We start from the raw sequence: 57671 nt of genomic DNA on the forward strand, positions 1-57671 counted from the left end.
ATAAAGCATGATGAGCCTGCAAACTTGCCATCACATTTGGCGTCGTTGCGAGTACACCTGAATCTGCACAACGCCAGTTTTCACTGGCATGCTCTACTTTTGGAAATAAACATTCATAACAAGCTGACTCGCCTTCAACCATAAACAATTGACCATGAAAACCAATTGCTGAGGCACTGATTAAAGGAATATTAAACTGGGTACAAATTTGATTGACCAAATAACGAGTCGTAAAATTATCACAACCATCTAAAACCAAATCTTGCGATATAATCAGGTGTTGAGCGTTGCTTTCATCTAGTTTAGCTGTATAGCTTTCTATGCGGATATGCGGATTGATCTGATACAAACGTTTGGCCAAAACTTCAGCTTTATAAAATCCAATATCCTGCTCGGTATATGCAATTTGACGTTGTAAATTACTCATTTCAATAGTGTCTGCATCAATGAGTGTAATTTTTCCCACTCCTGCGCGTGCAAGTAATTCTGCGGTAGTACAGCCAATACCCCCGCAGCCCACAATCAATACATTCGTAAGTTTTAGTTTTTCTTGTGCATCTAAATCCCAGCCATCAAGGAGAATCTGCCGTGAATAAAGGTGCAATTCAGATTCCGTGAGCTCTAAATCTATTTCTATTGAATCCATCACTAGCTATCCTACTGAAAAGATGAATAAATATGCGTTGATAAATTATAAATTAAATGAACCAAGTCTTCAGTGAATGTTTTGCAATTTAATCACATCCATAGATCACACTATTTCTCAGCCAAACTTATATTTTTATGTAAATCCATCCACATATTACTTTATTTCAAATTTGGCATTTTTATTGCCCGCCATCAAATATATATCAAAATCTTTGTGGTATAAGCTCTTGAACAGCATAAACATGATGACTATTCAATGCTGATAATTTTGAGTACTCCAACCATTAACTGCTTTAACTATTGAGTTAAATTATTGAAATTTGACAATATTATTATTCTATATATCATGGTTATTATATTCAGTGAATTCATAGCAAATATTGCCCCCACTCAATATCAATCTAAATAACACCACCTCATATCCAACTATAGCGATTCGCGATGTTTTTAATATTGGATAGAGAAACGGTGAGTTTCATCGTGAGATGTCTGCTTCGTTTGGAGTTTTAATAATGATATTCAAAACTGTAAAACAATTGTTTTGTAAACATGACTTTATCAAATATGAAACTCAGCACCTATTTGTTGCTGAGTGCTTAAAATGTGGTCTTACCTTTCCCCATTAAAGTTTTACGAAAACCGTCTTAAAAACGGTTTTCAACATTTGGATAAAAGCACTCTTTCAGGTGCAAAACATAGAATAGAACTATTTCAATTTTTTAAATTACTCAACCTACTTTTTCAACTTCTAGCATTTTCGCAATTTCTTGTTGTTTAAGTAAATTACGCTGAATCTTACCGCTTGAAGTCTTAGGTAGCATTTCTACAAACTCAATTTCTTTTGGATAAGCATGCTTCGATAATCGGGAACGTACATACTCCTTTAATTTCGTATTTAATTCCGCAGTGGCTAGAACTTGAGGTTTTAATACCACAAAGGCTTTTACAATTTCTGTTCGTTCAGGATCAGGCTTACCCACGACCGCAGACTCAAGTACTTCGGCACATTCGAGTAAAGTACTTTCAACATCAAAAGGTCCTACGCGATAGCCTGACGTTGTAATGACATCATCAGCACGTCCAACAAAATCTACACCACCTAATTCATTTAATTTGACGGTATCACCCGTTAAATAATAATGACCGACAAATGATTTACGATTATTCCCACCATAGCCTTTAAACCATGCCAATGCAGATTGTGAAAAATCAATAGCAAGTGTACCAATGCCCCCTATTTCAAGTTCTTCGTTATTTTGATTCAATACCGCAAAACGATGCCCCGGATTTGCATAGCCTGCCGATCCAATTTTAATGGGATGTTGCAATGCATGATGATTACCCACCACCATTCCCAATTCAGTTTGTCCATACTGATCATAAATATTGACATTTAAATCATGATTAAACCAATGAATAACTTCAGGGGTCAATGGCTCACCTGCACTACTCACGACACGTAAATGTGCTTTAATCGAGGCATCAAACTTTTCTTTAAAGCCAAACAACATTCGGAAAGCAGTCGGAGATCCTGTCAAATTATTGACTTGGTATTTTTGAATCACTTGCACAGCATTCTCTACACTAAATGCAGCTTCATTCAAAATAATACTATGACCTAAACTTAATGGCCCAGTAATTCCGTAGTACAAACCATATGCCCAACCCGGATCTGCTAAATTCCAAAATGAATCTTCAGGACGTAAATCCACTGCATGGCGCATATATTCTTTAAATGCTAAAACAGCTTTTAAAGGCACAGGCACAGATTTAGCTAAACCTGTTGTTCCTGAAGTAAACATCATCAAAAAATCATCTTCAAAACTTTGTATCACAGGATCAAAATCAGCTGATTCAGTTTGCAATACTTGCCAAAAATCTGCATCTTTGTGTTCAGTCGTGTTTTCACTATGAATCGTTAAAATATGTGGAAGCTGAACCTCATTCAATTTTAGACGCTGCTCTTCATTAGTCACGATAAGTTGTGTCTTTGCAGTATCTACGCGATGTTCAATCGCTTTAGATTCAAATGCGGTGAATAACGGTTGATAAATTGCACCAATACGCCATGTGGCAAGAATTGTAATCAGTAATTCGGGAGTCCGTGGCAATAAACCCGCGATGCAATCGCCTGCTTTTAAGCCAATTGTAGTTAAGTAGTTGGCAAGTTTTCCAGAAGTATCAGCCAGTTGTTCAAAACTCCATTGTTCAGCTTCACCATTTTTACCTTCCCAAATCAAGGCTATTTTATTTGCACCTAAATGTCGTCCACAACATTCGACATAAGCATTAATCGCTTGTGGTGTACCAGCCAATTGTTGATGAATTAATGCGTCATAATTAAATTCTTGATAGGCTTGTTCTAGTGTCTTCATAACGGTAATCTCTAATTCTAATGTAGTTATTAACAAAGCGCCTCACTTTGCACATCTATATTCTGTTTTGTTATTGTATTGCTCAACTCAATCATTGAACTGTGTCGATTATTTCTATGTATAGATAATCACGGATAGACCTGAATATCAATTTCCAAAGACCTCATTCACCTTGCAAGTTTTAGAAATGGCTAAGGTATCGATAACGCTGATCTCGAATAGTTTTAGAAATTTGAAAATAGGATGAATACAGTATTCATCCTATTTTTAGAGACGAATTAATAACGTTGGTTTTAAAATTAAACTTTAATGACTTCCCTTGCAATCACTAATCGCTGAATATCCAATACACCTTCATAAATTTGACTGACACGTACATCACGATAAATACGCTCGACTGAAAATCGGGGACATAGCCATAGCAGCCATGAATATGAATGGCATCTGAGCAGACTCTTCCTGCCATTTCAGATGCAAATAATTTCGCCATTGAAGCTTCTTTTAAACACGTTAATCCTGCATCTTTTAAACTTGCGGCATGCAAAAGCAATTGACGTGCCGCTTCTATTTGCGTTGCCATATCTGCCAAACGAAAAGCAACTGCCTGATGTTGCACAATTCCACCCTAAAAGCTTTACGATCATTAAGCATCCCTCTCGTATATATTTAGGTGAGAAATTTCCTATGCGAAAACCTTAGAAATCACATGAATAAAGTATGTACGTTTTAAGAAAATTTGATATGCAGAAAATTTATTCGATGAAGTTTGGTTACTTTCAGCAAAACCAAAGTAACCAAATGATTTATATTGTAATAATATAGAGCAATCAAAATTCACTGCGTATATTTAATATCTTAGATAAACCTTGTTCATTTCTGATCAAAAGATAAAAAATTAGAACAAGTCCTTTACCCAACTTATTATTTAGGTTGCATCCGAATCGCACCATCTAAACGAATCACTTCACCATTTAAATAACTATTTTCACAAATATGTCCAACCAAATGTGCAAACTCTTCTGGCTTGGCCAAACGTGGAGGGAAAGGAACCATCTGCCCTAAAGCATCTTGAACATTTTGTGGCAACGCTTTCAGCATTGGTGTTTCCATAATACCCGGCGCAATGGTCATCACACGAATATGCTCTCTTGCTAACTCACGCGCTAGGGGTAAAGTCATTGCAACTACAGCACCTTTTGAAGCAGCATAAGCCGTTTGACCAATCTGACCATCAAAAGCGGCTACTGAAGCGGTATTAACAATCACACCACGCTCCTCTTCACCTGCTTTTAATTCATATCGAGACATTAAGTCTGCTGCAAACCGCAACATATTAAATGTTCCCGTTACATTAATATTTAATACTTTTTGGAATGCATCTAATGCATGAATCCCATTTTTCCCCAATACTTTTGCCGATGGGCCAATACCAGCACAGTTAATTAAACCATTGAGCTGTCCATATTCTTGTTCTACATCTTTAAAAAACTGCTGAACACTAATTTCATCAGTCACGTCAAGTGCTACAAATTTAGCATTATCACCAAGTTGACTTTGCATTTCTTGTCCAAGTGCTTGGTTCATATCAACCATAATTACTTTTGCACCTTTGTCCACTAAATAAGTAGCTGTAGCTGCACCCAAACCAGATGCACCACCCGTTACGACAAATACTTTTCCAGTAATATTCATGTTGTTTCCCTATTTTTTATTTAATGACAACTCGACTTAAGATGCAGATTAAACACAGTCAAGCTTGAGTACAATTTCCAAAAGTTGCATCCTATATGATGTATTTGGACAATTCAGCCTCACGAAAATAATGGAATATGCAGTGGATCAGCAACAACTACACTATAGCAAGGATACGATTTCCATTAGCCTTGTGCATGAAGCCTTAATATCTGCACATGATAAAGGTTTAAATACGCAACAGCTTTTACAAAAAGCAGGGATTGCACTTGAGCTAATGTCTTCAACTAAAACTCGTGTATCTGTGAGTGCCTATGCACAATTATGGATTGTACTAGCAGATGCAATGAATGATGAATTCTTCGCTATGGATTCGCATCCCATGCGACGTGGAAGTTATCAACTATTATCTAAAATGGCCAGACATGCGGATACTCTGGGCGATGCCGTAACCCAAATTTTGCAGTTTTTAAATCTAGTTTTAGATGATTTTGAAAGCAAACTCTTAGTAGAAGAAAACTATGCCTATATCATAATTTACGATCGCCAGCCCACCAAGCGTATGTTCAGTTATGCCACTTATTTAATGCTAATTCATGGCTTAATGTGCTGGCTGATTGGGCAGCGTGTCTCACTCAAACGGATTCAACTCAAGTGCAATCCACCACCAGATGATCAAGATTACAAAATTCGCTTTTGTGATGATATCCAATACCATGCCGATGAAAACTACATGCAGTTTGATGCTAATTATTTAAAGTATCCGATTAAGCAAGATCAAAAATCGTGGTATCAATTTATCAAAAATACTCCACATAATTTGTTGATACGTTTTAAAAACCCGAATGCCCTAAGCGCTATTATTCGCAAACAGCTAATGCAAGTCCATCCTTCCGAATGGTTAGAATTACATACCTTGGCAATGCAATTAAACATGTCAGAAGCCACCATTCAACGGCGTTTAAAATCTGAAGGGATGAGCTATCAACAACTTAAAAATGATATCCGTCGTGACACTGCTATCGAGCAACTGACCAAAACTAAAAAATCACTGCATCATATTAGTGATGAACTCAATTTTCATGATCCCAGTGCATTTCATCGGGCATTTAAAAAATGGACTGGAGTCAGTCCAGGCGCATATCGACAGTTACAGGATAAATAGACTGAACAGTCACATAAAGATACGAAATCACATTTTGTTGATTATTAAATAGATCTATATATTTTGGTCACAAAGAAATCATTCCATAGTATTTCAACCAGCTTAATCCATTTGCTTTATTTAGCTAAATAGGTTATTTTTTACTCAATTTAAAAGCATGTTTTATGCTTATTCTAGCTGTACTCCCTCCTGCTATTTCCCTGCTTTACCTTAAATGATAGGTCATGACATGCCAAAGATGATTGATGTATTTGAACAAAATCTTGTACAAAACTTTCTGAACTCTCTCACTACCCAAACTGAACCAAGCGATGAATTAATGACGGGTATTATGAATGCCTCAGATATTAAACTGAAGCATGCAATTTCAGATTTCTTTTCCAAAAATGATGCAATTACGGTTGCTCAAGCACTTGATATCCCAACAAATCAAATTCAAGCGATTCAAATAGGATCATCGCTTAAAAAAGATAATCTAGTAGATACCGCTAAAATTGTTGCACTATGTTTGGCGCTAGAATCAGATGCACTTAAACACGTTGAAGTTGCAGATAGCCTACAAGATTATCCAATGTAACGCTGACAACCATAAAAAACGACTCAATTGAGTTGTTTTTTATGGTTCAAAATGAAGTATATATCAGATCGACTAATTCAACCATTGGCCTAAAGTCACGCGGTCATTGCCGCCATAATCTTTAACAGTACGAACTTGACGGAATCCAGCATCTTTAAAAATTTTCTGTACTGCATCGGCTTGATCATAACCATGTTCGAGTACAATCCAACCTTCTGCCGCCAACCATTTTTTACCTTGCTGAACAATATGTTCAATATCAGATAAGCCCTGTTTTTGCGCCACTAATGCGCGTTCAGGTTCAGAGGCCAAGTTTGGCATATGCTCATCATCCGCATCAATATAAGGTGGATTTGAAACAATCACATCAAAATATTGGCGACTCAATGCTTTAAACCAATTCCCCAAGAAAAATTTCACTTGGGGTAAGTCATGTTTTTCAGCATTAAATACAGCAACTTCTAAGGTCGGCTCATAGATATCAGTTGCAGACACAGCCCAATTCGCCCGCTCACTAGCGAGAGACAAGGCAATAGCGCCTGTACCTGTACCTAAATCGACAACTCGTGCATCTTCAGGTAGTTCTAAATGTAGAACAGTTTCAACTAAAACCTCAGTATCTGGTCGTGGGACTAAAGTATCTTGGGTAACTTTTAAATCCAATGTCCAAAAGGGTTGTGAGCCCGTGACATAAGCCAAAGGTTCACCTGCGGCAATACGTGCCAAACCAGCAACATAAGATTGCTCTTGCTCTGCTGTCAGTTCTTGTGCTTTTTTCATCACCAAATCAAATGAATCAATTTTAGTAATATACTCAAGCAACCATGCATTTTCTTGGCGTTCGTAGCTTTCTGCTTCACCACGTAAGGCTAAAGCCTGTGCAATATTCATTAACCACCATTCTGCTGTGCAAGCATTGCTAATTGATCTGCTTGATATTCACGATGTAAGCTGTCCAACAACTCGGTCAAATCACCTTCCATCACCGCATCTAACTTATACAGCGTTAAGTTAATACGATGATCAGTCATACGACCCTGTGGATAGTTATAAGTTCGGATCCGTTCTGAACGATCTCCTGAGCCAACTAAGTCACGGCGCATTTCAGAGGTTGCGGCATCTGCTGCGGCACGTTTAGCATTTTCTAAGCGTGACACCAATAATGCCATCGCTTTGGCTTTATTCTTATGCTGCGAACGTTCATCCTGACACTCAACCACAGTCCCTGTCGGTAAATGGGTAATACGTACAGCCGAATCAGTTTTATTAATATGCTGACCACCCGCACCCGAAGCACGGTAAGTATCAATACGTAATTCTGAGGAATTGATTTCCACTGAAGTATCAACATCTACTTCAGGTAAAATAGCTACCGTACAAGCTGAAGTATGAACACGTCCTTGAGATTCTGTTGCAGGCACACGTTGTACACGATGCGCGCCACTTTCAAATTTCAAACGACCATAAACACCATCACCATTAATCAGGCAAATAACCTCTTTATAGCCACCATGCTCACCTTCATTTTCAGAAAGTACTTCAATACGCCAACCTTGACTTTCAGCATACTTACTATACATGCGGTATAAATCACCTGAGAAAATCGCAGCTTCATCACCACCTGTTCCAGCACGAATTTCCAAATAGGCAGAGTTTGCATCATTTGGATCTTTCGGAATCATTAAGATATTTAAATCCGCTTCGAGCTGCTCAATGAGGGCTTTACTTTCTTTAATCTCTTCCTGTGCCATTTCCTTAAAATCAGGATCTGACAACATTGCCCCAGCAGTTTCAATATTCTCTTCAGCTTGTTTGTATTTTTTCCAAACATCTGTAATTTCAGTTAAATCATTATGCTCACGTGACAAATTACGAAACCGCTTATTGTCCGATATCACTTCAATATCAGCCAATAATGCAGTTAACTCTTCATGTCGATCACAAAGTTGATCTAATCGTAAACGTAACGATTCTTTCATTTTAAATAAATTCTCAATCTCAGCCTTATCTTTAAAATTTTAGATAAATGTATCTATAAAAATTTAACAAGATAAGCAAACACAATAATTGGGTCTAGTTTACCGATTCTGACTTTTAATTGACATATCTTTATCAAACACTTGTGATTTAACCAATTGAAACACAGCTCCCCCATTTAGCATTCTGACCACAATTAAACTCTGTAATTCACATTGTGTTCTTATTTAAGAGTGATTTGATGGTTTTAACTCCTATTTTAATAGAACATATACATTTAGATACTAAATACGCCAATTATGCAGATTCATCTCCATATTGTTTTGAAATATTTTTGTTACATTTGCCACATCAAATAGAGATAGAGCTGTCCAAATAAGGACATGGAGCAACAGATGAAATTTAATGCCATGTTATTAAGTACTGCCCTTGCAGTAACTTCAATGTTTACCGTAAGTGCACATGCTGACAACTCAACTCGAATTGCAGCAACTTCAGCATTAGGTAGTGTTGCAGGTACAGCGATTGGCAAGCAATTGGGTGGTAATACAGGTGCGATGATTGGTTCTGCTGTCGGTGGTGCAGGTGGTGCTGCTGTATCAGCTGATAGACGCAACCGTACTGGCGCTGCAATTGGTGGTGGTTTAGGTGGTGTTGGTGGTTATGCTGTAGGTAAAAACCTAGGTGGCTCAACGGGTGGTTATATTGGTGCTGCTGCGGGTGCTGCAGGTGGTTCAGTTCTCGGTAAAAAAGTATCTGAAGATCGTCGTTACGACAATCGTAAATACAATAAAAAATACTACAGAAAACATCGTCATCATTAATTTATTCATAATATAAAAGCACCGTTTGGTGCTTTTATCGTTTTATAAGCGCTCAATTTATTACATCAAACTATTAAAAAATTTTAAAGATTATCATTCAACTATTTTTTAAATTTCCATTTTGCTTTTTTAAAAAAATCTCGTCTTGCTACAACATCGATGATGAAGTACAACCTGCTAAAAATTTAAGCAACACATAGAAAAATATGAAGAAATAATTGAGCTAACTTACAATCTATTAACCAATGTATGCTTCTTTACTACATTGCTATTCATAATCAAATCGTAATTTTTAAGTAAATTTAGCAACAAGATAAACCAGTTACAGCAGCTTCGACAGGAAGTTTGAACATGAAATTACAAGCAATAATGACCGCAACCATCATCGCAGCAACAATGATGACAACAGCACACGCAGGCAATGGAACCCGTGTTGCTCTTACTTCTGCTTTAGGTGGCGTAGTTGGTGCTGCTGTTGGTCAAAAAATGGGAGGTTCAACAGGTGCTATGATTGGTTCTGCGCTTGGTGGTGCAGGTGGCGCAGCCGCTTCCAGTAATCGTAATGACCGAACTGGTGCTGCAATTGGTGGTGCTCTTGGCGGTGTCGGCGGCTACACTGTTGGTAAAAATGTAGGTGGGACCACTGGCGGCTATGTCGGTGCAGGTTTAGGCGCAGCTGGTGGCTCAGCTTTAGGTCGTAAAGTCAGTGATGATCGTCGTTCTGATGATCGATATAACGATCGCTATGATGACAGATATCGTTATGGTAACGACTACCGTAACAATCGTTATCGATATAATGACCGAGAATACCGTCATGACAATGGGCGTCATTCAGGTCATTATAAAAAACATCGTTGGAACGACTAAAATTAAATTATACAAAAAGCACCTTCTGGTGCTTTTTTCATATCCAATAATAAGAAAGTCCAACAATATATCGTAATTACCCGATATACAAAATAAGATTTATATCGTATTATTTCGATATAACGTTTAAACCCTTAGGTCAAAAATAACATGCTCAAATTAAAAGATACAAAGTTTTCAATTCTTGAACTTGCTCCAGTTCGAGATGATCAAAGCGTTGAATTTTCACTTAAACATGCTTTGGAACTGGCTCAACATGCCGAAAAATTAGGTTATGAACGTTTATGGCTAGCCGAACATCACAATATGGATGGGATTGCCAGTTCTGCAACCGCAGTTTTACTTGGCTATATTCTAGCAAATACCCAAAAAATTCGTGTTGGTTCAGGTGGTATTATGCTACCCAATCATGCACCCTTGGTCGTTGCAGAACAATTTGGAACTTTAGCCACACTCTATCCTAATCGGGTTGAACTGGGCTTAGGCCGCGCACCTGGTACAGATCAAGTTACTATGCGTGCCTTAAGACGAGGCCGTCAGGAAACTGAAGAGCAATTCCCACAAGATGTAATGGAAATTCTACATTATTTTGCAGATGCCCAACCCAACCAAAGAATTACGGCAACGCCAGGTCAAGGCACTCACGTACCCGTTTGGCTATTAGGCTCAAGCTTATTTAGCGCACAACTTGCAGCAAAATTAGGGCTACCCTACTCATTTGCCTCACATTTTGCCCCACGAATGTTAGGTCAAGCCATACAACTTTATCGTGAAAATTTTGAACCCTCTGAATATTTAGCACAACCTTATGTTTCTATGGGTGTCCCAACTGTAGTGGCTGCCACAGATGCACAGGCAGAATATCTCGCAACCAGTGTTTATCAACGCATTCAAAGCTTACTCACTGGGCAAAGCCTTAAGCTTAAAGCACCGGTTGATAGCATGGAGGGACGTTGGTCAACATCAGAAAAAATTGCAGTACAAAATTTCCTTGCAATGGCACAGATTGGTTCACCTGAAACAGTAAAACAAGGTTTAGAAGGTTTATTAGAAAAATATCAAGTAGATGAATTTATTTTCACTTGTGATATTTATGACACTCAACAACGACTCGAAAACTTTAGTTTATTAATGGATATTAAGCACACAGCTTAATTCCAAGCCTACTCTTTTGTAAAAAGAATGACTCTATTTTATAGAGTCATTCTTTTTTAGGGGATCTAAAGCATAATGTCACTTTGAATATTAAAAAGGAGTTTCCATCCTAAATCAGGTCTACACAATAGATTCTATAAAACCCATCGAACATTTATACCTTACCTCTGCCTTTATTACAGGAAAGACAGTTGTTACAGCATGGTTTTTCTAATTAGCTTTTCAGTACGGTTGCCATACAAAAAAATACACGTGGTCTTAAATATGTAAAAAAATATAGAACATATCCACCATTTCACAAAAACCGATGAGATTTATTAATCAAGAGATTACAACTCAGGATGATCCGTTTTAACTCACCATCCGTCCAAATCAAAAACTTTACTTATCACTCAATGATCTTGATGTTGGATCATAGGCTATCATTAGTCTCAATATTATGTATTTTCAACCCTAGCTTAGGTGGTTGCTGCTCACATATTCCAACAGATACAACGGTAAAATGACTGAACAGATTCTATAAATATCTTTACCTTAGATTCTATCTTGGATATATCAATAAACGTCAGAATTTGCTGTAACACAATAAAATAAAAAAAGGATATGAATATGGTCACCAAGAAAAATAGCCAACAGGATGGGTTTTTTCACAATGCTCCAGAGTTTTTTAAAAAATTTACTGGAAAATTAATATCTGCTGAGGATATTAAACTCACTGATTTTACAGCATTAACAATTGCTATTGTGGGTGCAAGCCAACAAACAGTTATGCATTTGGATGCCATCTCACTAAAGGCAAAATCCATAAAAGTTTTTCAAACCACTCCACATTTTGTTTTACCGCATACAGAAAAAGGCATTCATCGATTAGTTTCACATCCCTTAATTATTAAAAACCGTCGTTTATTTAACAATCGGGTAAAATCATTATTGGCCATCCGCTATTTGGACTCACAAATCCATGATCAATGGTTAAAACGGCAACTCATGCCGAACTCAGCCGCTGAACATAAAGTATTTCTAAAATCCGATAGTTACTATTCAGCTCTGCAACGTGAGCACTGTCATTTAATTACTTGGCCTATTATGAAAATCACTGAAACTGCGATTCAAACTATGGATGAAATTGAACATACAGTTGATGTGATTATTACCACCTATTGATCAATTCTCAAAATAAAAAAAGAGGCTTTAAGCCTCTTTTTATGTGCGCTCTACTTCACTACAGCTATATATTGATAACCATTTTTTGTCTTTTGATAGCGAAGATAATTTTGAGTGAGGTGGCCAGAGGGCTGAATCACTAAAACATCAATGTTTTTTAAATCTTTTGCTGTCCGTATAAAAGTTTTATCCATCTCTGAATAATCATTTGTGTCTGGGAAATAGTGGCAGTCATAACTGATTGTAATCGCGTCTAATGTTTTAGTTTTCGCTATAAAGGCTTTGACTGGTTGATAATGACCATTAATCAACTGTGTAGCCTGAAGCGCATAAGCTCCCTCACAACTACTACCAATATAAGTCTTAGAAATCAAATACAACGGTTGTTGATGCAATTCCGTTTGCTGAATGCGTTTTATATACCCAGCATTTTCTACTGCTTGTGTTTTAATTCGATTGCCCTGTTTATATTGTACATAGGTCGTAAACTCACGCATGGTTCCACCACTAGACACATCAAAGTTATAGAATTTCAATTTTTTATCTGGGCTATATAAAATTTTAAGTAAATTTTTATCTGTGAGTGCTTTAAAGGCATAAGTATAACTTGTAGGATCTTTTTTAAGTTTTTCTATAATAGTATGACTAACATCTTCATTATATTGATCACACTCTGCGCGATCTGCACAAGTTGCTTGATAATAATGATTAATTGTTTTTTGTTCAAAATTTGCCAGACTTTCAGCATAGCCCATTGAACTAATGCAGAATAAGAGCATAAATAATTTTATTTTTAATGGATTATTCATATAATAATGCTACAAAATTTAAAGGATAAAAGAGAGCCAAATAATAATTCAGCTCAAACCATACAAGATTTTATTTGATACTTAACCAATCCGACGTTTTAGACCTGTCATTTGTAAAACGCGGGTTGAAATTTCTTCAATCGACATTTCCGAAACATTCAAATATTTAATCCCCTCAGAAATATAAATTCCCTCAACAGCACGGAGTTCCATCTGACATTGACTAAAACTTGCATAACGACTATTTGCCTTTCGCTCAGTCCGTATTGCCACTAAACGTTCGGCATCAATCATCAAACCAAACAACTTATTTTTATGCTCTTTCAATACCTTAGGTAAACGATTGTCATCTAAATCTTCTTCAGTTAAAGGGTAATTCGCAACACGAATACCGAACTGTAATGACAAATAAATAGAGGTCGGCGTTTTACCTGAGCGCGATACGCCAATTAAAATTAAATCAGCTTTATCATAATGACGAGTACGTGCGCCATCATCATTATCTAATGCAAAATGTACTGCATCAATCCGTGCTTTATAGGACTCAGAATCCGTCACTGCATGTGTCTGTCCGACTAAAGTTGTAGGTGCTGTACCCAACACATCTGATAATTTACTTATAAGCCCTTCAAATACATCAAGATTAATTGCATTTGCAGTATTAATAATATCCCGCGCATAAGGATCCACCAAGGTATCGAAAACCAAAGGTGGTTGCCCATCTTTTTCAGCTCTTTGGTTGATTTCTTCGACCACATTCATTGCGGCTTCTTCTGAGGTAATATAAGGAATAATATGGATATCGAACTTAACATGCGGAAACTGTGCAAGTAATGAATGCCCAAGGGTTTCGGCCGTAATTGCAGTGCCATCCGAAATAAAAAATACGCTACGCTTTATTTGGTTACTTTCTGACATTAAAATTCTCCTCAAACGTTTGTCTTAGCGCTGTATAATCCTTATAGTAAACCCATCTTACATGACTATCACTTAGTTAGATCAAAATGCTAAGTTTTTTGTTATAATTTCATCCCAAGATAGTGATTAATACTGCAAAAGTGGAGTAACAACTTTGGAAGCACGCGTAATCGGTCTGGAAAAACTAGGGAAACACGACGTTGAGATCGTGGGTGGCAAAAACTCTTCGCTTGGAGAAATGATCAGTCATCTAGCAAATGCTGGTGTATCTGTTCCTGGTGGATTTGCAACGACTGCTGCTGCGTATCGTGAATTCCTAGAGCAAAGTGGTTTAAATGCTAAAATCTCTGCTGAATTAAAACAACTGAACGTTGATGATGTAAAAGCACTGGCTGAAACAGGTGCAAAAATCCGTCAATGGATTATCGATACCCCACTTACAGCTGAGTTTGAAAAAGAAGTTCGCGATGCTTTCGCTGAACTGTCTAAAGGCAATCCAGATGTTGCCGTTGCAGTCCGTTCGTCTGCAACCGCTGAAGATTTACCTGATGCTTCATTTGCCGGCCAACAAGAAACCTTCTTGAACATCCGTGGTATTGATAACGTATTAATCGCAATTAAAGAAGTTTTCGCGTCACTCTATAACGATCGTGCAATTGCTTACCGTGTACATCAAAACTTTGACCATGATGTAGTTGCCCTTTCTGCGGGTATTCAACGCATGGTGCGCTCTGAAACAGGCGCTGCGGGTGTTATGTTTACACTCGATACAGAGTCAGGCTTCCGTGATGTAGTCTTTATTACGGCATCTTATGGCTTGGGTGAAATGGTGGTTCAGGGTGCGGTTAACCCTGATGAATTCTACATTTCAAAACCATTACTTCGTGACGGCAAGCACTCTGTTATTCGTCGTAACCTTGGTTCTAAACACCAAAAAATGATTTATGGTGAAGAAGGTTCTACTAGTAAATCTGTTGTTGTGATTGATGTTGAAAAACAAGATCGTCAACAATTTGCTTTAAATGATTTAGAACTGCAAGAACTGGCTAAACAAGCGTTAATTATTGAAGAACATTACGGTTCTCCAATGGATATCGAGTGGGCAAAAGACGGTGATGATGAACAACTTTATATCGTTCAAGCACGCCCTGAAACTGTAAAAAGCCGTGAAAATGTCGGCACCATGGAACGTTACCTGTTAAAGCAAAAAGGGACTGTGGTTTGTGAAGGCCGTTCGATTGGTCAACGTATCGGTTCAGGTCGTGTTCGTATTGTTTCTTCAATTAAAGAAATGGATAAAGTTCAAGACGGTGATGTGCTTGTCTCTGACATGACAGATCCAGATTGGGAACCTGTGATGAAACGTGCTGCTGCGATTATCACCAATCGTGGTGGTCGTACTTGCCATGCTGCAATCATTGCACGTGAACTTGGTGTTCCAGCAATTGTCGGTTGCGGTAATGCCACAGAAGTGTTAGTGGATGGTCAGGAAGTAACAGTTTCATGTGCTGAAGGTGATACTGGCTTTATTTATGAAGGTGCTTTGGATTTTGAAATTCAACGTAACTCAATTGAATCAATGCCTAAACTTCCGTTCAAAATTATGATGAACGTCGGTAATCCTGACCGTGCATTTGACTTTGCTCAAATTCCAAATGAAGGGATTGGCCTTGCACGTTTAGAATTCATCATCAATCGTATGATTGGTGTGCATCCTAAAGCATTGTTAAACATTGATAGTTTACCACGTGAAACGCGTGCTGCTGTTATGGCACGTACTGCGGGCTACTCGTCTCCAATCGAATTCTATGTAGAGAAATTGGTTGAAGGTATTTCTACACTGGCTTCTGCCTTTGCTGACAAACCAGTAATTGTTCGTATGTCTGACTTCAAGTCAAATGAATATGCGAACTTAATTGGCGGTAAATTGTACGAGCCAGAAGAAGAAAATCCAATGCTGGGCTTCCGTGGTGCAAGTCGCTACGTCTCTGATAACTTCCGTGACTGTTTCGAGCTTGAATGCCGTGCCTTGAAAAAAGCACGTGATGAGATGGGCTTAACCAATATTCAAATCATGATTCCTTTCGTACGTACTGTTGCTGAAGCGAAACGTGTTATTGAGCTATTGGCACAAAATGGGCTTAAACGTGGTGAGAACGGACTTAAAGTCATCATGATGTGTGAATTACCAACCAACGCATTGTTGGCTGAACAATTCCTTGAACATTTTGATGGTTTCTCTATCGGCTCTAACGACTTAACTCAGTTAACGCTCGGTCTAGATCGCGATTCTGGTATCGTTTCACACTTGTTTGACGAACGTGATCCGGCAGTGAAAGCTTTGCTTTCTATGGCCATTCATGCTTGTCGTAAAGCAGGTAAATATGTAGGTATCTGTGGTCAAGGTCCTTCTGATCATCCAGATCTAGCACAATGGCTAATGGAACAAGGAATTGAGTCTGTTTCATTAAATCCAGACTCAGTTTTAGAAACTTGGTTCTTCTTAGCAGAAGAAAAGACTAAACAAGTGTAATAAAACGTGCTAAAAAAGACCCATGCATGGGTCTTTTTTTTACCCATCTTTTTTTAGATTGAGATTTTAGTTTTATGCAAATTTACTTGGCGAGAAATAATCAACAGGCTGGTCCATATACCGTTGAGCAATTAAATCAAATGCTTGCAAGCCAACAAGTGTTACTTACCGATTTAGCTTGGCATCAAGGTATGACTGAATGGAAAGCATTAGGTGAAATAACACAAGGTAAACTTGTTTATGAACCTTTGAATGATGTGACCTTAAAAACAGAAAACACACATGCCACATGGCACCATCAAGATGAAATTAAAAAAGTTGACCTTAAGAAAGAAAATAGCAAAGTAATTGCACCGGCATCGGTAGGTAAACGTATTTCAGCAAAAATGATTGATTTGGCTTTATTAATTTTGCCTCAAATCATCGTGACCATGCTATTCATACCCACTGAAGCAATACAACAAAGTACAGATTTTTCAGTTGAAAACCAAATACGTCTTGCAGAAATGCTAAAAGACAGTATGCCAACCTGGGTACCTCTTGCATTATTAGCCTATACGCTTGTGTTACTTTTCATTCAAAATCTACTAATTACAAAATCAGGACAAAGTATCGGTAAAAAGCTGTTCAAACTTCAAATTGTTGACGTAGAAACCAACCAACTTCCTGGACAGTTACGTGGCTTCTTTATTCGTTCATTTTTATTTTTAGTCATATCGCAATTCATCAGTATTTTACCCGTCTTAGCGCTGATCTTTATCGCCGATCTAGTTTTGTTTTTTTACAAAGGAAACAACAGCTTACATGATCGCCTCGCAAAAACCAAAGTCATTGATATTTCAAAATAATAGAGAGGCGATTTTCGCCTCTTTTTTCTTATAAGACATTCAATAATAAAATAATTTTAAACAGCTTGTGATTAATTCTGACCAAAAAAATCAGGTATTTTTACCCCAACATAATGCCTGAGCATCTATAGCTTAGTTTGTTGATATAAGGCATAATGCCCTACAACGTAGCGGTGTCATATGATTGAGAATGCTTTTCATTTATGAAAATAATTTGATTCTCAATCATGCGACACTTTAATCGCTATCCCATATTAATTTAGGGAATGGGACTCTTCACCGAGGTTGTAAAATGAGACAAACGATTTTAGCTGTATTGTCTTTATCAACGCTTGCCGCACTTTTAACAGGGTGTGGTGGTGATATGGTACTTCTGAACTCTAAAGGTCCAGTAGCAGAAGGTCAAAGTGACCTGATGATGAAAGCGATCTATTTAATGCTTTTGGTGGTTATTCCATCAATAATCATGGCATTATGGTTTGGTTGGAAATATCGCGCGTCAAATAAAGATGCAGACTACAAACCTACATGGGCACACTCTACAGCAATTGAGATTGTTGTTTGGGGTATCCCATGTATTATTATTGCTATTCTTGCATATCTAACATGGTGGGGCTCACATAAGTATGACCCTTACCGTCCATTAGAATCAGATAAAGCACCATTAACTATTCAAGTTATTGCTGAACAGTTCAAATGGGTTTTTGTTTATCCTGAACAAGAAATTGCAACAATCAATGAAGTACGTTTTCCTGAGAAAACACCTGTCAACTTCAATATTACTTCTAATTTCACAATGAACTCATTCTTCATTCCGAAATTAGCTGGTCAGATCTATGCTATGGCAGGCATGAAAACTCAACTTCACATGCTAGCAAATGAACCTGGTGTATACCGTGGTTTCTCTTCGAACTATAGTGGTTATGGCTTTACACAAATGCGCTTTAAAGCACACAGTGTGACTGAAGCTGACTTTAATAGTTGGGTTGCTGCAGTGAAAGCAGGTAACGGCACTTCAATCAATCCTGAAGCTGTTCAAAAAACTGTTTTAGACAAAGCAGAGTTTGATTCTCTTAAAGATGGTGATCGTTCTACGCACCAAATTGAAGCGATGCTTAACAATGCTCACACACCAGAAGAAAAAGCCCTTGCAGAAGAAGCTGAACGTAAAGGTCCATTCCCTACTAAGCCTACTCCTGTAACTTATTATTCTTCAGTTGAGCCTCACTTGTTTGAAAGCATTATCAACAAATACATGAGCAACTATCATGGTGCAGACCATCAAGGTGCTGAACATGCAAATGTTGAACATGTTAATGCTTCTCATGGGGAATAAGACATGTTGTTATTAGGTAAACTCAACTGGGATGCAATCCCAAAAGAGCCGATTGTACTTGTAACCATGGTCATTATGGCGCTTGGGGCAATTGCAGTTTTTGGCGGTATTACTTATTTTAAAAAATGGGGCTACCTCTGGAAAACTTGGTTTACTTCTGTAGACCATAAAAAAATCGGTATTATGTATATCCTTGTATCTGTTGTGATGCTACTTCGTGGTTTCGCAGATGCAATTATGATGCGTCTTCAACTGTTCCTTGCAAAAGGTGGCGGTGAAGGTTACTTACATCCTGACCACTACGACCAGATCTTCACCGCACACGGTGTGATCATGATCTTCTTCGTAGCAATGGGTCTCGTTGTCGGTATGATGAATATCGTTGTACCACTTCAAATTGGTGCACGTGACGTTGCATTCCCATTATTAAACTCTGTAAGCTTCTGGCTATTTGCTGGTGCTGCTGGCTTAATGATGGCATCACTTGTATTAGGTGAATTTGCCGCAACAGGTTGGATGGCTTACCCTCCACTGTCAGGCATTCAATATTCTCCTGGTGTAGGTGTTGACTACTATATTTGGGCACTGCAAATTTCAGGTCTAGGTACGCTCTTAACCGGTGTTAACTTCTTTGTTACCATCATTAAAATGCGTGCGCCTGGCATGAGCCTAATGGATATGCCGATCTTTACTTGGACTGCACTTTGTACAGCAGTATTGATCATTGCCTCTTTCCCTGTATTAACTGCAACAATTGCAATGTTAACACTTGACCGTTACTTCGACTTCCACTTCTTCACCAATGAGCTTGGCGGTAGCCCAATGCTGTATGTGAACTTGATTTGGACTTGGGGTCACCCAGAAGTTTACATCTTGATTTTACCTGCTTTTGGTATTTTCTCTGAAGTAACCTCTGTATTTAGCCGTAAATCATTGTTTGGTTACAAATCAATGGTATATGCAACTATCGCGATCACAGTTCTTGCGTTCGTGGTATGGGTTCACCATTTCTTCACCATGGGTGCAGGTGCTAACGTTAATGCGTTCTTCGGCATCATGACCATGGTTATTGCAATCCCGACAGGTGTGAAAATCTTCTCATGGTTATTCACCATGTATAAAGGTCGTATCACTTTTACCACCCCGATGTACTGGACACTTGGCTTCCTGATTACCTTCGGTATTGGTGGTTTAACGGGTGTGTTAATGGCTGTTCCACCAGCTGACTTCTTGGTACATAACTCACTATTCCTAATTGCTCACTTCCATAACGTAATTATTGGTGGTGTTGTATTTGGTATGTTTGCGGGTATCACGTTCTACTGGCCAAAAATGTTTGGTTGGAAGTTAAGTGAAGCTTGGGGCAAAGCATCTTTCTGGTTCTGGTTCTTCGGTTTCTATTTTGCATTCATTCCACTTTATATCCTTGGCTTCATGGGTATGACACGTCGCTTGAATACTTATGACAATCCAGAATGGGATCCGTACTTGGCGATTGCTTTCTTCGGCTCTGTATTGGTTGCAATTGGTATTGCATGTTTCCTTATGCAAATTATCGTTGGCTACTTACAACGTCATGACAACATGGACCACACAGGCGATCCATGGGATGCACGTACACTTGAATGGGCAACTTCATCTCCTGCTCCGTTTTATAACTTTGCTGAAGTTCCAAATGGTAACGGTATTGACCGTTTCTGGACTGACAAAGAAAATGGTGTAGCATATGCGCGTCCAACTAAGTACGAAGACATTCACATGCCTACAGACCGTGCTGCTGGTTTCGTTATTGCAATGTTCCTTACCACAATGGGCTTCGCTTTAATCTGGCACATCTGGTGGTTAGTCGTAATTACTTTCCTTGGCGCTGTGATCAGCTTCATCGTAAGTTCATTCACTAAAAAAGTGGATTATTACGTACCTGCTGCTGAAGTAGAACGTATCGAAAACGAACGTTATGCTTTACTTGAAAAACACTTGAAGAAGGACTAAGGATATGGCTGAAGTACTTCATCACGACAACCACGGACACGATGAACATCATCACGATGATACGGACATCACCGTCTTTGGTTTTTGGACCTATTTGATGAGTGACTTGATTTTATTCGGTACACTCTTCATCGCGTTCGCTGTATTAAGCAGTCATATTCCAGCTGGAACACCAAGCCCTAAAGAGCTTTTTGGTGACACATTAGGTTTCGTTTTAACTGAAACTTTTGCGCTCCTTATCTCTTCTGTAACCTTTGGTTTTGCAGTACTTGCTTCTTACAAAAAAAATGTTAACCAAGTAATTTTGTGGCTTATCGTTACATTTATTTTTGGTGCATCATTCATCGGCATGGAACTTTATGAATTTAATCATTTAGTTCATGCTGGTCATGGTCCAACCCACAGTGCGTTCTTATCTGCGTTCTTTACTCTTGTAGGAACACACGGTATCCACGTAACATCTGGTTTGGTGTGGATGATCATATTAATGGTGCAAATCAAAAAATATGGTTTAACCACTGCAAACACGCGTCGTCTCGCATGTTTAAGCTTGTTCTGGCACTTCCTTGACATCGTGTGGATCTGCGTATTCAGCGTAGTTTACTTGTTAGGAGTTGTATAATGAGCCATGATCATAATGCCGCTGGTGCATCTCACGGTAACGTTAAGCAATATACTATCGGCTTTATTCTTTCAGTTTTATTGACTATTGTTCCATTCTATATGGCAATGCATACTGAAGATTTTAGCCGTGGTGCTATTATTGCGACAATTGCGATTACCGCAGTTGCTCAGGTACTTGTACAGTTAGTGTTCTTTTTACACATGAACTCGTCATCTGAACAACGCTGGAACGTGATTGCATTTATCTATACGATTCTAACTATTGCGGTACTTTTAGTTGGTTCAGTATGGATTATGAATTACTTACATTCAAACATGATGATCTAAACTGATCATTATGTTTAAAAAGTATTTATTCCTGACTAAACCAGGAATTCTCTTTGGTAACTTTGTTACCACTTTGGGCGGCTTTTTCTTAGCCGCTCAAGGTTCAGTAGATTTCCTTCTCCTCCTGATTACCTTACTTGGTACAACACTTGTGGTTGCCTCTGGTTGCGTCGTCAATAACGTGATTGATCAAGATATTGATCAAAAAATGCAACGGACGATGAATCGAGCATTAGTCCAAAAAACCATCAGTCCAACCATAGCATTGGCCTTTTCTGCAGTCCTTGGTTTGATCGGCTTCGGCTTATTATGGTTTTTTGTTAATACTTATGCCTTTGGTTTCGCAGTACTGGGTTTTGTGGTTTATGTGATTTTTTATAGTCTATGGAGTAAACGTACCACCATCCACCAAACAGTGATTGGTAGTATTTCTGGCGCAAGCCCTCCTGTGATTGGTTATACTGCTGTTTCGAATGAATTTGATGTTGCCGCTTTGCTAATCTTTTTAGCGTATGCTCTTTGGCAAATGCCACATTCATGGGGAATTGCAATATATCGTTTCGATGACTATAAAAATGCAGGCATTCCAATTTTACCTGTCGCACGCTCCATCTATCGAACCAAAGTTGAAAGTTTGATTTATGTTTTGTTATTTGCTGCAGTGTTAAATGGATTGTATTGTTTTGGCTATACCAATGTAATCTTTCTGATTATTTTTAATGCACTGAGTGCTTATTGGGTTTATTTATCGATTATCGGCTTCAAAGCTGAAAATGATCAAATTTGGGCAAAACGCTATTTCTTATATTCTGTAATCTTAATTACAGCACTGAGTTTTAGTTTTAGCTTTAGCTACGTCTCTCCTGCACCACATCTGCCAATTTTCTAAAAAAAAAGATAGAGTTCTCTCTATCTTTTTTTCATCTATTATATCCATCCTTTTTCTTTTCTAATGTTAGCGGATTATTTTCATATAATCTAAATAAAACAACATGTAAAATATGCTAACTTTTTCACAGCAACTAACTACATACAGAATACCAACACCTGATGATGATTTATAATTCAGAGAAAATACTCTAGTCTCTCGCACCACATTAAAATTAAGCAGATTATTTTAAAAAAATCATCGAAAATATTACAATCAATTTTAAAGCTCTAGCAAAATACTTCGCATATAGCTAATCTACGTAGCCTCATATACCTGGTTACTTATCTTGTCACCAAAATTTAAATTGATTAACAGAGCCACTCTAAATAAAAGAATGCAGTCGATATTTCAAATACCTAGCCTAAAGTTATACAACAAATATTCTGAATAAGATTGCTAAAAAACGCCATATTCCTTATAATCAGCGCTCGCAATTTTTGCGGCTCAGCCAATGTATTTTGGTTGTGACTCCTTGCTTCAAGTTTTATTTTAAAATTTGAGGCTGCATAAACCGTAAGGAGCTGACAATGCGTCACTACGAAATCGTAATTCTGGTACATCCAGACCAAAGCGATCAAGTTGTAGGAATGGTAGAACGTTACATTTCTCACATCAAAGATGCTGAAGGTCAAATTCACCGCTTAGAAGATTGGGGCCGCCGTCAATTGGCTTACCCAATTAACAAAATTCATAAAGCACACTACATTTTAATGAACGTTGAATGTGGTCAAACTACGCTTAATGAATTAGAAGAATTGTTCCGTTATAACGATGCAATCCTTCGTAATGTTATTATTCGTCGTGAAAATGCAATCACTGAAGAGTCATTGCTTGCTAAAAGTGCTGAAGAAAAGCGTGCGCGTAAAGCTCAACGCGAAGAAGCACAACAAACTCAAGACTCTGCTGAAGCTTAAGGAGAACATAAATGGCACGTTTTTACCGTCGTCGCAAGTTCTGCCGCTTTACAGCTGAGAAAGTTGCATACATCGACTACAAAGATATCGATACTTTAAAACAGTACATTACTGAAAACGGCAAAATTGTTCCTAGCCGTATTACAGGTACTAAAGCTCGTTACCAACGTCAATTAGCGCTTGCTATTAAACAAGCTCGCTACTTGTCATTGATCCCTTACACTGACAATCATAAGTGAGGTTGAGCTGTGGATATTATTTTATTACAACGCATTAAAAACCTTGGTAAATTAGGCGATAAAGTTTCAGTTAAAGCTGGTTACGGCCGTAACTTCCTTATCCCTCAAGGTAAAGCAGTTGCTGCGACTGAGTCAAACACTGCTGCTTTTGAAACTCGTCGTGCTGAACTTGAGAAACAAGAAGCTGAAGTATTAGCTGCTGCTCAAGCACGTGCTGACCAATTGAACGAAGTAAATATTGTAATCACTGCGAAAGCTGGTGATGAAGGTAAATTATTTGGTTCTATCGGTACACGTGACATCGCTGACGCGTTAACCAATGCTGGTCTTACTGTAGACCGTGCAGAAGTTCGTTTACCAAATGGCGCACTTCGTCATACTGGTGAATTCAACATCGCAATCCAATTGCACCATGATGTTGCTGCTGAAGTTCTCGTTACTATCGTAGCTGAGTAATTTTTGCAAAAAAAAGAGCATGCTTTGCATGCTCTTTTTTTATCTGTAAGTTTTAAATTCTTCCATCTTAATTTTATTTTCCAACTCAGTATCACACCTCATTATTGATAAATCTGTTAAGCTCTTCACTCACTTTTGCTTAAATACAAGCAAGTGAGAAAGTACGTATTGAAAATTTATTTTATTATTAAAAATCAAGGTTTTATATGTCTCAGGCACCCGCCCCTGCTTCTACAAATACTTTTAAAACTGATGCAAAAACCAGTAACCCTGCACAGTTAAAGGAATTTCGTACGCCACCGCACAACTTGGCGATTGAACAAGCGGTGCTGGCTGCGCTCATGACAGTTGCCGAATCATTTGAACAAGTCAGTGATGCACTGCATGAAAATGATTTCTATGCGACCCGACATAAATATATTTTCCGTGCGATTGAAAAACTGGCTCAAGAAAGCTCACCTTACGATGCAGTATTGGTAAATGATTGGCTAATCAAACAAAACTTACTCGACGCAATCGGCGGTGAAGAATATTTAATGCAATTGATGGCAGATTCGCCATCCAGTTTCTATAACCTAGAAACCTATGCCCATAAAATTCGTGAATTTTCAACACTCAGAAGCATGATTAAAGTCGGTAATGAAATTTTACAAAATGCCTATGACACCAAAGGTCGTGAAGTCAGTGAAATTTTAGATCTAGCTGAAACCAATATTTTTTCAATTGCAGAACAACACAATAATAATGCTAGAGCACAAGGACCAAAAGCTATTTCAGCCGTTGTTGCTGATGTATTTGATAAGCTGAATGAACTTTCACAAATGGAAGGCAGTATTACCGGTTTAACTTCAGGATTTATGGAGTTAGATAACAAAACTTCAGGGATGCAAGCTGGCGACCTGATTATTGTCGCTGCTCGACCATCCATGGGTAAAACCACCTTTGCCATGAATTTAGTGGAAAGTGTCTTATTCAACTGCGACCTACCAGCCTTGGTATTCTCAATGGAGATGCCCGCAGATTCCATCGCTATGCGTCTGATTTCTGCCTATGGTAAAGTCCATCAAGGTCATTTACGTTCAGGTAAATTGGATGGAGAGGAATGGTCTAAGGTCACTGGAACCATCTTACAATTACAAGAGAAGCATCTTTATATCGACGACTCCTCCGCTCTACCACCCACCGAATTGCGTTCACGCGCACGTCGTATTGCCAAACAACACGGTGGTAAGCTTGGCTGCATTATGGTCGACTATCTACAATTAATGAAAGTCCCTGGAATGGGTGACAACCGTGTCGGTGAGATTTCAGAAATTTCCCGTAGTTTAAAAGCCTTAGCAAAAGAAATGATGTGCCCAGTCATTGCACTATCTCAGTTAAACCGTGCTTTGGAGAACCGCCCAAATAAACGTCCTGTGATGTCCGATTTACGTGAGTCAGGTGCGATCGAGCAGGATGCTGACTTAATCATGTTCATTTATCGTGACGAAGTCTACAACAAAGAATCCAAAGAGGCTGGCACGGCTGAAATTATCATTGGCAAGCAACGTAATGGTCCAATTGGGACAGTCCGATTGGCATTTGAAGGTCAATACACTCGTTTTAGTAATTTATCACCTGAGTATTATTCTCAATACAATGATGATGAATAAACTAAAAGTGATGTAAATAAACGGACAGAAATTTGTCCGTTTTTTAAAGTCATTTTTAGAATTTAGATTTTTAAATTACATCCAATTCAACCTAATTCCTATCAATGAATACTGAATAAAATACCCTTTAAACTCATGTCCATTCTTACCCGATAGGACTACAATAATTACTCATTTCCTCCAATGTAAGACTGATCTTTCTTGATTGAATCTTCATTTTAAATTTTCTCAACCGACAAAGTATGACTAGCATTTTATTATCTAGTTTTAAGCATTTGTAATTCTTTAAGGAGCCACAAGGGTGCGCCAAGCAACAGTTTATATTGACCAAGCAGCACTTCAATATAATTTTAACCGTGTCAAACAACTTGCCCCAACCGCTAAAATCGTCAGCATGGTGAAAGCCAATGCTTACGGACATGGAATCAAAGACTGTCTCGCAGCCTTAAGTTCTACAGATGCATTTGGTGTGGCTTGCTTAGAAGAAGCCTTAGAAATTCGCAATCTAGGATACGCACAGCCCATCACACTGATTGAAGGTGCATTTTCTGAAAATGAAATGACCATTGCCATCAACAATAACATTGACGTTATCGTACATCACCAACTTCAAGTTAAATGGTTACTGACACATAAAGCCGCATACCAAGCCAAAAATCTAAAAGTTTGGGTCAAACTGAATAGCGGCATGAATCGCCTAGGCTTTAAATTTCCAGAAATTATCAATATTATTCATACACTGAAAGCGGAAGGATTCACCTGCGTATTGACTATGCACTTTGCCAATGCTGATGCCGATAATCACCCATTAAATGAACAACAAAAAAATCAGTTTTTACAGGTTAAAGAAGTCTGCGCACCTATAATGGGTTCATGTTGTAATTCAGCAGCTATTTTTAAATGGCCTGAATTAAATTTCGATTTTGTTCGCCCTGGGATTATGCTTTATGGTGCATCACCATTTGCCGATCAATCTGTACACGAACTGGATCTGCAACCCGTGATGACCTTTACTGCTGAAATTATTGCATTGAATCACATTCAAGCCGGTGAAAATGTTGGTTATGGCTCAACCTTTAGTGCAGAACAAGCAACAGACATTGCAATTGTATCAGTGGGTTACGGCGACGGCTATCCGCGAGCATTTATCCAACCAAACTATGTTGCAATTAATGGACACCCCACACGGATCATTGGTCGAGTTGCAATGGATATGATTGCCATTGATGTCACTGACCTAAATGCCACATTAGGCACAGTAGTTGAACTCTGGGGCAAAGATCGATTGGTAGATGATGTCGCAGAGGCCAATGGCACTATTGGCTATGAACTCCTTTGCCGTTTAAGCAGCCGCCCAGTTCGCAGATAAACCAGAAGATTTAAAAAATCCAAGTATTTACTTGGATTTTTATTTCATTTAATCCAAGCTCAACTCTACAAAATATAAATAGCTGATGATGATAGTTCTTGCGAAATGTCAGGATATTTTTTATTGTGTAGCAGCACCATTCCTCTTTTTAACGGTTAACTGATTTTATATTCATTATGTCCTTACAAGAAAAAGAAACCTCAAATAGCCTATATCGTCAATGGCAAATTTTATCCCGTCTTTCCACTGGAAAGTGGTTAGGCACCCGTGAATTACAAGAAAGCTTAGAGCGAGAAGGCATTGAAATTAGTCTACGCACTATTCAGCGTGATTTAAATCAAATTTCTCAGCGCTTTCCAATTGAAAGCAATAAAACGGTACCACAAGGTTGGCGCTGGCGTTCAGATGCCCCTATTCAAAGCCTTCCCCACATGACCAGCTCACAAGCTGTAACATTCATGATGGTAGAAGAACATCTCAAACACCTCCTCCCACCCAGTCTAATTGATGAAATGAATCCTTGGTTTGATTTAGCACGGCGCAGCTTATCAACACAAAATAATGTTCGACAATGGATTAATCGAGTTCGAATTGTACCTGCCAGTCAACCTGTGATTCCACCAGTCGTTGAACGCCAAGCACAACAAGCCATTTATGAAGGACTATTACAAGATAAGAAAATTGAATGTATTTATCGTGCGCGTGGACATCAAGGCGAAGAAAAAAACTACACCTTAAACCCACTGGGCTTGGTTCAAAAAGGTGCCATCATTTATCTAATTTGCACCCGTTTTGATAAATCTGAAGTACAAACCTTTGCCTTACATCGGTTTAAATCAGCAATTGTTTTAGACTCTCGCGCCCTACATCCAGTTAATTTTGATATTGATGTTTATATTGATTCTGGTGCACTTGGTTTTAGAGTTGATTTTTCTAAACCGACAGCAAATATTGAATTAAAGCTACTCATGAATGAAGATGATGCTATATATTTCACCGAAAGCCAGCTCAGTCAAGCGCAAACTATTGAACAACTCACCCCTGAGCTTTATCAAGTTAGCGCCAATGTTCCATTTACATCACAATTGGTGTGGTGGCTGAGAAGCTTTGGTAAAAAACTGATTCGGATCGAACCTGTTGAAGTTTTTAATGCTGTGCATGAAATTGAATAATATTAGAGAATAAAAAAAGAGCCATTGAGGCTCTTTATAATTTTATGACTATATTGCTATGCTTATTATCGTTGTCGCCTCTATAATTCAAGTTGCACTCTATTTCCCCCAATACAACTTGAATGTGTCTTAATTAAAAAGTGTTGATACATCACATCGTACAGCATGCGAGTTCACCACTATTATAACGGATAGCTTTCATTGTCATGGCTTTACCTCTGGTTTTGAATGTAAAATCAATATAACGGTGATTTTTAAAACTTAAAAATAATTAAAACTGCTTTCTTTTTCAGCATTTCTGTTTAGAAATATTTTTTATAAAGTTAGATCACAACTAAAATTTAAAATATTTCAAACACATCACTCTATTATTTTATCACAATACTTTACCACTCTAAATTATTGATTTTGAAAAATATTATAGCATTATAAAAACAAGGTGCTGGTAAATTAATCTATCCATTTTATATTTAGTTAATGTAACTAAATATAAAATCATGTAATGTTATAAATATGAAAAATCTAAAAATAGTCTACAAATGAATAAAATCTTAATTTCTCTTCTTTCTTTTCCTATGTTGCTGACTGCTTGCGGTGAAAATAGTTCAAATTTAGGAAATGAAAACCAATCTAAAAGAGAAAATAAAGTTATTTCTCGGTTAAATATTTCAGCCGAAAATTCACAACAAAAAGCACTTACAACCCAAGTAATAAGTACCGATGATACTCAGCCTGTGTATCGCTACGCTCAATTAATTGATCTCGATAATGATAGCTTATTAAAGAGCTATCAAGTCACCTATAACTTTAAGGTTGATCATGATTACTCACTTGTAGTTTTTTTTGATGGGTCAAAAAGTCAACCCTCAAAAATACAATTATGGATAAGTACTAAAACCCCTGAATTATCTGAACTATTTACTTGTGGAGATAAACAGTATCCAACATGTGAAAATATTTTATTTGATGTAGATCATAAAACAGGTCATAGTAAAATCAATTTTAATCAAACGAAAATTTATGATTACGATAGGAAAGTATTAACTTTATCAGGTGTAATTTTAGGTCAACTCCAACAAAATCCAACACTTGTTAAATTACCAACATCAGGTATATACGATGCTACATATCAACTATCAAATAATCCTCAATATATTCCGATGACCCATTCCAATTATAAATATTACATTTTTACTAACCATAATATTAATGAGTTTATTACCTCAAACTCTTTTTTCGATAACACTGTCTATATCAAAACTGTCAACAACTTAGTTAATGATGTGTGGTATAGACCATCAATGGAATATCCTTTATCACTCTGGAGTCGTGAAAATAATACTAATCTTCAAAATACTTCATACAATTCAATTAATTTAACGGTAAGTTTTAATCAATTTAAATTAAGTAATGAAAATTATCCTGACTTATTCATAAATGGAACTATCGGACCATAAAAAAGCCTACTTAAGCAGGCTTTTTTTATGGTTTTAAATGATCATGCAGATTTTTTCGCTTGATTATTCTTACGAATAGTAATCATGACTAACTGTACTGCAGCAGGTGTAACACCTGGAATACGACTTGCTTGCGCTAAAGTCTCAGGTCGTACATCTTTCAGCTTCAATGTAATTTCACGCGACAAACCTGATACGATGTCATAATCAAAATTAGCAGGAATTTTCGTATCTTCAAGGCGTTTCATCTGTGCAACATCTTCATGTTGACGGTTGATATAACCTGCATATTTCACTGCAATTTCAATTTGCTCGCCCACAAAAGCAGAAACTTCAGAACCTGTAAGTTCCGCAATTTGAGCAAAATTAATATTTGGACGTTTCAATAAATCAATCGCAGAACATTCTTTAGAAAGATCTGCACCCGTCATTTCAACGAATTTTTTACCCATTGGATTATTCGGTGCAGCCCATAAATGCTGTAAACGACCCGTTTCTTTCTCTACTGCTTCTATTTTTTCACAGTAAGCTGCCCAACGCGTATCATCAACCAAACCAAGCTCACGGCCAATTGCAGTTAAACGCTGATCTGCATTGTCCTCACGTAACATCAAGCGATATTCCGCACGCGAAGTAAACATACGGTAAGGTTCTTTCGTACCTAACGTAATCAAATCATCAACCAACACACCCATATACGCTTCATCACGTTTAGGTGTCCATTGCTCTTGATCCCATGCACGACGTGCAGCATTTAAGCCTGCAAGCAAACCTTGAGCACCTGCCTCTTCATAACCTGTCGTACCGTTAATTTGACCAGCAAAATACAGGTTATTAATGGCTTTGGTTTCTAAAGAGAACTTCAATGCTTGTGGATTAAAGTAGTCATACTCGATCGCATAACCTGGACGCAGAATGTGTGCATTCTCCATACCACGAATTGAACGCACCAATTCAAACTGAACATCAAAGGGCAAAGATGTCGAAATACCATTTGGATAAAGCTCGTGTGTTTCCAAGCCTTCTGGCTCAAGGAACACTTGATGTGAATCTTTATCCGCAAATTTATGAATTTTATCTTCAATAGATGGGCAGTAACGTGGACCAACCCCTTCAATCACACCTGTGTACATTGGTGAACGATCTAAACCACCACGAATAATTTCATGAGTACGCTCATTGGTATGAGTGATATAACAATTCACTTGTTCAGGATGCATAGAAGCATCGCCCATGAATGACATGGTTGGCGATGGAAAATCACCCGGCTGTGGTGTCATTACAGAAAAATCAACAGAACGCGCATCAATACGTGGCGGCGTACCTGTTTTTAAACGACCCACTGGAAGATTTAACTCACGTAAACGTGCAGCCAATGAAATTGACGGTGGATCACCCGCACGACCACCACTCGATTTTTCGAGTCCTACGTGAATCACACCACCTAAGAATGTACCTGTTGTTAGAACTACGGTTTTCGCATCAAAGCGAATCCCCATCTGAGTCACAACACCTTTAACGGTATCGCCTTCTACAATGAGATCATCGGCAGATTGCTGAAAAATATCTAAGTTGGCTTGATTTTCTAGGGTTTCTCGAATTGCTGCTTTAAAGCGTACACGGTCAGCTTGGGCACGTGTTGCACGTACTGCTGCACCTTTACGAGAATTCAAAATACGGAATTGAATGCCGCTCTTATCCGCAGCCAACGCCATTGCGCCGCCTAAAGCATCAATCTCACGGACTAAATGTGATTTACCAATACCACCGATGGCTGGATTACAGCTCATCTGCCCTAAAGTCTCGATATTATGGGTTAGAAGTAAAGTCTGTCGGCCCATACGCGCCGCAGCAAGCGCTGCTTCCGTACCTGCGTGACCGCCACCGATAACAATGACATCGTAAACTTTAGGATAATGCATAATGGTTTGAGCGATAAAAAAAATGACTGCATATTATAGCAAAAAATTAGCTTGTCTTATATTTGTTTTTCAAAATTGTCTACACAAAATAGACAACTGCATACATTGTTATGACAATTCTCACTATGAATATCACCTTAAAATAGATTAACTTTTAAGCTGATGATTCATAAAATATAATTATCAACCGTTCCCAAACCTCAACAATCATCCAACTTTATAAAAGGATATTGTAATGAAAAATATTGCATTAAAAGCGTTTTCTATTTCACTCATGTGTTTAATGAGTTTTACTTATGCCAATGCTGCTCAACACAAAACAAGTAAAACTGAAACACATAATGCGATGACCCAGCTTCAAATGAAAGTCTGTCACAAGAAAAAACAAGGTGAATGGGTCTCTTACAACTACAAAGGTGTGCTATACAATGGTACCTGCCAACCGAACGCGCATGGCAAACTACAATTCATGCCACCAGCTCCACATCAAAGTTAGCACCTAACCGCTGCACTGTAATTAACCTTAGAAAAGTGGTTATATGCATATAACCACTTTTCTATTTAATAATTTATGTAGACCATTAAAAATTAAGACCATCCAAAATCAGCGAACACATTTATTGATTATTCATATCAAACCATCGTCTTAATTAAAAACCTGAAATATCCTTCAAGTGAGTATCGCGATTTATAATTAATATATTTGCAAGTTTAAAAAAAACACATATATTCAAAGAATAAGAAAATAATTTTTAAGATAATAAAGGATAAAAAGTATGGATTCAGGGATTATTACCATATTACTTCCCTTAGCACTGGCAATTATTATGGTCGGCTTAGGGTTAGAACTTACTCCAAAAGACTTTGCACGGGTTACTCAACACCCTAAAGCTGTTTTAATTGCTTTATTCTGTCAGCTAGTGGTGTTAGTCAGCATTGCTTTTGTGATCTGCAAAGTATTAGCACTTCCTCCACTTCTTGCAGTTGGTTTAATGCTACTCGCAGCCTCACCTGGCGGAAGCACTGCAAATTTATTTAGCTATCTATTTAAAGGTGATATTGCACTGAATATCACATTAACTGCAATTAACTCTGTGGTCGCCGCCTTTACCTTACCCTTAATTGTCAATTTTTCTATTCAACACTTCATGAATGATGGTCAACAAATTAGCTTACAACTCAGTAAAATTTTACAAGTTTTTGCCATTATTATTGTCCCCGTTTGCATCGGCATGCTAATTCGACATTTTGCTCCACGATTTACAGAGAAACTGAACAAACCACTCCGAATTTTTGCCGTGGTGTTTTTAGTTTTAATTATTATTGGTGCAATTACTAAAGAACGACATCAAATTTTAGAATATATAACCCAAGTAGGCCTAGCAACGGTCATTTTCTGTATCTGCAGCTTAATCATTGGTTATTTTGTACCACGCTTTATGGGTATTAATAGTGCACAAGCACGCGCCTGCGCTTTTGAAATTGGAATTCACAACAGTACTTTAGCCATGACCATTGCTTTAACAGTCATGGTCAATTCAACCATTGCCATGCCTGCTGCAGTATATTCAATTTTCATGTATATCTTTGCTGCCATTTTTGGAACCTTATTAAGCAAGTTCACCATGAACAAAAAAATTCAATTACAAACCAACTAGACCTCTCTAGGTTTACCCCCAATAAGAGAATGACTTTAGTCATTCTCTTATTTTTTGCTTGAATATAAGCGAAGCTGCTTGGTTTCCGCTACAATACCCACCAGTTGAAAATATACATTAGGTTATTCTCGTGAAGTGGTTACAAATTCATATTACTGTTGAACAAGCGCAAGTCGATTACACAGAAACACTACTTAACTCTTTAGGTGCGGGCGGTGTAACTTTAGATGATGCTGAAAATCAGGATTTACTTGAACCACTTCCAGGTGAAACACCGCTTTGGAACCATGTCATTGTTACAGGTATCTATGCACAGGAAGATGATGAAGAAATTGATGTTGCAGCACTTGAAACATTTATTCGCACTCAACTACCAGATGCACCTTTACGTCATGAATTCCTAGAAGATCAAGCATGGGAACGCACATGGATGGATGCCTATGAGCCAATTCAGATCAGTGAAAAGTTCTGGATTGTCCCTGAATGGATGGAAGCACCCGATGCCGATGCCGTCAATATTAAACTAGATCCCGGCTTAGCATTTGGTACCGGTAACCATGCGAGCACTTTCCTTTGCCTACAATGGCTCGGAAAAACAGATGTCAAAGATAAAATTGTCATCGACTATGGTTGCGGTTCAGGTATTTTAGGCGTTGCTGCCTTATTATTGGGTGCGAAAAAAGTCTATGCAACGGATATCGACCCTCAAGCCGTACTTGCGACAAAACAAAATGCAGAACTTAACGGTGTTCTTGAAAAATTATATGTTGGCTTACCCGAGGAATTCAATCAAACCTTTAAAGGTAAACAAGCAGATATTCATGTTGCCAATATTCTCGCAGGCCCACTCATGTCACTTGCGAAAGAGTTCTCAACTTTAATTAAATCTGAAGGAGAGTTCGCACTTGCTGGTGTAATTGAAGAGCAAGTTGCTGATGTTTCTAGTGTTTATTCTGAATTTTTTGATATATTAGAAGTCGAAAAGCGTGATGAAAACTGGTACCGTATTTCTGGTAAACGCAAAAGTATCGAATAGAGTAATAGAGACGCATGACTGATAAACAAACCCGCTGCCCAACTTGTAATTCAATCTACAAAGTCACAGTAACGCAACTTACTGTTTCTCAGGGTATGGTTTGTTGCCCCAAATGCTCAACTAACTTTAATGCATTACTCGGTTTAATCAATCAAGAAAGTCAGACTTCTCAAGAGCAAAAATCTGGACTGATTAAATCAGAATATACACCCGAGATAAGCATTTTAGATATATTTAAGCGCAAAACAGAAAATTCTAATATTGATTTAAGAACCTATCTAAATAGCTTAAATCAGTTTAATAGTGAACCCTTGCAAAACATTCCTGCTTTACATTTATCATCTCAATCCAACTCAACAAATCAAAAGCCACAGAAAACCATCAAATACTACCTAATCTGGAGTATTGTTAATCTAACCCTGCTATCCATTTTATGTTTCCAAATTTTATGGTTTAACCCAAAACTAACAGATCAATACTCTGTATTAAACGCTCTGTTTACAAAAACCTGTGCCATTTTAAGCTGCGACACAATGGATCAACGCTATAGCAAAATGGACATAGAACGACTCAAGGTTGAAAAAATTGGTAAAAATAAAACCGAATTTTCCGGTATTTTAATCAATAATTATGAAAAAAGCTTAGCCTTGCCCCTCATTAAAGTCACACTCAAAGCTGAAGGAAAAAATACCACTTCTTATATTATGAACTCATCACAATATCTAAATGGTGGATTGAGTGGAATTAGCCGCATCCCAACAGCGCGCCCATATCGGTTTAAATTTACGATGAATCAAGCAAGAAACTCTTTCGATGATTATGTTTTAGAAATAATTCATCCTTAAAAATAAAAAAATGATAAAAAAATTAAAAAAAATGTAGTTTTCTTGCTCATTTTTTCTTAGACAATGGTATCATACGCGCCACGAAAGCTTTGTCCTGCAAACTCCTCGCAATTTTTCACAAAAAATACAATCTAGTTATGTGCTTTATTACCCATATTGCGCAAGTAGAACGTTTTTTGCGTGAAAGAGCGCTGTAACAAATATTAATCTATTGTTACGCTTATTTTTCGCTCAATTGCTCAAGTTGTGGCAAGCTAATTGTTCTTGTTTTAGAGCCAACCGTTTTAGGATCTGAAACGGAGCTCAAATATTTTTTAGACCTCATTTATATATCACTTTACTCAAGTGGTATTTGATTTTCGGATTAAACTCGCATGAATAGCAAATCTCCTATTTTTACTGCACAATCTGACGTCGCTCTACGTATTCATGTAGATCGCGCAGTTCGCCACTATTTTGCACAATTGCAAGGTGAGCAACCATCTCAAGTATATGACATGGTGCTAGCAGAAATGGAGAAACCTCTTTTATCTGTTGTTCTAGAATATACTCGCGGTAATCAGACTCGTGCCGCAGAGATCCTAGGACTCAACCGCGGAACTTTACGTAAAAAGTTGAAAGCTCACGGTTTAATGAGTGAATAAATGCTAAAATGCTCACGCCGTGGGCATTTTTTATGCCTATTTGTTTTTAATCCAGACCTTTAATATTGTTGACGAAACTCATGACTATTAAACGCGCTTTAATCTCTGTATCTGATAAGACAGGGATCGTTGAATTTGCTCAAAACCTAGTGAATCTTGGGGTAGAAATTTTATCTACAGGTGGGACATATAAGTTGCTTAAAGACAACAGTGTCGCTGTCGTAGAGGTTTCTGAACACACAGGTTTTCCTGAAATGATGGATGGTCGTGTCAAAACACTACATCCAAAAATTCATGGTGGTATTTTAGCGCGTCGTGGTCTAGACGAAGCTGTAATGCAAGAACACGATATCGATGCAATCGATTTGGTTATTGTGAACCTTTATCCATTTGCTGCAACTGTGGCGAAACCAAATTGCTCACTTGCTGATGCGATCGAAAATATCGACATCGGCGGCCCTACAATGGTTCGTGCTGCTGCAAAGAATCATGCCTCTGTGGGTATCGTGGTGAATGCCTCTGATTACGACACCGTGATTGCTGAAATGAAAGCAGATGGTACGCTATCTTATGCGACTCGTTTTGACTTAGCCGTTAAAGCATTTGAACATACTGCCCAATATGATGGCATGATCGCTTCTTATTTAGGTGCTCGTGTTGGTAAAGAAGAAGGTCAAGCAGATAAATTTGCACGTACCTTCAACACACAATTGAATAAAGTTCAAGACTTACGCTACGGTGAAAACCCACATCAATCTGCGGCATTCTATGTGGAAAGCACAGCAACTGAAGCGTCTGTTGCAACTGCAAAACAGTTACAAGGCAAAGAACTTTCATATAACAACATTGCAGATACCGATGCAGCACTTGAATGCGTGAAATCATTTGCTAAACCCGCCTGTGTAATTGTTAAACATGCCAATCCATGTGGTGTTGCAGTATCTTTAGATGGTCTTCATACGGCTTATGACTTGGCGTATGCAACTGATCCTGAATCGGCATTTGGTGGCATTATCGCATTTAACCGCGAGTTAGATGTTGCGACTGCTCAAGCGATTGTAGACCGTCAATTCGTTGAGGTGATTATCGCACCAAGTATTGCTGATGGCGTACTTGAAGTAACTGGCGCGAAGAAAAACGTCCGAGTTCTTGTATGCGGTGAACTTCCTGCGATTGATGCACGTCAAACTCAGCTTGACTACAAACGTGTCAATGGCGGTTTATTGGTTCAAGACCAAGACTTAGGCATGATCACAAAAGATGACCTTAAAGTAGTCACCAAAATTGCACCTACCGAAGCAGAAATTGATGATTTGATCTTTGCTTGGAAAGTTGCGAAATATGTTAAATCAAATGCAATTGTCTATGCCAAAAATCGTCAAACTATTGGTGTTGGCGCTGGTCAAATGAGTCGTGTCAATTCTGCTCGTATTGCCGCAATTAAAGCCGAACATGCTGGTTTAGTGGTTGAAGGTGCTGTTATGGCATCTGATGCATTTTTTCCATTCCGTGATGGGATTGATAACGCTGCGAAAGCAGGAATCAAATGTATTATCCAACCGGGTGGTTCTATGCGTGATGAAGAAACTATTGCAGCGGCTGATGAAGCAGGCATTGCTATGGTCTTCACGGGCATGCGTCACTTCCGTCATTAATTGATGGAATCCCGGCTGTAATGACAAAGTCATACATGTGGTTTAAAACAGATTTCTAAATCTGACATAAAGTCCTCGCCCATTTTGGGTTGAGGACTTTATGTCATTTTCGATTCATGGAGTATGAAGCGATGAATATTTTAGTATTGGGTAATGGTGGACGCGAACATGCACTCGCATGGAAAATCGCACAAGATGATAAAGTCGCAAAAGTATTTGTAGCACCAGGTAATGCAGGCTCTGCAACTGAAAATAAATGCAAAAATGTCGCTTTAAATATTTTAGACAATGCTGCGATTATCGACTTTGCAAAGAGCAATGCGGTTGATTTAATTATCGTTGGTCCTGAAGCACCACTTGTGAATGGTGTTGTCGATGCCTGCCGCGCCGCGGATGTTAAAGTTTGGGGCCCTACCCAATTTGCAGCACAACTCGAAGGTTCAAAAGCTTTCGCGAAGCATTTTTTAAAACGCCACAACATTCCAACAGCGTTTTACGATGTCTTTACCGAAGTAGATACAGCTAAAGCATTTGTTGAAAAAAATGGTGCACCAATCGTGATTAAGGCAGATGGTCTTGCTGCCGGTAAAGGCGTGATTGTTGCCATGACCAATCAAGAAGCATTTGATGCAATTGATGACATGCTCGCAGGCAATAAATTTGGTGATGCTGGTTCTCGTGTTGTCATCGAAGAGTTTCTAGATGGTGAAGAAGCTTCTTTCATTTGTATGATTGATGGCAAAAATATCTTGCCTATGGCAACCTCTCAAGATCACAAACGTATCTTTGAAGGTGACCAAGGCCCAAATACTGGCGGTATGGGAGCTTACTCACCTGCTCCAGTAGTGACTGCTGAAGTTTTCGACAAAGTCATGAAAGAAGTAATGCGCCCTACTGTGGATGGCATGGCCGCTGATGGTCATGTTTATACCGGTTTCTTATATGCAGGCTTGATGATTGATGAACAAGGTCAGCCCCGTGTGATCGAATTTAACTGTCGTTTTGGTGACCCTGAAACTCAACCAATCATGATGCGTTTAAAATCATCTTTGGTGGATTTAGTTGAAGCGGGAATCCAAGGCAACTTACCAGCCGAAGCTGAATGGGATGAACGCAAAACTGTAGGTATCGTACTTGCATCGAAAGGCTACCCTGAAACCTCAAGCAAAGATGATGTTATTTCTGGTTTAGACACAGAAATGACTGATGCAAAAGTGTTCCATGCTGGTACTGCTGTCAATGCAAATGGTGAAATTGTAACGGCAGGTGGTCGTGTTCTTTGCGTAACCGCATTGGGCAATACCATTGGTGAAGCACAAGCTAAAGCCTTAGAACTATGTGAAAAAGTTACTTTTGATGGCGCACAATATCGTAAAGATATTGGTTATCGTGCCATTGCTCGTGAAAACACCTAATCTTTAAAAAAGACTCAAGAAAGGCCTGCTATTGCAGGCTTTTCTATATCTAGTAAGCAGATAAACAATTCATAAATATTTATATATTATGAATAAGTACAAAAATAAATCACAACATTAACTCAGTTTAACAAAAGTACTTGTTTTACATATTGATTTATACAAACCGTTAATTATTAAAGAAAATTGATAAAACTTTTCTAATAAGCCCAACCCTATATCTAATTAAAATTTATTGATATGATGAATAAAATCTTAGAGATGGTTTTAAGGCAGCATAACCAAATTGTCGCTTGGATAGATATTCAAATACATGAATAAGCATAAGCACTTAAAACCAAACTCTGAATCCAAATTATTACTGAAATCGCATTATGGACAATAGAGCATATTGCGCTTTCTGCTCAGGGTTTACACATGAAAAAACTGATTAGCATTCTACTAAGCACCTCTGTATTAACACTTAGCGCATGTAGCAAACAGGAAGCTCCAAAAACAGAACCAGTAAAAGATACAGCTTCAGGTACGTTAACCAAAGTCACACTTGCTTCAAGTGGTTCAGACACTGATATATGGAACTACATTGCAACCTTACCTGAAACTAAACAAGCTGGAATCGATTTAAAAGTTCAAAATTTTACTGACTATGTTTCAATGAACACTGCCGTAGCCAACAAAGAAATTGATGCCAATGCATTCCAATCTTACGCCTACATGATCGCATACAATATGAACAACAAAGATAAGATTGCTCCGCTTGCAACCACTTATCTTGAACCAATGGGTATCTACTCAACTAAGTATAAAAAAGTTGAAGAATTACCAGAGGGTGCATCTATTGCCATTCCAAATGATGCAGCCAATGAAGCTCGTGCATTATTACTCTTACAATCTGCTGGTTTAGTTAAACTCAAAACAGATTTTGATCCTGCGAAAGGCTTACCAAGCGATATTATTGAAAATCCAAAAAAATTAGATATTAAACCTGTACAAATGGCAACAGCAGTACGCGTTAAAAGCGAAGTAGATGCCATCGTATTAGGTAATGTACTTGCAATGGAAGGTGGCTTGAATGTATTAAAAGACTCTATTTTTCATGAGCCTATTGACCAATCAACCAAATTAAATGTCAATATTATTGCGGTTGCAGAGTCTCGCCAAAATGATCCAACTCTACAAAAGTTAGGGACACTTTATCACTCACCTGCTGTTGGAAAATATGTACAAGAACACTTCGGTGGAACTAAAGTTGATGTTAATAAACCTGTAAGCTATCTTACAGAATCAAAATAGTAATATAATCTCTTGAACGAAACAGGCAAAGTGAATTTGCCTGTTTTTTCATTTTTGCATAGTTTTTGACGATATGATTGAATTTAAAAACATTTCAAAACATTATGAGCTTAAAGGTCAAACCTTACACGCACTGGACCAAATTAATTTGGAAATTCCAGCGGGCAGTATTTTTGGCATCATCGGCTATAGTGGTGCAGGTAAAAGTACTTTAATCCGTTTGATTAATTTGCTTGAACGCCCGACTCAGGGTCAAATTATTATCAATCAAACAGATTTTACAGCTCTGGATGCACGCTCATTACGGCATGAACGTGCAAATATTGGCATGATCTTTCAACATTTTAATTTACTGCAAACCAAAACGGTCGCAGCCAATATTGAAATGCCACTCAAACTGCTTGGTATTAGTAAAGCAGAACGTGAAAAACGCTTAAATGAATTACTCGAATTTATTAATCTAAAACATAAAAAAGATGCTTTCCCAGATGAACTATCAGGCGGTCAAAAACAACGCGTCGGTATTGCACGTGCCTTAGCGAATCATCCAAAAATTTTACTCTGCGATGAAGCCACTTCCGCACTTGATCCGCAAACTACTAAGTCGGTTTTAGCATTACTCAAAAAAATCAATCAAGAACAGAATATTACGATTGTCATGGTAACGCATGAAATGGATGTGATTGAATCTATTTGTGATCACGTTGCTGTCATGGAACAAGGCAAGGTGATTGAAACCGGTTCAACCCTTGAAATTTTTAGTCAACCACAGCATCCAACCACCAAAAATTTTATTCAAACTGTTTTACAACAACAATTACCAGTCAATATTTTAAAAAATCTTGACAATCAAAATCACAATAGTATTTATAACCTACAGTTCTTAGGCACATCTGCACAGGAAACTGTAGTGCAAGCAGTGATTAAACAATTCGATATTAGCCTGAACATCCTGTTTGCCAATATGACCGAAATTAATGGCGCGGTTATTGGTCAAATGTTTATTCAATTGCTGGGTGATCCAACTATTATTCAGCAAGCGATTGGATTTTTAGAGCAACATGGCGTGAGAGTTGAACAATCAGGAGTCACCGCATGAGAGATCTCATCGTACAATGGCTGACTGAAGTTACAGCTCCATTTTGGCGCAGCTCACTATCAATTGACCAATTTATCACCGCATTACAAGAAACCATTCACATGGTGTTCTTTGCTATGTTATTTGGCGGAATTTGGGGCTTCATTCAAGCGATTATTCTCTTAGTGACTCGACCTAATGGTATTTTACCTAACAAAATCGTTCACCATGTATTAAATCCAATTGTGAATGCATTACGCTCACTTCCTTTCATTATATTATTGATTGCCGTTATCCCTTTAACTAAATTTTTAGTTGGCACCTCCATTGGCACTTGGGCAGCTATTGTCCCCCTGACCATCTATATTGGCCCATATATGGGTCGTTTGATTGAAACTTCACTCTTGGAAGTCAACGAAGGTATTATTGAATCCGCACAAGCTATGGGTGCCTCACCTTGGCAGATTATCTTTAAATTTATTGTACCTGAAGCACGCAGCTCACTCATTTTAAACCTCACCACTGCTACTATTAGCTTAATTGGTGCAACAGCAATGGCTGGTGCTGTAGGTGCAGGTGGAATTGGTGATTTAGCGATTTCTTATGGTTATCAGCGTTTTGATACCAGTGTGGTAATTCTTACTGTTATTGTACTTTTAATTTTAGTTCAAATTGTGCAAACCTTAGGTGATTGGCTCTCTAAAATGAGATAAGCCTTTAAAGTATAAAAAACCCTCTCCAGAGGGTTTTTTATTGAGTACCATGTCTGCTAGCTCCTCGACTTTTTGACAATTAACTTTCAATCACCAACCATAGTATTAGCACGACAAGAAAACACATTGTTCAATAAAGAAACACCAACCACATCTAGTTTTTAGTGACATGGTAGCTATTTTTTACATACACTGAAATAAAGAATAATGGGAATATAGTAATGACATTTAAAATTCATGTGATCGATGTTCAAAATCAATTACAAAACTACATTTGGCTCCTAGAAGACACTCACAGTCATGATGTGGTGGTAATTGATCCCACAGAAGCACACTTAGTTGAAGAATACTGTCAAAAAAATCAACTAAACCTCAGTCAAATTTGGTTAACACATTGGCATAAAGATCATATCGGCGGTGTTCCCGACTTACTCTCAAATCATCAAATTCCAGTCTATGGCCCACGTGAAGAACTGAGTAAAATCCATGTGATTAGCCACCCATTACAACACGATGATCATTTCCAATTTCATCACCTAAAGATAGAAGTTATTGCCGTTCCAGGTCATACCCTAGGTCATATTGTCTATTTTATTGATGAGCTACAAACTTTATTTAGTGGTGATACTTTATTTGCAATGGGATGTGGCCGTTTGTTTGAAGGGACAGCTACCCAAATGTATCACTCGCTGAATCGCTTAGCTGCCCTACCGCCACAAACCAAAGTCTATTGCACTCACGAATACACCCTATCTAATGCGCAATTTGCACTGCATATTGAACCTGATAATGTAGCCATTCAAAATCGTGCACAACAAATTCAGCTACTTCGTGATCGAGGTGAAATTACACTACCCAGTACGATAGAATTAGAACTCGAAACCAATCCATTTTTACGAGCAGAAAGTGCTGAAGATTTTGCCAAAATACGCCAATTAAAAGATAGTTTCTAATCAATCAAAATGGAAAACCAAGTATTTATTGAGTCACTCGATTCCGTAAATACTTAAAAATTGCTTGATGGAGCTATTTAGCTCAATAAAATTATTCTACTCAACGATTCACAATATTTTTTGATATTTTTACTTACATATAATTGAGCAAGATAGTAACATCCAAACATAAAATAACATACTTCAAAAATAAAGTTCATTAAAAGCCTATTTCTATATTCAGTTAAAAGAAAGTCACCCTAACTATAATACTAACTATTGAATTTTATATATTTATATTTTAATACCAATTTAATCAACGAAAAAAAACTCACTATTCACCATACTATTTAAAGTAATCAATCTTTATTACTGGTTAAAATTTGTAATAAAAAATTATTTTTACACAATCTCCCCTTTAAAAATTCAAAGAGTATCCCTATTAAAATATTAGACAGGACTTAAGGAAATTTACTGTGAAAAAGGTTGTGAAAGCAAAAAATTTAATCGCATTCCGTATTTGGTTAGAAAAATTAGGATATTCAGTTAAAAATTTAGCCGATGGTAAAGGATTTACTTTCAGCTTTAAAAAAGAATATGGCTTAGTCACCTGTGAACTATCAGGGAATTCATTGGCCGTACAATTAGGTGAAGAGTTTGAAGATCACCTAAAAGCCTGAATCTTTGCTAATGACGGTTTAATTCCATTTTTAACCTATCATCAATAGAATAATTTAGCTTCAGCTTGAAGGCATGCTTGTTCTTTTGAATACGTGCCTTAAATTTTATGCATAAAAAAAGACAAGATATAAATCTTGTCTTTTTCATATATGGTGGGGACGAAGAGACTCGAACTCTTACACCTTGCGGCGCTGGAACCTAAATCCAGTGCGTCTACCAATTTCGCCACGTCCCCGAATAAAAAAACCACTAAAGTGGTTTCTTATAAAACTTGGCAGAGGATCAAGGACTCGAACCTTGACGAACGGTTTTGGAGACCGTCATGCTACCATTACACCAATCCTCTATTGCAAATTAATTAAGCTTTAGAACCACTTAATTAAGTTACTTGGTGGGGACGAAGAGACTCGAACTCTTACACCTTGCGGCGCTGGAACCTAAATCCAGTGCGTCTACCAATTTCGCCACGTCCCCAATGGCTGTGTATATTATAGAGATCATTAGGTCATGACAAGCCTTTTTATAAAAAAACTTCTCGTTTGATTCAATATTAAACAAAAATACCCACCGCTGCTTTAACTTTATACAAATTTGCTTAATCTTTGTTTTATTTCATTAATATTAACCGCTCGATGGCTTTTTATTTTGTGCAACATTGCGCTTAAAACAGGCTCTAGCATGATTAAAGGCTCAGACAATTGCACTTTTAAATGCTGACAATGTAAATATGCCCAATCCATATAGGTTTTTTCTTGTAATCTTCGCTGTGTTAACCATTCCAACCAAATAATGCCTAAAGCATAAATATCAGATTGAATCGATTTCGCTTCAGCATGAAATAATTCTGGCGCCATATACCGTGGCGTCGCAGAATTATGCGGTCTTAATTGATCAAGTGACATAGCTTGTTCAAAATCGATTAAACAACACTGTTTATGATAAATTCGGAAGTGCTCAACTTTTAAATCCCCATGTAAATAACCGACTTGATGCATATCAGACACTACGTCTAAACTTTTCAACAACAAATGTAGTATCTCTGCATGGCTGCATTGAATGGGTGATTGTTCAAAAAGTGCGATTGAGTCCTGCAAGATCAACGCTTGCTGTAGATACGGCTCAGCATTTTTGAATAGTGTCCGACTATCGACTATTTCAAAGGGCAATAAAACATTACTTTTTTGTTGCGTCAGTCGCTGATAGACACACAACTCATTTAAAAAAGCCTGCTCACTAATCGAATTGAATCCAAAAAGCTGTGCTTTCACCCAATACTGATTTTTGCTTTGTTGAATTTGATACAACCTACGACCAAAACTTTGACTATGTAGTGAATTACATGCCTGCTGTAATTCATCGAAAATCTCATGATTAAGCATTAGAACTAGAAATTTCAGAATTTTCTGGAGTCTGTTTTAACACATCTAAGCAATGTTGAATGGTTTTACCTATACGCGCATGGGTTTCAATACTTGAAATTTTAGGCCAGGTTGCACGCTCACCTTCTCTTTGCAACAACTTAAATAAATGCGGACGAGGATTTTGCAACATATAACCATAATGTCGTAGGCTATAGTTCCCAACAATATTGACATCGCCATAATAACGCTGATCGACAATACCATAACCATGATCAAGTAGTCGGCGAACAGAAGGAACCCTCCCCATTCTGTTTCGGGTAAAGTCCATTGCCCCCATCGCAGCCAATTTACCTTGGGTACGTACAATACGTTCAGGCCAACTGAGTAAGTCTTTACGGAAGCGCTCTGCATCATTCTGCATAAATGGCACAATATGTGGATTGACCTGACTGGCAATAGTATAATTCAGGTTATAAAGTCGCGACATACGCTCTTGAGGGAAATCACTTCGGACACTACCATCGACCCAACGTGTATTGGCTAGATAAGGCGTATGCACCCCATCATAACGCTTACTGGTTAAACGAACGGGTGGGAATAAAATAGGCACAGCACAAGAAGCCAATACCGCACTCCAAACCAACAAATCTGGCGAGGTATATTTATTCATAATACGTGCATCTTCTTGTGATACATCGTATGGAGCGACAGTAATATTAATATCCAAGCCTGATTTTTCAAAAGCTTCGGCAAATGTTAGATTACCCAAGTTTTCAACCAAAAATTTCTTTAGATATTTAACATCAGCAAAACCACCATTCCCTTTCAGTAATTCTTTAATATGCCTGAAATGAAAAGCTTCACTATAAAAGTGATCTCCCATCAGCAAATTTGGAATTTCACTGGGTTCTGCAACACCCAACATTCCTGTCATAATTGCGCCGGCACTTGAGCCAGACAATACTTTCGGCATCAAATCTTGTTCTAACAGTGCCTTACATACGCCACTATGAAACAAACCCAAAGTTGCCCCACCAGAAAACATCAATGCAGGTTGTCCATACGCTTTTTGACAATTTTCTAAAAAACTGAGTTTATCTTTGACACTTAAATTTTCACATTTTACAGAAGCGATATAAGCCAATGCATTACTGACTTCTTCAATATAATCATCAATTAATTTTTTGGTTCCAAAATAAGTTTGGGTAAACAGCATTGGATGCCCAATATTGGCCACATCATGACTAAAGCCTTCACGTAAAATATAAATAAGATCTGCCGTTCGCTGTTGTAGACGATAGCGTTTTAGCAAATTCAAACGATATGAAATAATTTCTGCATCAAAATAAGGAGAACTATTATCGTATTTCCACTCTTGTGCTCCACTTTCTTCATCCAATTTTAAAGCAAATGACTTCCATTCATCATAACTTTCCGATTTATCTAATTGTCTTTTAAGTTTTTTTATACGATATGCCTGATGTGGATTAAGATCACGAACTGTATCTAAAATCATAGCTGCCTCTTTAATTTGATATTAATCCAAAATATTTATATTCGCTTTTTTCCAATATGTGAGATCACCCCAAGATTATCAATAGCTCAAATGAATTATTTATTGGTTTTTATCATCAAATCTAAATTTCGGGCTACAACAGCATACTTTGCTAATGCTACTATCTGGCTATTATAAATTTTCAGCGAATAAAAATGCCGACTTTAGATTTACCTGAACATTTAATCCAATCTTTATCTGTAGTTTTGCAACAATTGCAGCAAGCTTTACCTGAACTCAAACAAGAAACTGACTTTTCAGCCCCTGCCTTTAGATGGCAAGACAAGCAACTTAAAGCAATTTATCAACCTAAAGCGTGCCATCTCGATGACTTAAAAGGTATTGAAAAGCAAAAAGAAAAAGTCATTCAGAATACTCTACAATTTCTCAAAGGTTTGCCTGCCAATGACGTCTTACTTACGGGTTCACGTGGTACAGGAAAATCATCGATTGTCCGTGCACTTTTAAGTCAGTATAAACATGAGGGCTTACGCTTAATTGAAATCGAACGAGATGATCTATCCGATCTACCCGATATTCAAAAATTAATTATCAATCGTCCTGAAAAGTTCATTGTATATTGTGATGATCTTGCTTTTAATGCAGAAGATGAAAACTACCGCAGTTTAAAAAGCGTACTAGATGGTTCATTACAATCAGGTTCAAGTAATTTTATTATTTATGCAACCAGTAACCGTCGGCATTTACTCCCTGAGTTTATGCATGAAAATACGCCCGTTACTAGAGTTGATGTTCCACAATATAAAGAACTACATCCTCAAGAAGCGGTTGAAGAGAAAATTTCATTGTCAGATCGTTTTGGTTTGTGGCTATCTTTTTATCCGATGGATCAAAATCTATACCTAGAGATTGTAGAAAGTTATCTCGCAAAAAGTGATATTGCATTAACAACAGATGTACGAGCTGAAGCTTTAAGATGGTGTCAATCACGTGGGCAGCGTTCTGGTCGTGCAGCCTATCAGTTCTCAAAGCATTGGGTAGGCAGCAGAAGATTATTAGGTTTATAAAACCAATAATCATAGGCATTAAAAAAGAGGCATTCCGCCTCTTTTTTAATTTTACTGAAATTTAAGCTTGTTCAGGATTAGTCAACTCTGTCATCGGCCAGCGTGGTGTCGTGGTTACCGACAAACCATCTTGTTGCCCTGCTTTTAAACGTTGATAGCCAGCAAAAGCAATCATGGCGCCATTATCAGTACATAAGGCAGGCTCTGCATAGTAAACAGTCGCCTTAATTTTTGCTAAATCTGCTTCCAGACGTTCACGTAATCGCGAGTTAGCACTGACTCCACCAGCAATCACCAAGCGCTTTAAACCCGCTTGTTTCAAGGCTTTTACTGACTTTTTAACAAGTGTATCAACCAATGCTTCTTGAAAAGAGGCAGCAATATCAGCTTCGCGACCTTGCCCTTCCACTTTTTTCAATTGATTTGAAACAGAGGTTTTTAAACCACTAAATGAAAAATTTAAGCCTTGATGTAGCATTGGACGCGGAAAATCAAATGCAGTTGCACTACCTTGTAAGGCTAATTTGGCAATATTTGGCCCACCGGGATAAGCCAAACCCATCATTTTAGCGACTTTATCAAAAGCCTCACCGGCAGCATCATCTATCGACTCACCTAGTAATTCATACTGACCAATACCGTAAGCAGCCATTAACTGCGTATGGCCTCCTGAGACCAATAAAGCTACAAACGGAAATTCTGGTGGTGTTTCAGACAATAAGGGTGCCAACATATGACCTTCCATATGATGCACACCAATAGCTGGCTTATTTAAGGCAAAAGCCAAAGTCCGACCAAATAATGCCCCTGTCATCAATGCACCCATTAAACCTGGACCACGCGTATACGCGATCGCATCAATTTCTGATTTTTGAATCTGACTATCTTCAAGTAATTGATTAATTAAAGGCACAAGTTTACGTACATGGTCACGTGAGGCCAGTTCAGGTACAACGCCGCCATATTCTGCATGCAGTTTAATCTGACTATAAAGTACCTGTCCTCTTAAGCCGACTTCACTATCATAAAGTGCCAAACCTGTTTCATCACAGGAGGTTTCCAAGCCAAGAACGATCATTAAACTGCCTATTACCTGTATCTAAATTTTGCCAAAGCCATTATAGACTTGTGGTATGAGATGTAAATGAGTAAAATACTGTCCTTCACTTGCGATCTCGGGCAATCCAGCCTAGATCTTATCCATAACTTAATGAGGATTCTTCATGCCACAAGTTAAATTGAAAGAAGGCGAACCAGTAGACGTAGCTATCCGTCGTTTTAAACGTTCATGCGAAAAAGCGGGTGTTTTGGCTGATGTTCGTAAACGCGAATTCTATGAAAAACCAACTCAAGAACGTAAACGTAAAAAAGCTGCTGCAGTTAAACGCTACCAAAAGAAATTGGCGCGTGAATCTGTACGTACTACTCGCCTTTACTAAAATTAATTTGTGACTAATTAACTGCTTGGAAAAATAAATGACGACTTTAAAAACCCAAATTGCTGATGCATTAAAAAATTCTATGCGTGCCAAAGAAATGGCAACAGTAACGGTTCTACGTGGTCTACAAGCAGCAATTAAACAAATTGAAATCGATGAACGCGTAGAGCTTGATGATAATCGAGTTCTTGCGGTCATTGAAAAGCAAATCAAACAACGTAAAGAGTCGATTAAAGCCTTTGAAGGTGCCAATCGACAAGACTTAGCTAGTAAAGAACAAGCCGAAGTTGAGATTATTTCTCAATTTCTACCAGCAGCTATGACTGAGGAAGAACTTGATTCAATCATTGCGCAAACTATTCTTGCGCAAGAAGCTACTAGCATGAAAGATATGGGTAAGGTGATGAATTCTCTACGTCCGATCATAGCCGGACGTGCCGATCCTGCACAAGTTTCAGCTAAAATTAAAGCAAAACTTGCATAATCCCAACCACTCATCTTTATACTTTTTGTTTGATTTGGACTATTTAACCCTATATCTATTAATTAAATAGCCCAAATTATCTCACTCAATTTTTTAATTAAAATATTCTAAAAATAAATCCTCTCTCAATTTCAATAAATAGCCAATATATTCATTTAATCATTATTTCAAATCACACTGAATATTATATTTCTTTAAAATCTGCATCTCAGGTGAAACCATAACCTTATTAATAATGTCTTGCTTAGTCATAGCCGTATAAGAAAGTGGTAAATACTCTCTATTCTGATCTGTGGTTTTATACATATCATTTACATATTGACTTACGATATTACAAAATTGAGCCTGCTGTTGTGGATCAAATTGCGTAAGCTGCGGATTTAAACTTTTCAAAAAATTTCTCATATCTACATTATATTGTGTTGAAATTCTTTCAATATCACGAATATAACGATCAGGAATATTTGCTGCAAATGCTTGAGTAGAAATCAACACCACAACCAAAGCCATTATGATTTTTTTCATATAAATCAACGAATTTATTCTAAAAACTATCCACAAGATTATCTTCTTCCATCCTAAATAGATAGTTAATTTTTATTTTTACCACAAAATCCGCCTCAAATAAGACAAAAAACAAACAACTCATCGGCACAACTTTTACAACATAGAAATACTTAACACAATCAAACTTTATCAACAGAAATCATTATTTAACCGCTCAATTTAAAGCAACCCATCAGTTTTTATAACTTCATTTTTCGTTCATCTTGCATGGTTTTTAGACGCGCCTCCACCTTAGCTGTCATCGCATTATTACCTTTTGCCAACCGCTGGGCATGCAATAATGATTTGATCGCATTTTCTTCATCACCCGACCAATATTGAGCTTCCGCACGATTTCGAAGCACATTTACAGTACGCATTGGATTGTCTTTTTCTAAATTCGCCGCTTGTTGTAATAGCAACCAACCTGATACATCACGATTATTTTTATGAATAAATCGGTTTACCACTTTTTCGGCATCTTTTGGTCTATTCTGGCGAATATAAATTTCAGCCAATTTATATGCCAAGGCTCTATTCTCAGGAATCGTTCGTTGTTTATTAATCAGGAATTGATATGCATTATCTATTTTATTTTGACCCAAATAAATATCTGTTTGAATCAAACTAACTAAGTTATGCTCATTATTGATTTGCTTTACCTGATCAAGTAATTGTTGTGCTTGAACAAAATCACCCTGCCTTAAATAAAAGGCACTCAGAGCCAATAAACCTGCATATTTTTTTTGTTGCGCCAGTATTTTTAATTCTTGCTCATTTGCTTGATCTGAAATAACACTGGTATACCATTTAATAATCTCAAATTCTTGCTGGTTATTACTAGATGACGGCACACGAGGAAATTGATTAGCTCTTAATCGCGCTTCACTCATACGCTCTGTGGTTAATGGATGAGTCAACCAAAAATCTGGCATAAAGCTAAGGCGACTGGTTGCACGATTCATTGTTTCAAAAAAATCAGCCATACTTTCGGGGTTATAGCCCGAACTGTACATAAACTGCATGCCGATACGATCAGCCTCACGTTCTTGGTTTCGACTGTAGCTCAGCTGACGATCTAAAAGTGCCGCTTGAGTACCTAACATAACTGCACCACCCAGTTCACCATCAGCCTTAGAAGCAAGCACTGCTCCCACCACAACCCCTGCAAGTGCAAGCAACCCCTGCCCTTTAAAAGCTTCTTGTGATCGGCTGTAATGTCGCTGAGTAACGTGTGCAATTTCATGTGCCATCACCCCCGCAACCTCATCCATGCTTTTTGATGAAGTGATCATACCGCTATTAAGTGCAAACAAACCACCCGGTACAGCAAAAGCATTAATTTGAGGATCTTTAACTACAATCAAACCAATCGGTTGTCCGAGTTGAGTTTGGCTCAGAATACGTGAAAAAACCAACATAAACTGATCTTCCAACCATGGGTCTTGAAGAGTCGAAAACTGATGATTCACCTCTCGAAAAACTTTTTCTCCAATCATTTTTTCTTTTTGTTGATCAATAAAACCCACACCACTGCCTATTTCAGGCACCTCAAACTGTGGTGTTTTGGCTGAATTAAAATCATCTGCAGAACTTATGACCGTACTTAAACTTAAACCTAGGGCAAGTAAAGTTTTTTTCAAAGCATAAACTCAAGAATATTCGACCACTCAACTATAACATTGAATTTTGAACACATTTGCAATGAAGTGTTATTCTGTTTTAACTGAAATCAGGATTCACCAAGTAACGTGGCGTTCGACCTTCCAAAGCATCGACCAAATTCTTATATGCAAGTTCTGCCATTTGTTGGCGTGTCTCAGCCGTTGCAGAACCTACATGCGGTAAAGTCACCACATTATTCAACTCAAATAATTCTGATACTTGTAATGGCTCTTTATGATAAACATCCAAACCTGCTGCAAAAATTTTATGCTGTTTTAATACATCAATCAGTGCTTGCTCATCCACTACAGAGCCACGAGCGATATTGACAAAGACTGCATGCTTTTGCATTTGTTTAAACTCTTTGGCACCAATTAGTTCTTTAGAATCACTGTTTAAATCTACCGCAACCACCACAAAATCAGACTGTTGCAACAAACCATCTAGGCTTCGATACTGTGCATTTAAGGCTTGAGCCAACTCTATCTTTTCATGACGATTATGATAAAGAATATTCATATTAAAGCCATAAAAACCGCGTCGTGCAATTGCAGCACCAATATTCCCTAAACCAATAATACCAAGCGTTTTCCCAAAAATACCTTGACCAAATTGCGCCTCTCCTACAGTCCGTTTCCACTGCCCTTGTTTAGTCCACTGATCCAATGATGGCACTTGACGTGCAGCACTCATCAACAATGTAAAGGCTAAATCGGCAGTGGTTTCTGTAAGTACGTGTGGGGTATTGGCAAGCCAAATATGCTGCGAATTGAGATAATTCACATCGTAATTATCATAACCCACGCTAATGGATGAAATAATTTTTAGCTGATTTACAGCCGCCAAATTCACCTCATTCAATACACGTCCCGCACCAATCATACCATCTGCATCTTGCACAGCCGCTTGAATTTGAGCATTTACATCACCCAACTTCGGATTAATCGACACAACTGTATATTGCGCTTCTAAGCGACTTAATATTTCAGAATCAATTTGACTAAACACCACAACTTTTTTACGCATAACACATCCATTTGACACTATTATTTTAATAACTTAAATTTAATATCCTAGTTTTGCATAAACTGCCACAACCTTTTTTTCAATAAAGGTTGATCGAGCATCTCTTGCAAACCTGCTAGTGCTATTATTTTTTGATCATGCAGATGTACAATTTCGCCTAAAGCAAGCACTTGTTTATCTTGGGTTAAAGCATCAAGAAAACCTTGTATATATAAAGAGGCCCCTCGACCATCTTGAAATTGACTCAATGGAAAGGGCCATTTCAATTCTGCATATTTCCCTATTTTCGCGGCTTGGATATTGTTCCACAGCTGTGATTGCTCCGTGCTCAGCTGTGTCGCATCAATGATCATTACACACTGCTCAAGACAATAGGCTTGTAATTCAAATATCTCAATTTTTAGTGGTGCAGAATTTTCTATGTCATTTTTTAATGCAGGTACGGCTTCTACAACTGGCTCAATTTGTTGGGGCTGTCGTTGAATATTTGAATGACGTGAGTTTTCATCCGAACGTAGCAAAGCGACTTCTGCTGGTTGAATTATTTGCTGATTCGAAATCGCAACAGGTGGAGTTCCCGCTTGGAAATTAGTTTCCTCAATCACCACACCAGGCATTGCAACATCGCGATATAAGGTATTCTGGTATTTTTGAGCTTGCACATTAATCTTTGGCACCCAAATATCAATACCGAGTACAGCTAAAATACTCCGCTGATGTTCAACCCTATTTAAATTCATCGCCATCTATTCATCATCGCCCTAAACGTCATTTTAACGAATTTTCAAACTATTTACTGTGTTTTATACCAGCGAAAGAAAATACATAATCAAATAATGATTACTCAATTAATGTAGATCACACAATGATGATACTATTTTTCTTTTGCATTTGATCAATCATCTCATCTGTCTCAAAGCCCAATCGCCAATACAATAGCTCCAAAACATCTAATTCATCTTGGGTAATAATTCGATCATTCCATAAGCAAATTTCAGCAACCCCTAGAATACTTAATCGATCTCTGAGTAATAGCCCCGCGATATCATTAACAATTTCACCTAAATCAATCGGCTCATCTGAAATTTCTTCAAATAACTCTAGTTCTTCCCGATTTAACACCCGTTCTAAAATTTGATAGCGTACATCCAATTGATTGGCGCTATTAATCTGCTGTACATGCAAGAGTGCATCAATCAGCCGCACGATCTGTGGTTTTACCGTTTCTAATGATGACGGGGTATGCATCGGCAAAAGATTTAATTCAAACTTTACTCGTTCAATTAGCAATGCATCCAAAAGTCCAATTTCACCATCTTCTTGAATAATTTTAGCCAATTTTGTAATAAATTGACGTGCACTGGTCGCTGGCATATTGCCCAAATTAGCGCAAGCATCATGGAAAATTTGAATATGAATGCGGCCATCTAAATGCAACAATGAGTCTACAATAGCGCGACTCACTTCAGCATTTGATGGAATAAATTCTCGATATTGACGAATCATTAAAATCGCCACCATGACTTCACGTGAACCCGTAGCTGTCTGCATCGCACGCTGAATCAGCTCAGGACGTACTGAGTGTTGTCGAATTTCTGGATTAAGTGGCTTAATTGCATCATTTAAAGCAAAACTAATCGGTGATAAACGTAATAAGGGCAAAGGCTGTGGTGATATCCATGGATTATAAACCTCTGCATTAATCTCTTCTAATGGCCGCATCAAACTAAATAAAGGCTGATTTTTTAATTTTTTTAAGTTTTCCAGTTGTAAATCTTGTAATAATGTCGGATTCAGTTCGTAAATACGATCCTCAATACTCGGATGTATATTCAACCAACTTTGCGGACTAAGTGAGTTTGCAAAACACATATGTGCAATCGCTTCAGAATATTCGCTATGAATTTGTGATCCTGCATGATGCACATAAATTCTTAATAAAGTTTGAACGTTGGCATTATTTAACATTAAGCGTTTGGTTTTATAATCATTATAAAAAGTACGCCCCCCCAAAGTAAAATATTTAATCAACCGAGTGATTAGAATCCCCATACTTCCAATCAACCAGATTACCCCACCCACTGCAACTAAACTGGTTTCAAACTTATGTCGAGTCGTTTCTCGATAACGATTAAAACCCCGCTTGGCAACTTTACTGCCCCACTGACTAAATGTAGTTAGACCACTATACAAAATCTTTAAGCGCGTATTTTCCTTGGCTTCACCCGATAAAATTTGGTTAAACTCATGTCCCAACAAACCATAAAGCTCCAGCTCATCAAGATTTTGTAATGCCCCCCAAGTTAAAATAATAACGGTATCTTTCGGATGAAATCCTGCTGTGAGTGCATTCACTCCCACTTCATCGGGCAATACATACACTGCAGGTACATCTATGCCAAAGCTGACTGCAAGTTTATCTGTCAATTTTAAAGCAATACTTTCTTCTGGTGTACTTTCAATAATACTTAAACGTCTTGCATTAAGTTGCTTAGCAAGTGAATGTCCACCTGAACGAAAAACATAAAACTCATATGCAATTGAGCCCCCCATAACCAAAAGCAACAGGCCAACCAAATAAGGGCTTAAAAAATTCCAAAAAATAGATTGAGTGGGATCAAGGTAATAAACCAATAGACCCAAAATAGTATTTAAAATAAAAATGGTTAATATGACCGCGAGTAAACAAATACTTGCAGACCACAACATATTCTTGTTTTTAATAAAATAATAACTAACTTCTTTCAATGTAAAATTCCCCATTACATTGTTTTAGGCTGATGATCATTTATCCACTTATACATAAAAAATACAGGAATAAATGTGTCAGCAGGCTCGTTGATCTTAAATTAAAAAAGCGGGAAATACCCGCTTTTTTAATTCTTTATTCAGACGACTATTACATTTCTTTAATACCGCTTAAATCAACCGAAGCGGCATCAATATTGACGTCAATATAACCATCTTTCTCTTTCTTGGCAGAATCATTACGATTTTGCTCTAAGCGTTCCAGATAAGCATCATCAATATCACCAGTAACATATTGACCATCAAAAACCGAACAATCAAATTCAGTTACGGCAGGTACTTTACTGGTGCGCACAGCATTTTTCAAATCTTCCAAATCTTGGAAAATTAAACGATCCGCACCAATAATTTTCTCAATTTCTTCAACACTACGGTTAGAAGCAATCAATTCATCTTTGACTGGCATATCAATACCATACACATTTGGATATTTTACCATCGGTGCAGCAGACGCAAAATAAACTTTTTTTGCACCTGCATCACGTGCCATTTGAATAATTTCATTACATGTTGTACCACGGACAATTGAGTCATCCACCAGTAAAACGTTCTTATCTTTAAATTCAAGTTCAACTGGATTGAGCTTCTGGCGTACCGATTTTTCACGCTGTTGCTGACCAGGCATAATAAAGGTCCGTCCGATATAGCGGTTTTTCATAAAACCTTCACGGAACTTAACCCCTAAGATACTTGCCAATTCCACTGCAGATGTACGGCTAGTATCTGGAATTGGAATGACCACATCAACATCATGATCCTCACCCCATTCACGTAAAATACGATACGCTAACTTTTCACCCATTTTTAAACGTGCTTTATAGACTGAAATACCATCAATCGTTGCATCTGGACGCGCAAAATATACATATTCAAAAATACATGGACGATATTGTGGCTTTTCTGCACATTGTTGAGCAAATAATTCACCTTGTGCGTTAATAAAAACCGCCTCACCAGGTTCAATATCACGCTCAACTTTAAAACCTAATGCCGTAATCGCAACAGATTCAGATGCAATAATATATTCTTTTTCACCTGTTTCAGTTAAACGAGAACCATAAATAAGTGGACGAATACCATTTGGATCACGGAAACCCACAATACCATGCCCTGTGATCATAACGACCACACCATAAGCACCCTTACAACGCTCATGCACACGCTTCACCGTATGGAAAATATCTATAGGCGTAGGTTCCAGCGATGCTGATTTCTGCAATTCATGCGCAAACACATTTAACAAGACTTCTGAATCTGAATCAGTATTCATATGACGTAAGTCAGTTTTGAATAAATCATCATGAATTTCAGCAGCATTGGTTAAGTTACCGTTGTGTGCCAATGTAATCCCGTATGGAGAATTCACATAAAAAGGTTGCGCTTCGGCACTGCTTGATGAACCCGCAGTCGGATAACGTACATGGCCAATACCATAGTTACCTAATAATGCACGCATGTGACGCGTATGAAATACATCACGAACCATACCATTGTCTTTTCTTAAAAAAAGACGACCATTATGGCAAGTCACAATCCCAGCTGCATCTTGTCCACGATGTTGTAACATCGTTAACGCATCAAATAACATTTGGTTAACAGGCGTTTTACCGGCTATACCAACGACTCCACACATAACTACCTCGCAGACTAGCTAGGATTAATAAAAAGGGTTTTTGGTAGAATGAGAAGACTGCTCTTTATTTTTTGAATCAGTTTCTGTATCTACACGCTTAGATTCAATATGATCTTCAGACTTCATTTCACTCAACGCATGATTGGCTGCATCTTTAGAAATTTCAGTTGCTAAGGGTGCCCAAGGCAATAAGACATGTATAAATTTGGATTGTTTCCAAAGTGGCGAAC

54 protein-coding genes and 3 tRNA genes (2 of these 57 running past the window's edge) are annotated in these 57671 nt (G+C 37.8%); 35 read left to right on the forward strand and 22 right to left on the reverse strand.

Annotated features, from left to right (window positions below; all coding sequences use genetic code 11):
• From B9T27_RS07175 to B9T27_RS07190, 4 genes are all read right to left on the reverse strand, one after another.
• Positions 1-646, reverse strand: the 5' portion of a protein-coding gene (locus B9T27_RS07175) for a HesA/MoeB/ThiF family protein (protein ID WP_086206163.1). It extends 143 nt beyond the left edge of the window; only the first 646 of its 789 coding nucleotides appear in the window; the start codon lies at positions 644-646; its stop codon lies off the left edge, out of view.
• A gap of 730 nt (positions 647-1376) precedes the next feature.
• On the reverse strand, positions 1377-3023 hold the full coding sequence (locus tag B9T27_RS07180; protein WP_086206164.1) for an AMP-binding protein: 1647 nt from the start codon (positions 3021-3023) through the stop codon (positions 1377-1379).
• A gap of 328 nt (positions 3024-3351) precedes the next feature.
• Positions 3352-3639, reverse strand: coding sequence for an acyl-CoA dehydrogenase family protein (locus B9T27_RS07185; RefSeq protein ID WP_416224391.1), 288 nt, complete (start codon positions 3637-3639; stop codon positions 3352-3354).
• Between the two features lie 305 nt (positions 3640-3944).
• On the reverse strand, positions 3945-4715 hold the full coding sequence (locus tag B9T27_RS07190; RefSeq protein ID WP_086206165.1) for a 3-hydroxyacyl-CoA dehydrogenase: 771 nt from the start codon (positions 4713-4715) through the stop codon (positions 3945-3947).
• Positions 4716-4845: 130 nt separating this feature from the next.
• On the opposite strand from B9T27_RS07190, the gene B9T27_RS07195 reads away from it, so the two are divergent.
• Together B9T27_RS07195 and B9T27_RS07200 are read left to right on the forward strand one after the other, a co-directional pair.
• A complete protein-coding gene (locus B9T27_RS07195) occupies positions 4846-5880 on the forward strand; it encodes an AraC family transcriptional regulator (protein WP_086206166.1) in 1035 nt (344 codons plus the stop codon).
• 229 nt (positions 5881-6109) lie between these two features.
• Entirely contained in the window at positions 6110-6457 is a 348-nt protein-coding gene (locus B9T27_RS07200) for a hypothetical protein (protein WP_086206167.1), read from the forward strand.
• Between the two features lie 72 nt (positions 6458-6529).
• Here B9T27_RS07200 and prmC read toward each other — a convergent pair whose 3' ends face one another.
• Both prmC and prfA read right to left on the reverse strand, forming a co-directional pair.
• Positions 6530-7348, reverse strand: a complete 819-nt coding sequence (gene prmC / locus B9T27_RS07205) for a peptide chain release factor N(5)-glutamine methyltransferase (RefSeq protein ID WP_086206168.1) — start codon at positions 7346-7348, stop codon at positions 6530-6532.
• Complete coding sequence (gene prfA / locus B9T27_RS07210; RefSeq protein ID WP_086206169.1) at positions 7348-8436, reverse strand: peptide chain release factor 1; 1089 nt, start codon at positions 8434-8436, stop codon at positions 7348-7350. Before prfA ends, prmC begins: the two co-directional genes overlap by 1 nt.
• 393 nt (positions 8437-8829) lie before the next feature.
• Here prfA and B9T27_RS07215 point away from each other — a divergent pair, with 393 nt between their 5' ends.
• From B9T27_RS07215 to B9T27_RS07230, 4 genes are all read left to right on the forward strand, one after another.
• Positions 8830-9258 carry a hypothetical protein gene (locus B9T27_RS07215; RefSeq protein WP_086206170.1) on the forward strand — a complete coding sequence of 143 codons (429 nt, stop codon included), beginning with the start codon at positions 8830-8832 and terminating at the stop codon, positions 9256-9258.
• 351 nt (positions 9259-9609) lie between these two features.
• On the forward strand, positions 9610-10128 hold the full coding sequence (locus tag B9T27_RS07220) for a hypothetical protein (RefSeq protein ID WP_086206171.1): 519 nt from the start codon (positions 9610-9612) through the stop codon (positions 10126-10128).
• Positions 10129-10278: 150 nt separating this feature from the next.
• Positions 10279-11283 (forward strand): LLM class flavin-dependent oxidoreductase, encoded by a 1005-nt coding sequence (locus tag B9T27_RS07225; RefSeq protein ID WP_086206172.1) that lies wholly within the window; start codon positions 10279-10281, stop codon positions 11281-11283.
• Between the two features lie 609 nt (positions 11284-11892).
• On the forward strand, positions 11893-12447 hold the full coding sequence (locus B9T27_RS07230) for a flavoprotein (RefSeq protein ID WP_086206173.1): 555 nt from the start codon (positions 11893-11895) through the stop codon (positions 12445-12447).
• Between the two features lie 50 nt (positions 12448-12497).
• Here the strand turns inward: B9T27_RS07230 and B9T27_RS07235 are convergent, their stop codons facing one another.
• Entirely contained in the window at positions 12498-13256 is a 759-nt protein-coding gene (locus B9T27_RS07235; protein ID WP_086206174.1) for a hypothetical protein, read from the reverse strand.
• Between the two features lie 81 nt (positions 13257-13337).
• Positions 13338-14174: a pyruvate, water dikinase regulatory protein gene (locus B9T27_RS07240; protein ID WP_086206175.1), complete on the reverse strand. Its 837-nt coding sequence runs from the start codon at positions 14172-14174 to the stop codon at positions 13338-13340.
• Between the two features lie 154 nt (positions 14175-14328).
• Here B9T27_RS07240 and ppsA point away from each other — a divergent pair, with 154 nt between their 5' ends.
• The 14 genes from ppsA (at position 14329) to B9T27_RS07310 (ending at position 30024) form a co-directional block, all read left to right on the forward strand.
• A complete protein-coding gene (gene ppsA, locus B9T27_RS07245; RefSeq protein WP_086206176.1) occupies positions 14329-16707 on the forward strand; it encodes a phosphoenolpyruvate synthase in 2379 nt (792 codons plus the stop codon).
• 74 nt (positions 16708-16781) lie between these two features.
• A complete protein-coding gene (locus B9T27_RS07250) occupies positions 16782-17555 on the forward strand; it encodes an RDD family protein (protein WP_086206177.1) in 774 nt (257 codons plus the stop codon).
• Between the two features lie 292 nt (positions 17556-17847).
• On the forward strand, positions 17848-18891 hold the full coding sequence (gene cyoA / locus B9T27_RS07255; protein ID WP_086206178.1) for a ubiquinol oxidase subunit II: 1044 nt from the start codon (positions 17848-17850) through the stop codon (positions 18889-18891).
• A 3-nt stretch (positions 18892-18894) separates the two neighbouring features.
• Complete coding sequence (gene cyoB, locus B9T27_RS07260) at positions 18895-20883, forward strand: cytochrome o ubiquinol oxidase subunit I (protein ID WP_086206179.1); 1989 nt, start codon at positions 18895-18897, stop codon at positions 20881-20883.
• Between the two features lie 4 nt (positions 20884-20887).
• Positions 20888-21505, forward strand: a complete 618-nt coding sequence (gene cyoC / locus B9T27_RS07265) for a cytochrome o ubiquinol oxidase subunit III (RefSeq protein ID WP_086206180.1) — start codon at positions 20888-20890, stop codon at positions 21503-21505.
• Positions 21502-21834: a cytochrome o ubiquinol oxidase subunit IV gene (gene cyoD / locus B9T27_RS07270; RefSeq protein WP_171263359.1), complete on the forward strand. Its 333-nt coding sequence runs from the start codon at positions 21502-21504 to the stop codon at positions 21832-21834. The genes cyoC and cyoD overlap by 4 nt, the downstream gene beginning before the upstream one ends.
• Before the next feature lie 10 nt (positions 21835-21844).
• Positions 21845-22723, forward strand: coding sequence for a heme o synthase (gene cyoE / locus B9T27_RS07275; RefSeq protein WP_086206181.1), 879 nt, complete (start codon positions 21845-21847; stop codon positions 22721-22723).
• 569 nt (positions 22724-23292) lie between these two features.
• On the forward strand, positions 23293-23679 hold the full coding sequence (rpsF, locus tag B9T27_RS07280; protein WP_086206182.1) for a 30S ribosomal protein S6: 387 nt from the start codon (positions 23293-23295) through the stop codon (positions 23677-23679).
• A gap of 11 nt (positions 23680-23690) precedes the next feature.
• A complete protein-coding gene (gene rpsR, locus B9T27_RS07285; RefSeq protein ID WP_004648825.1) occupies positions 23691-23918 on the forward strand; it encodes a 30S ribosomal protein S18 in 228 nt (75 codons plus the stop codon).
• A gap of 9 nt (positions 23919-23927) precedes the next feature.
• A complete protein-coding gene (rplI, locus tag B9T27_RS07290) occupies positions 23928-24374 on the forward strand; it encodes a 50S ribosomal protein L9 (RefSeq protein ID WP_086206183.1) in 447 nt (148 codons plus the stop codon).
• Positions 24375-24580: 206 nt separating this feature from the next.
• Positions 24581-26026: a replicative DNA helicase gene (gene dnaB, locus B9T27_RS07295; RefSeq protein ID WP_086206184.1), complete on the forward strand. Its 1446-nt coding sequence runs from the start codon at positions 24581-24583 to the stop codon at positions 26024-26026.
• A gap of 301 nt (positions 26027-26327) precedes the next feature.
• Entirely contained in the window at positions 26328-27395 is a 1068-nt protein-coding gene (alr, locus tag B9T27_RS07300; RefSeq protein ID WP_086206185.1) for an alanine racemase, read from the forward strand.
• A gap of 176 nt (positions 27396-27571) precedes the next feature.
• Complete coding sequence (locus B9T27_RS07305) at positions 27572-28567, forward strand: helix-turn-helix transcriptional regulator (RefSeq protein ID WP_086206186.1); 996 nt, start codon at positions 27572-27574, stop codon at positions 28565-28567.
• Positions 28568-29106: 539 nt separating this feature from the next.
• Entirely contained in the window at positions 29107-30024 is a 918-nt protein-coding gene (locus B9T27_RS07310; protein WP_086206187.1) for a hypothetical protein, read from the forward strand.
• A 41-nt stretch (positions 30025-30065) separates the two neighbouring features.
• Here the strand turns inward: B9T27_RS07310 and mnmG are convergent, their stop codons facing one another.
• The gene (mnmG, locus tag B9T27_RS07315) at positions 30066-31946 is read right to left on the reverse strand and encodes a tRNA uridine-5-carboxymethylaminomethyl(34) synthesis enzyme MnmG (protein WP_086206188.1); all 1881 of its coding nucleotides are present in this window, start codon (positions 31944-31946) and stop codon (positions 30066-30068) included.
• Between the two features lie 235 nt (positions 31947-32181).
• Here mnmG and B9T27_RS07320 point away from each other — a divergent pair, with 235 nt between their 5' ends.
• From B9T27_RS07320 to B9T27_RS07375, 12 genes are all read left to right on the forward strand, one after another.
• Positions 32182-32442, forward strand: coding sequence for a hypothetical protein (locus tag B9T27_RS07320; RefSeq protein WP_086206189.1), 261 nt, complete (start codon positions 32182-32184; stop codon positions 32440-32442).
• 280 nt (positions 32443-32722) lie between these two features.
• On the forward strand, positions 32723-33604 hold the full coding sequence (locus B9T27_RS07325) for a bile acid:sodium symporter family protein (protein WP_086206190.1): 882 nt from the start codon (positions 32723-32725) through the stop codon (positions 33602-33604).
• A gap of 130 nt (positions 33605-33734) precedes the next feature.
• The gene (gene prmA, locus B9T27_RS07330; protein ID WP_086206191.1) at positions 33735-34640 is read left to right on the forward strand and encodes a 50S ribosomal protein L11 methyltransferase; all 906 of its coding nucleotides are present in this window, start codon (positions 33735-33737) and stop codon (positions 34638-34640) included.
• Positions 34641-34654: 14 nt separating this feature from the next.
• The gene (locus B9T27_RS07335; RefSeq protein ID WP_086206192.1) at positions 34655-35485 is read left to right on the forward strand and encodes a DUF3426 domain-containing protein; all 831 of its coding nucleotides are present in this window, start codon (positions 34655-34657) and stop codon (positions 35483-35485) included.
• 374 nt (positions 35486-35859) lie between these two features.
• Positions 35860-36129 (forward strand): DNA-binding transcriptional regulator Fis, encoded by a 270-nt coding sequence (fis, locus tag B9T27_RS07340; protein ID WP_001086304.1) that lies wholly within the window; start codon positions 35860-35862, stop codon positions 36127-36129.
• An 80-nt stretch (positions 36130-36209) separates the two neighbouring features.
• Positions 36210-37784 carry a bifunctional phosphoribosylaminoimidazolecarboxamide formyltransferase/IMP cyclohydrolase gene (purH, locus tag B9T27_RS07345; protein WP_086206193.1) on the forward strand — a complete coding sequence of 525 codons (1575 nt, stop codon included), beginning with the start codon at positions 36210-36212 and terminating at the stop codon, positions 37782-37784.
• A gap of 131 nt (positions 37785-37915) precedes the next feature.
• The gene (gene purD / locus B9T27_RS07350; RefSeq protein ID WP_086206260.1) at positions 37916-39199 is read left to right on the forward strand and encodes a phosphoribosylamine--glycine ligase; all 1284 of its coding nucleotides are present in this window, start codon (positions 37916-37918) and stop codon (positions 39197-39199) included.
• A gap of 417 nt (positions 39200-39616) precedes the next feature.
• On the forward strand, positions 39617-40492 hold the full coding sequence (locus B9T27_RS07355; RefSeq protein WP_086206194.1) for a MetQ/NlpA family ABC transporter substrate-binding protein: 876 nt from the start codon (positions 39617-39619) through the stop codon (positions 40490-40492).
• 73 nt (positions 40493-40565) lie between these two features.
• The gene (locus B9T27_RS07360) at positions 40566-41591 is read left to right on the forward strand and encodes a methionine ABC transporter ATP-binding protein (RefSeq protein ID WP_086206195.1); all 1026 of its coding nucleotides are present in this window, start codon (positions 40566-40568) and stop codon (positions 41589-41591) included.
• Entirely contained in the window at positions 41588-42283 is a 696-nt protein-coding gene (locus B9T27_RS07365) for a methionine ABC transporter permease (protein WP_086206196.1), read from the forward strand. The genes B9T27_RS07360 and B9T27_RS07365 overlap by 4 nt, the downstream gene beginning before the upstream one ends.
• Positions 42284-42504: 221 nt before the next feature.
• Positions 42505-43236, forward strand: coding sequence for a hydroxyacylglutathione hydrolase (gene gloB / locus B9T27_RS07370; RefSeq protein WP_086206197.1), 732 nt, complete (start codon positions 42505-42507; stop codon positions 43234-43236).
• 455 nt (positions 43237-43691) lie between these two features.
• The gene (locus tag B9T27_RS07375; RefSeq protein WP_086206198.1) at positions 43692-43895 is read left to right on the forward strand and encodes a hypothetical protein; all 204 of its coding nucleotides are present in this window, start codon (positions 43692-43694) and stop codon (positions 43893-43895) included.
• Between the two features lie 151 nt (positions 43896-44046).
• On the opposite strand, the gene B9T27_RS07380 is transcribed toward B9T27_RS07375, so the two are convergent.
• The 5 genes from B9T27_RS07380 to B9T27_RS07400 all read right to left on the reverse strand — a co-directional run bounded on the left by B9T27_RS07380 (position 44047) and on the right by B9T27_RS07400 (position 46773).
• Positions 44047-44131, reverse strand: a tRNA-Leu gene (locus B9T27_RS07380).
• A gap of 37 nt (positions 44132-44168) precedes the next feature.
• Positions 44169-44242 (reverse strand) — tRNA-Trp (locus B9T27_RS07385).
• Positions 44243-44285: 43 nt separating this feature from the next.
• Positions 44286-44370, reverse strand: a tRNA-Leu gene (locus B9T27_RS07390).
• 107 nt (positions 44371-44477) lie between these two features.
• Positions 44478-45275: a protein kinase domain-containing protein gene (locus B9T27_RS07395; protein ID WP_086206199.1), complete on the reverse strand. Its 798-nt coding sequence runs from the start codon at positions 45273-45275 to the stop codon at positions 44478-44480.
• Complete coding sequence (locus B9T27_RS07400; RefSeq protein WP_416224392.1) at positions 45268-46773, reverse strand: DUF3336 domain-containing protein; 1506 nt, start codon at positions 46771-46773, stop codon at positions 45268-45270. Before B9T27_RS07400 ends, B9T27_RS07395 begins: the two co-directional genes overlap by 8 nt.
• Positions 46774-46967: 194 nt before the next feature.
• Here B9T27_RS07400 and B9T27_RS07405 point away from each other — a divergent pair, with 194 nt between their 5' ends.
• Positions 46968-47840 (forward strand): ATP-binding protein, encoded by an 873-nt coding sequence (locus B9T27_RS07405; RefSeq protein ID WP_086206200.1) that lies wholly within the window; start codon positions 46968-46970, stop codon positions 47838-47840.
• 61 nt (positions 47841-47901) lie between these two features.
• Here B9T27_RS07405 and tsaD read toward each other — a convergent pair whose 3' ends face one another.
• Complete coding sequence (gene tsaD / locus B9T27_RS07410; protein WP_086206201.1) at positions 47902-48918, reverse strand: tRNA (adenosine(37)-N6)-threonylcarbamoyltransferase complex transferase subunit TsaD; 1017 nt, start codon at positions 48916-48918, stop codon at positions 47902-47904.
• 145 nt (positions 48919-49063) lie between these two features.
• Between tsaD and rpsU the strand changes: the two genes are divergently transcribed.
• Together rpsU and B9T27_RS07420 are read left to right on the forward strand one after the other, a co-directional pair.
• A complete protein-coding gene (gene rpsU / locus B9T27_RS07415) occupies positions 49064-49279 on the forward strand; it encodes a 30S ribosomal protein S21 (RefSeq protein WP_001136722.1) in 216 nt (71 codons plus the stop codon).
• Positions 49280-49316: 37 nt separating this feature from the next.
• Complete coding sequence (locus B9T27_RS07420) at positions 49317-49763, forward strand: GatB/YqeY domain-containing protein (protein WP_086206202.1); 447 nt, start codon at positions 49317-49319, stop codon at positions 49761-49763.
• Positions 49764-49925: 162 nt separating this feature from the next.
• Here the strand turns inward: B9T27_RS07420 and B9T27_RS07425 are convergent, their stop codons facing one another.
• From B9T27_RS07425 to B9T27_RS07455, 7 genes are all read right to left on the reverse strand, one after another.
• Positions 49926-50288, reverse strand: coding sequence for a hypothetical protein (locus B9T27_RS07425; protein ID WP_086206203.1), 363 nt, complete (start codon positions 50286-50288; stop codon positions 49926-49928).
• A gap of 221 nt (positions 50289-50509) precedes the next feature.
• Entirely contained in the window at positions 50510-51952 is a 1443-nt protein-coding gene (locus B9T27_RS07430; protein ID WP_086206204.1) for a M48 family metalloprotease, read from the reverse strand.
• Positions 51953-52031: 79 nt separating this feature from the next.
• Complete coding sequence (locus B9T27_RS07435) at positions 52032-53000, reverse strand: 2-hydroxyacid dehydrogenase (protein ID WP_086206205.1); 969 nt, start codon at positions 52998-53000, stop codon at positions 52032-52034.
• A 47-nt stretch (positions 53001-53047) separates the two neighbouring features.
• Positions 53048-53746 carry a hypothetical protein gene (locus tag B9T27_RS07440; protein ID WP_228146172.1) on the reverse strand — a complete coding sequence of 233 codons (699 nt, stop codon included), beginning with the start codon at positions 53744-53746 and terminating at the stop codon, positions 53048-53050.
• A 112-nt stretch (positions 53747-53858) separates the two neighbouring features.
• Complete coding sequence (locus B9T27_RS07445; protein ID WP_086206263.1) at positions 53859-55748, reverse strand: M48 family metalloprotease; 1890 nt, start codon at positions 55746-55748, stop codon at positions 53859-53861.
• A 151-nt stretch (positions 55749-55899) separates the two neighbouring features.
• Entirely contained in the window at positions 55900-57441 is a 1542-nt protein-coding gene (gene purF, locus B9T27_RS07450) for an amidophosphoribosyltransferase (RefSeq protein WP_086206206.1), read from the reverse strand.
• A gap of 24 nt (positions 57442-57465) precedes the next feature.
• A protein-coding gene (locus tag B9T27_RS07455) for a CvpA family protein (protein ID WP_086206264.1) crosses the window boundary here: on the reverse strand, positions 57466-57671 show its final stretch. 379 nt of this gene lie beyond the right edge of the window; 206 of the gene's 585 nt are visible here — the last part of the coding sequence; the start codon falls outside the window, past its right edge — the gene reads right to left on this strand; the stop codon is at positions 57466-57468.

The sequence above is a fragment of the Acinetobacter sp. ANC 4648 genome (assembly GCF_002135345.1).
In the GTDB taxonomy this organism is placed as follows: domain Bacteria; phylum Pseudomonadota; class Gammaproteobacteria; order Pseudomonadales; family Moraxellaceae; genus Acinetobacter.

Excerpts from the sequence above, each read along its gene's own strand:
- B9T27_RS07405 (WP_086206200.1), top strand. The coding sequence starts at position 46,968 with ATGCCGACTTTAGATTTACCTGAACATTTAATCCAATCTTTATCTGTA.
- tsaD (WP_086206201.1), bottom strand. The coding sequence starts at position 48,918 with ATGATCGTTCTTGGCTTGGAAACCTCCTGTGATGAAACAGGTTTGGCA.
- B9T27_RS07200 (WP_086206167.1), top strand. The coding sequence starts at position 6,110 with ATGCCAAAGATGATTGATGTATTTGAACAAAATCTTGTACAAAACTTT.
- B9T27_RS07235 (WP_086206174.1), bottom strand. The coding sequence starts at position 13,256 with ATGAATAATCCATTAAAAATAAAATTATTTATGCTCTTATTCTGCATT.
- B9T27_RS07310 (WP_086206187.1), top strand. The coding sequence starts at position 29,107 with ATGAATAAAATCTTAATTTCTCTTCTTTCTTTTCCTATGTTGCTGACT.
- B9T27_RS07195 (WP_086206166.1), top strand. The coding sequence starts at position 4,846 with ATGGAATATGCAGTGGATCAGCAACAACTACACTATAGCAAGGATACG.
- rpsR (WP_004648825.1), top strand. The coding sequence starts at position 23,691 with ATGGCACGTTTTTACCGTCGTCGCAAGTTCTGCCGCTTTACAGCTGAG.
- B9T27_RS07225 (WP_086206172.1), top strand. The coding sequence starts at position 10,279 with ATGCTCAAATTAAAAGATACAAAGTTTTCAATTCTTGAACTTGCTCCA.
- rpsF (WP_086206182.1), top strand. The coding sequence starts at position 23,293 with ATGCGTCACTACGAAATCGTAATTCTGGTACATCCAGACCAAAGCGAT.
- B9T27_RS07425 (WP_086206203.1), bottom strand. The coding sequence starts at position 50,288 with ATGAAAAAAATCATAATGGCTTTGGTTGTGGTGTTGATTTCTACTCAA.
- rpsU (WP_001136722.1), top strand. The coding sequence starts at position 49,064 with ATGCCACAAGTTAAATTGAAAGAAGGCGAACCAGTAGACGTAGCTATC.
- B9T27_RS07220 (WP_086206171.1), top strand. The coding sequence starts at position 9,610 with ATGAAATTACAAGCAATAATGACCGCAACCATCATCGCAGCAACAATG.
- cyoE (WP_086206181.1), top strand. The coding sequence starts at position 21,845 with ATGTTTAAAAAGTATTTATTCCTGACTAAACCAGGAATTCTCTTTGGT.
- purH (WP_086206193.1), top strand. The coding sequence starts at position 36,210 with ATGACTATTAAACGCGCTTTAATCTCTGTATCTGATAAGACAGGGATC.
- B9T27_RS07365 (WP_086206196.1), top strand. The coding sequence starts at position 41,588 with ATGAGAGATCTCATCGTACAATGGCTGACTGAAGTTACAGCTCCATTT.
- fis (WP_001086304.1), top strand. The coding sequence starts at position 35,860 with ATGAATAGCAAATCTCCTATTTTTACTGCACAATCTGACGTCGCTCTA.
- dnaB (WP_086206184.1), top strand. The coding sequence starts at position 24,581 with ATGTCTCAGGCACCCGCCCCTGCTTCTACAAATACTTTTAAAACTGAT.
- B9T27_RS07360 (WP_086206195.1), top strand. The coding sequence starts at position 40,566 with ATGATTGAATTTAAAAACATTTCAAAACATTATGAGCTTAAAGGTCAA.
- B9T27_RS07435 (WP_086206205.1), bottom strand. The coding sequence starts at position 53,000 with ATGCGTAAAAAAGTTGTGGTGTTTAGTCAAATTGATTCTGAAATATTA.
- B9T27_RS07335 (WP_086206192.1), top strand. The coding sequence starts at position 34,655 with ATGACTGATAAACAAACCCGCTGCCCAACTTGTAATTCAATCTACAAA.
- B9T27_RS07355 (WP_086206194.1), top strand. The coding sequence starts at position 39,617 with ATGAAAAAACTGATTAGCATTCTACTAAGCACCTCTGTATTAACACTT.
- B9T27_RS07180 (WP_086206164.1), bottom strand. The coding sequence starts at position 3,023 with ATGAAGACACTAGAACAAGCCTATCAAGAATTTAATTATGACGCATTA.
- prmC (WP_086206168.1), bottom strand. The coding sequence starts at position 7,348 with ATGAATATTGCACAGGCTTTAGCCTTACGTGGTGAAGCAGAAAGCTAC.
- B9T27_RS07320 (WP_086206189.1), top strand. The coding sequence starts at position 32,182 with ATGAAAAATATTGCATTAAAAGCGTTTTCTATTTCACTCATGTGTTTA.
- B9T27_RS07240 (WP_086206175.1), bottom strand. The coding sequence starts at position 14,174 with ATGTCAGAAAGTAACCAAATAAAGCGTAGCGTATTTTTTATTTCGGAT.
- cyoB (WP_086206179.1), top strand. The coding sequence starts at position 18,895 with ATGTTGTTATTAGGTAAACTCAACTGGGATGCAATCCCAAAAGAGCCG.
- B9T27_RS07305 (WP_086206186.1), top strand. The coding sequence starts at position 27,572 with ATGTCCTTACAAGAAAAAGAAACCTCAAATAGCCTATATCGTCAATGG.
- B9T27_RS07420 (WP_086206202.1), top strand. The coding sequence starts at position 49,317 with ATGACGACTTTAAAAACCCAAATTGCTGATGCATTAAAAAATTCTATG.
- B9T27_RS07230 (WP_086206173.1), top strand. The coding sequence starts at position 11,893 with ATGGTCACCAAGAAAAATAGCCAACAGGATGGGTTTTTTCACAATGCT.
- purD (WP_086206260.1), top strand. The coding sequence starts at position 37,916 with ATGAATATTTTAGTATTGGGTAATGGTGGACGCGAACATGCACTCGCA.
- B9T27_RS07395 (WP_086206199.1), bottom strand. The coding sequence starts at position 45,275 with ATGCTTAATCATGAGATTTTCGATGAATTACAGCAGGCATGTAATTCA.
- mnmG (WP_086206188.1), bottom strand. The coding sequence starts at position 31,946 with ATGCATTATCCTAAAGTTTACGATGTCATTGTTATCGGTGGCGGTCAC.
- B9T27_RS07215 (WP_086206170.1), top strand. The coding sequence starts at position 8,830 with ATGAAATTTAATGCCATGTTATTAAGTACTGCCCTTGCAGTAACTTCA.
- B9T27_RS07190 (WP_086206165.1), bottom strand. The coding sequence starts at position 4,715 with ATGAATATTACTGGAAAAGTATTTGTCGTAACGGGTGGTGCATCTGGT.
- gloB (WP_086206197.1), top strand. The coding sequence starts at position 42,505 with ATGACATTTAAAATTCATGTGATCGATGTTCAAAATCAATTACAAAAC.
- cyoA (WP_086206178.1), top strand. The coding sequence starts at position 17,848 with ATGAGACAAACGATTTTAGCTGTATTGTCTTTATCAACGCTTGCCGCA.
- B9T27_RS07250 (WP_086206177.1), top strand. The coding sequence starts at position 16,782 with ATGCAAATTTACTTGGCGAGAAATAATCAACAGGCTGGTCCATATACC.
- B9T27_RS07325 (WP_086206190.1), top strand. The coding sequence starts at position 32,723 with ATGGATTCAGGGATTATTACCATATTACTTCCCTTAGCACTGGCAATT.
- B9T27_RS07400 (WP_416224392.1), bottom strand. The coding sequence starts at position 46,773 with ATGATTTTAGATACAGTTCGTGATCTTAATCCACATCAGGCATATCGT.
- B9T27_RS07440 (WP_228146172.1), bottom strand. The coding sequence starts at position 53,746 with ATGGCGATGAATTTAAATAGGGTTGAACATCAGCGGAGTATTTTAGCT.
- cyoC (WP_086206180.1), top strand. The coding sequence starts at position 20,888 with ATGGCTGAAGTACTTCATCACGACAACCACGGACACGATGAACATCAT.
- purF (WP_086206206.1), bottom strand. The coding sequence starts at position 57,441 with ATGTGTGGAGTCGTTGGTATAGCCGGTAAAACGCCTGTTAACCAAATG.
- prfA (WP_086206169.1), bottom strand. The coding sequence starts at position 8,436 with ATGAAAGAATCGTTACGTTTACGATTAGATCAACTTTGTGATCGACAT.